Annotated in this window: 50 protein-coding genes, 1 tRNA gene and 3 pseudogenes (1 of these 54 cut by a window edge); 33 read left to right on the top strand and 21 right to left on the bottom strand. The window is 62.6% G+C overall.

Going from position 1 to position 56,671, the window contains the following annotated elements; genetic code table 11:
• From CAG44_RS23510 to gdhA, 13 genes and pseudogenes are all read left to right on the top strand, one after another.
• On the top strand, positions 1–4,961 hold the 3' portion of the coding sequence (locus tag CAG44_RS23510; RefSeq protein WP_085693089.1) for a hemagglutinin repeat-containing protein. Its footprint begins 8,191 nt before the window's first position; the window shows 4,961 of its 13,152 coding nt (coding positions 8,192–13,152); its start codon lies beyond the left edge, outside the window; the stop codon is at positions 4,959–4,961.
• Positions 4,958–5,509 (top strand): hypothetical protein, encoded by a 552-nt coding sequence (locus CAG44_RS23505; RefSeq protein ID WP_085592560.1) that lies wholly within the window; start codon positions 4,958–4,960, stop codon positions 5,507–5,509. Before CAG44_RS23510 ends, CAG44_RS23505 begins: the two co-directional genes overlap by 4 nt.
• A 264-nt stretch (positions 5,510–5,773) precedes the next feature.
• Positions 5,774–5,974, top strand: a pseudogene (locus CAG44_RS23500) (hypothetical protein); the annotation flags it as partial.
• Between the two features lie 5 nt (positions 5,975–5,979).
• Positions 5,980–6,234: a MafI family immunity protein gene (locus CAG44_RS23495; protein ID WP_075043697.1), complete on the top strand. Its 255-nt coding sequence runs from the start codon at positions 5,980–5,982 to the stop codon at positions 6,232–6,234.
• A gap of 119 nt (positions 6,235–6,353) precedes the next feature.
• Positions 6,354–7,205 (top strand): annotated as a pseudogene (locus CAG44_RS23490) (IS5 family transposase).
• A complete protein-coding gene (locus tag CAG44_RS29370; RefSeq protein WP_085592562.1) occupies positions 7,138–7,452 on the top strand; it encodes a DNA/RNA non-specific endonuclease in 315 nt (104 codons plus the stop codon). Before CAG44_RS23490 ends, CAG44_RS29370 begins: the two are co-directional and overlap by 68 nt.
• Positions 7,452–7,781 carry a hypothetical protein gene (locus CAG44_RS23480; protein WP_085592564.1) on the top strand — a complete coding sequence of 110 codons (330 nt, stop codon included), beginning with the start codon at positions 7,452–7,454 and terminating at the stop codon, positions 7,779–7,781. The genes CAG44_RS29370 and CAG44_RS23480 overlap by 1 nt, the downstream gene beginning before the upstream one ends.
• 52 nt (positions 7,782–7,833) lie before the next feature.
• Positions 7,834–8,208, top strand: coding sequence for a hypothetical protein (locus CAG44_RS28560; protein WP_143493951.1), 375 nt, complete (start codon positions 7,834–7,836; stop codon positions 8,206–8,208).
• A 225-nt stretch (positions 8,209–8,433) separates the two neighbouring features.
• Positions 8,434–8,808, top strand: coding sequence for a barstar family protein (locus CAG44_RS23475; protein ID WP_085592568.1), 375 nt, complete (start codon positions 8,434–8,436; stop codon positions 8,806–8,808).
• A 195-nt stretch (positions 8,809–9,003) separates the two neighbouring features.
• The gene (locus CAG44_RS29195; RefSeq protein WP_256575292.1) at positions 9,004–9,210 is read left to right on the top strand and encodes an HNH/ENDO VII family nuclease; all 207 of its coding nucleotides are present in this window, start codon (positions 9,004–9,006) and stop codon (positions 9,208–9,210) included.
• Between the two features lie 26 nt (positions 9,211–9,236).
• Positions 9,237–9,698, top strand: coding sequence for an SMI1/KNR4 family protein (locus tag CAG44_RS23465; RefSeq protein WP_085693088.1), 462 nt, complete (start codon positions 9,237–9,239; stop codon positions 9,696–9,698).
• A 705-nt stretch (positions 9,699–10,403) separates the two neighbouring features.
• Positions 10,404–12,071: an energy-dependent translational throttle protein EttA gene (gene ettA, locus CAG44_RS23460; RefSeq protein ID WP_015268893.1), complete on the top strand. Its 1,668-nt coding sequence runs from the start codon at positions 10,404–10,406 to the stop codon at positions 12,069–12,071.
• Positions 12,072–12,384: 313 nt separating this feature from the next.
• Complete coding sequence (gene gdhA, locus CAG44_RS23455; RefSeq protein ID WP_015268894.1) at positions 12,385–13,725, top strand: NADP-specific glutamate dehydrogenase; 1,341 nt, start codon at positions 12,385–12,387, stop codon at positions 13,723–13,725.
• 131 nt (positions 13,726–13,856) lie between these two features.
• Here gdhA and CAG44_RS23450 read toward each other — a convergent pair whose 3' ends face one another.
• From CAG44_RS23450 to CAG44_RS23435, 4 genes are all read right to left on the bottom strand, one after another.
• On the bottom strand, positions 13,857–14,354 hold the full coding sequence (locus CAG44_RS23450; RefSeq protein WP_085693087.1) for a GreA/GreB family elongation factor: 498 nt from the start codon (positions 14,352–14,354) through the stop codon (positions 13,857–13,859).
• Between the two features lie 67 nt (positions 14,355–14,421).
• Positions 14,422–14,778: a hypothetical protein gene (locus CAG44_RS23445; protein ID WP_025337630.1), complete on the bottom strand. Its 357-nt coding sequence runs from the start codon at positions 14,776–14,778 to the stop codon at positions 14,422–14,424.
• Positions 14,779–14,993: 215 nt separating this feature from the next.
• Positions 14,994–16,847 (bottom strand): DUF4105 domain-containing protein, encoded by a 1,854-nt coding sequence (locus CAG44_RS23440; RefSeq protein ID WP_085693086.1) that lies wholly within the window; start codon positions 16,845–16,847, stop codon positions 14,994–14,996.
• Between the two features lie 74 nt (positions 16,848–16,921).
• The gene (locus CAG44_RS23435) at positions 16,922–17,410 is read right to left on the bottom strand and encodes a DUF3015 domain-containing protein (RefSeq protein WP_003256313.1); all 489 of its coding nucleotides are present in this window, start codon (positions 17,408–17,410) and stop codon (positions 16,922–16,924) included.
• A 253-nt stretch (positions 17,411–17,663) separates the two neighbouring features.
• Here CAG44_RS23435 and CAG44_RS23430 point away from each other — a divergent pair, with 253 nt between their 5' ends.
• From CAG44_RS23430 to CAG44_RS23410, 5 genes are all read left to right on the top strand, one after another.
• Positions 17,664–20,102, top strand: coding sequence for a Lon protease family protein (locus tag CAG44_RS23430; protein WP_075043716.1), 2,439 nt, complete (start codon positions 17,664–17,666; stop codon positions 20,100–20,102).
• Between the two features lie 161 nt (positions 20,103–20,263).
• On the top strand, positions 20,264–20,602 hold the full coding sequence (locus CAG44_RS23425) for a hypothetical protein (protein WP_003247487.1): 339 nt from the start codon (positions 20,264–20,266) through the stop codon (positions 20,600–20,602).
• A 198-nt stretch (positions 20,603–20,800) separates the two neighbouring features.
• Positions 20,801–21,289 (top strand): TIGR00645 family protein, encoded by a 489-nt coding sequence (locus tag CAG44_RS23420; RefSeq protein ID WP_003247486.1) that lies wholly within the window; start codon positions 20,801–20,803, stop codon positions 21,287–21,289.
• Between the two features lie 158 nt (positions 21,290–21,447).
• A complete protein-coding gene (locus CAG44_RS23415) occupies positions 21,448–21,753 on the top strand; it encodes a DUF6482 family protein (protein ID WP_015268897.1) in 306 nt (101 codons plus the stop codon).
• 85 nt (positions 21,754–21,838) lie between these two features.
• A complete protein-coding gene (locus tag CAG44_RS23410) occupies positions 21,839–22,456 on the top strand; it encodes an FKBP-type peptidyl-prolyl cis-trans isomerase (RefSeq protein WP_085693085.1) in 618 nt (205 codons plus the stop codon).
• A 127-nt stretch (positions 22,457–22,583) separates the two neighbouring features.
• On the opposite strand, the gene CAG44_RS23405 is transcribed toward CAG44_RS23410, so the two are convergent.
• The 3 genes from CAG44_RS23405 to CAG44_RS23395 form a co-directional block, all read right to left on the bottom strand.
• On the bottom strand, positions 22,584–22,829 hold the full coding sequence (locus tag CAG44_RS23405) for a hypothetical protein (protein WP_003256316.1): 246 nt from the start codon (positions 22,827–22,829) through the stop codon (positions 22,584–22,586).
• Positions 22,830–22,913: 84 nt separating this feature from the next.
• Entirely contained in the window at positions 22,914–23,255 is a 342-nt protein-coding gene (locus tag CAG44_RS23400) for a zinc ribbon domain-containing protein YjdM (RefSeq protein WP_009686103.1), read from the bottom strand.
• 187 nt (positions 23,256–23,442) lie between these two features.
• A complete protein-coding gene (locus CAG44_RS23395; RefSeq protein ID WP_003256318.1) occupies positions 23,443–24,411 on the bottom strand; it encodes a polyprenyl synthetase family protein in 969 nt (322 codons plus the stop codon).
• A 244-nt stretch (positions 24,412–24,655) separates the two neighbouring features.
• Between CAG44_RS23395 and rplU the strand changes: the two genes are divergently transcribed.
• The 5 genes from rplU to CAG44_RS23370 all read left to right on the top strand — a co-directional run bounded on the left by rplU (position 24,656) and on the right by CAG44_RS23370 (position 28,352).
• A complete protein-coding gene (rplU, locus tag CAG44_RS23390; RefSeq protein WP_003247466.1) occupies positions 24,656–24,970 on the top strand; it encodes a 50S ribosomal protein L21 in 315 nt (104 codons plus the stop codon).
• A gap of 38 nt (positions 24,971–25,008) precedes the next feature.
• Positions 25,009–25,266, top strand: coding sequence for a 50S ribosomal protein L27 (gene rpmA, locus CAG44_RS23385; RefSeq protein ID WP_003247464.1), 258 nt, complete (start codon positions 25,009–25,011; stop codon positions 25,264–25,266).
• A 189-nt stretch (positions 25,267–25,455) separates the two neighbouring features.
• Positions 25,456–26,682: an Obg family GTPase CgtA gene (gene cgtA / locus CAG44_RS23380; RefSeq protein WP_025337634.1), complete on the top strand. Its 1,227-nt coding sequence runs from the start codon at positions 25,456–25,458 to the stop codon at positions 26,680–26,682.
• Positions 26,683–26,767: 85 nt separating this feature from the next.
• Positions 26,768–27,886 (top strand): glutamate 5-kinase, encoded by a 1,119-nt coding sequence (gene proB, locus CAG44_RS23375; protein WP_025337635.1) that lies wholly within the window; start codon positions 26,768–26,770, stop codon positions 27,884–27,886.
• A 22-nt stretch (positions 27,887–27,908) separates the two neighbouring features.
• Positions 27,909–28,352 carry a CreA family protein gene (locus CAG44_RS23370; protein ID WP_038407896.1) on the top strand — a complete coding sequence of 148 codons (444 nt, stop codon included), beginning with the start codon at positions 27,909–27,911 and terminating at the stop codon, positions 28,350–28,352.
• Positions 28,353–28,494: 142 nt separating this feature from the next.
• Here the strand turns inward: CAG44_RS23370 and mksF are convergent, their stop codons facing one another.
• Genes mksF through mksB form a run of 3 tightly spaced genes read right to left on the bottom strand, consistent with a single transcriptional unit; the run spans position 28,495 to position 33,312 of the window.
• Positions 28,495–31,329: an Mks condensin complex protein MksF gene (mksF, locus tag CAG44_RS23365; RefSeq protein ID WP_015268901.1), complete on the bottom strand. Its 2,835-nt coding sequence runs from the start codon at positions 31,327–31,329 to the stop codon at positions 28,495–28,497.
• Entirely contained in the window at positions 31,326–32,033 is a 708-nt protein-coding gene (gene mksE, locus CAG44_RS23360; RefSeq protein WP_025337638.1) for an Mks condensin complex protein MksE, read from the bottom strand. Before mksE ends, mksF begins: the two co-directional genes overlap by 4 nt.
• Positions 32,023–33,312 carry an Mks condensin complex protein MksB gene (mksB, locus tag CAG44_RS23355; protein ID WP_024086237.1) on the bottom strand — a complete coding sequence of 430 codons (1,290 nt, stop codon included), beginning with the start codon at positions 33,310–33,312 and terminating at the stop codon, positions 32,023–32,025. Before mksB ends, mksE begins: the two co-directional genes overlap by 11 nt.
• A 285-nt stretch (positions 33,313–33,597) precedes the next feature.
• Between mksB and CAG44_RS23350 the strand changes: the two genes are divergently transcribed.
• Genes CAG44_RS23350 through CAG44_RS23335 form a run of 4 tightly spaced genes read left to right on the top strand, consistent with a single transcriptional unit; the run spans position 33,598 to position 36,145 of the window.
• Positions 33,598–34,383: a hypothetical protein gene (locus tag CAG44_RS23350; protein ID WP_025337639.1), complete on the top strand. Its 786-nt coding sequence runs from the start codon at positions 33,598–33,600 to the stop codon at positions 34,381–34,383.
• Positions 34,380–34,835, top strand: a complete 456-nt coding sequence (gene rimI / locus CAG44_RS23345) for a ribosomal protein S18-alanine N-acetyltransferase (RefSeq protein ID WP_046616794.1) — start codon at positions 34,380–34,382, stop codon at positions 34,833–34,835. The genes CAG44_RS23350 and rimI overlap by 4 nt, the downstream gene beginning before the upstream one ends.
• 49 nt (positions 34,836–34,884) lie before the next feature.
• Positions 34,885–35,523, top strand: a complete 639-nt coding sequence (can, locus tag CAG44_RS23340) for a carbonate dehydratase (RefSeq protein WP_025337641.1) — start codon at positions 34,885–34,887, stop codon at positions 35,521–35,523.
• Between the two features lie 46 nt (positions 35,524–35,569).
• Positions 35,570–36,145, top strand: a complete 576-nt coding sequence (locus CAG44_RS23335; RefSeq protein ID WP_085592580.1) for a D-Ala-D-Ala carboxypeptidase family metallohydrolase — start codon at positions 35,570–35,572, stop codon at positions 36,143–36,145.
• Here the strand turns inward: CAG44_RS23335 and CAG44_RS23330 are convergent.
• Positions 36,085–37,002, bottom strand: coding sequence for a LysR substrate-binding domain-containing protein (locus tag CAG44_RS23330; protein ID WP_085693084.1), 918 nt, complete (start codon positions 37,000–37,002; stop codon positions 36,085–36,087). The two genes, CAG44_RS23335 and CAG44_RS23330, sit on opposite strands and share 61 nt — an antisense overlap.
• A gap of 244 nt (positions 37,003–37,246) precedes the next feature.
• On the opposite strand from CAG44_RS23330, the gene CAG44_RS23325 reads away from it, so the two are divergent.
• Positions 37,247–37,861, top strand: a complete 615-nt coding sequence (locus tag CAG44_RS23325; RefSeq protein WP_075043724.1) for a LysE family translocator — start codon at positions 37,247–37,249, stop codon at positions 37,859–37,861.
• A gap of 98 nt (positions 37,862–37,959) precedes the next feature.
• On the opposite strand, the gene CAG44_RS23320 is transcribed toward CAG44_RS23325, so the two are convergent.
• Together CAG44_RS23320 and CAG44_RS23315 are read right to left on the bottom strand one after the other, a co-directional pair.
• A tRNA-Met gene (locus CAG44_RS23320) sits at positions 37,960–38,036 on the bottom strand.
• Positions 38,037–38,167: 131 nt separating this feature from the next.
• A pseudogene (locus CAG44_RS23315) lies at positions 38,168–38,728 on the bottom strand (FecR family protein); the annotation flags it as partial.
• Between the two features lie 182 nt (positions 38,729–38,910).
• Here CAG44_RS23315 and CAG44_RS23310 point away from each other — a divergent pair.
• The gene (locus tag CAG44_RS23310) at positions 38,911–40,125 is read left to right on the top strand and encodes an MFS transporter (RefSeq protein WP_025337646.1); all 1,215 of its coding nucleotides are present in this window, start codon (positions 38,911–38,913) and stop codon (positions 40,123–40,125) included.
• Positions 40,126–40,639: 514 nt separating this feature from the next.
• Complete coding sequence (locus CAG44_RS23305) at positions 40,640–41,797, top strand: MFS transporter (protein ID WP_085693082.1); 1,158 nt, start codon at positions 40,640–40,642, stop codon at positions 41,795–41,797.
• Between the two features lie 173 nt (positions 41,798–41,970).
• Here CAG44_RS23305 and CAG44_RS23295 read toward each other — a convergent pair whose 3' ends face one another.
• The 3 genes from CAG44_RS23295 to CAG44_RS23285 form a co-directional block, all read right to left on the bottom strand.
• Entirely contained in the window at positions 41,971–44,445 is a 2,475-nt protein-coding gene (locus tag CAG44_RS23295) for a TonB-dependent receptor (RefSeq protein WP_085693081.1), read from the bottom strand.
• A 96-nt stretch (positions 44,446–44,541) separates the two neighbouring features.
• Positions 44,542–45,498 carry a FecR domain-containing protein gene (locus CAG44_RS23290; RefSeq protein WP_085693080.1) on the bottom strand — a complete coding sequence of 319 codons (957 nt, stop codon included), beginning with the start codon at positions 45,496–45,498 and terminating at the stop codon, positions 44,542–44,544.
• The gene (locus CAG44_RS23285) at positions 45,485–46,000 is read right to left on the bottom strand and encodes a sigma-70 family RNA polymerase sigma factor (RefSeq protein ID WP_085592597.1); all 516 of its coding nucleotides are present in this window, start codon (positions 45,998–46,000) and stop codon (positions 45,485–45,487) included. Before CAG44_RS23285 ends, CAG44_RS23290 begins: the two co-directional genes overlap by 14 nt.
• A 172-nt stretch (positions 46,001–46,172) precedes the next feature.
• Here CAG44_RS23285 and CAG44_RS23280 point away from each other — a divergent pair, with 172 nt between their 5' ends.
• The 3 genes from CAG44_RS23280 (at position 46,173) to CAG44_RS23270 (ending at position 50,534) form a co-directional block, all read left to right on the top strand.
• Positions 46,173–46,799 carry a DNA-3-methyladenine glycosylase gene (locus CAG44_RS23280; RefSeq protein WP_085592599.1) on the top strand — a complete coding sequence of 209 codons (627 nt, stop codon included), beginning with the start codon at positions 46,173–46,175 and terminating at the stop codon, positions 46,797–46,799.
• 209 nt (positions 46,800–47,008) lie between these two features.
• Entirely contained in the window at positions 47,009–48,067 is a 1,059-nt protein-coding gene (gene ada, locus CAG44_RS23275) for a bifunctional DNA-binding transcriptional regulator/O6-methylguanine-DNA methyltransferase Ada (RefSeq protein ID WP_025337652.1), read from the top strand.
• 55 nt (positions 48,068–48,122) lie between these two features.
• Positions 48,123–50,534 (top strand): DUF3772 domain-containing protein, encoded by a 2,412-nt coding sequence (locus CAG44_RS23270; RefSeq protein WP_085693079.1) that lies wholly within the window; start codon positions 48,123–48,125, stop codon positions 50,532–50,534.
• A 111-nt stretch (positions 50,535–50,645) separates the two neighbouring features.
• Here CAG44_RS23270 and CAG44_RS23265 read toward each other — a convergent pair whose 3' ends face one another.
• The 5 genes from CAG44_RS23265 to CAG44_RS23245 form a co-directional block, all read right to left on the bottom strand.
• Positions 50,646–51,863, bottom strand: a complete 1,218-nt coding sequence (locus CAG44_RS23265; protein WP_085693078.1) for a DUF3422 domain-containing protein — start codon at positions 51,861–51,863, stop codon at positions 50,646–50,648.
• Positions 51,864–52,202: 339 nt separating this feature from the next.
• A complete protein-coding gene (locus tag CAG44_RS23260; RefSeq protein ID WP_024086246.1) occupies positions 52,203–52,448 on the bottom strand; it encodes a hypothetical protein in 246 nt (81 codons plus the stop codon).
• Positions 52,449–52,867: 419 nt separating this feature from the next.
• A complete protein-coding gene (locus CAG44_RS23255; protein ID WP_085693077.1) occupies positions 52,868–54,298 on the bottom strand; it encodes an aldehyde dehydrogenase family protein in 1,431 nt (476 codons plus the stop codon).
• A gap of 13 nt (positions 54,299–54,311) precedes the next feature.
• Positions 54,312–55,811: a cytosine permease gene (locus CAG44_RS23250; protein ID WP_085693076.1), complete on the bottom strand. Its 1,500-nt coding sequence runs from the start codon at positions 55,809–55,811 to the stop codon at positions 54,312–54,314.
• A gap of 94 nt (positions 55,812–55,905) precedes the next feature.
• A complete protein-coding gene (locus CAG44_RS23245) occupies positions 55,906–56,295 on the bottom strand; it encodes a nuclear transport factor 2 family protein (protein ID WP_085592610.1) in 390 nt (129 codons plus the stop codon).
• Between the last annotated feature and the right edge of the window lie 376 nt (positions 56,296–56,671).

Below are 56,671 nucleotides of genomic sequence, written 5' to 3'. Positions count from 1 at the left end.
GGCGCACGGTCAGCATCCGCGGTGCCGACCAAGCGGCAGGCAGCAGCACCACGCTGAATACGGCCGATCGCACCCAGGCGAACGTCGCCGGTAGTGCCAGCGCCGTCGACACCAGCCTGCCCGGGAACGCCGGTAGCCCCGCGCTGCCCGGCCGCTCGGCGGTGGACGACCGCATCAGCCAGGCCTCCACGCTCAACGGCCAAGGCCCGCTCACCATCGAGCGCGTGCAAGGCCTGCCCGACAGCAGCGTGCGCAGCAATCCGCACAAGTATCTGATCGAAACCAACCCGGTGCTCACCGACCTCAAGCAGTTCATGAGCTCCGACTACCTGCTGGCGAACCTTGGCTACGACCCGGATGAAAGTGCCAAGCGCCTGGGCGATGGCTTCTACGAGCAGAAGCTGATCCAGCAGGCCGTGGTCGCCCGCACCGGGCAACGCTTTATCGATGGCCAGAACAGTGACGAACAGCTGTTCAAGTACCTGATGGACAATGCCATCCAGAGCAAGCAACAGCTCAACCTGGCAGTGGGCGTGAGCCTCACCTCCGAACAGGTGGCGGCGCTGACCCATGACATCGTCTGGCTGGAAACCGCCGAGGTGAATGGCGAGCAGGTGCTGGTGCCAGTGCTCTATCTGGCGCACGGCAACAACCGTCTGGCCCCCAACGGCGCTCTGATCGCCGGCAACGACGTCAACCTGATCGCCGGCCAGAACCTCGACAACGTCGGGACCCTGCGCGCCAGCAACAACCTGTCGGCCAAGGCCGGCAACAACATGGTGAACAGCGGCCTGGTCGAGGCTGGCAACCGCCTCGACCTGCTGGCTGGCAACGATCTGGTGAACAAGGCCGGCGGCATCATCGCCGGGCGCGACGTCAGCCTCGCCGCCGTGCGTGACGTGATCAACGAACGCACTTTGACTTCGCACCAGAGCAGCAACGGCAGCTACGCCCAGCAGCGCGACTTTGTCGATAACGCCGCCCGGGTGGAAGCCGCGAACAACCTGGCGATCAACGCCGGGCGCGACCTGAGCAACAACGGCGGCGTGCTCAGCAGCGCTGCCGACACCAGCCTGAAGGCCGGCCGCGATGTGAAGCTGACCTCGGTCGAGCAGGTGGTGGTCAACGACCGCGGCGTGCGCCACACCGACAGCAGCGTGACCCAGAACGGCTCGAGCGTGCAGGCCGGGCGTGACCTGAGCGTCAGCGCCGGGCGCGATATCAGCGCGGTGGCCAGTGCGATCGAGGCCAAGCGGGATGTGGCCATGGCGGCGACGGGCGATCTGCAGCTGGCAGCGGCCGCCAACGAGCAGCACTCGGCGAGCAAGACCCGGAAAGTCACCAGCCAGGAGGACCATGTCCAGCAGGTGGGCAGCACCGTGGTGGCTGGCGGCAATGTGGCATTGAAGGCTGGCGACGACCTAGCACTGAGCGCCAGCCGCGTGACGGCGGGTGATGAGGCCTACCTTTATGCCGGTGGCGATGTACAGCTGGTCGCTGAGGAGAACAGCGACTACAGCTACTACCGCAAGACCAAGACCAGCCACTCCGGGCTATCCAGCAGCCAGAAGACCCGGATCGACAGTTCGAAGGCCATCACTCAGCAGGGCTCGTCGGTCAGTGGTGACACGGTGGTCGTTCGCGCCGGGCAGGATATCGGCGTGTCGGGCAGCAGCATCGTGTCCACCAACGACACCAGCCTGCTGGCGGGCCGTAACGTGCAGATCGATAGCGCGACCGAAACGTTCGAGCAAAGCCACTCGAGCTCGAAGAAGAAATCGGGCCTGCTCAGCAGTGGAGGCATCGGCTTCACGTTGGGCTCGACCAGCCTGGAGAAAACCTCGACCAGCACCAGTGAGAACGCCAAGGCCAGCACCATTGGCAGCGTGCTGGGCAATGTCACCATCGAGGCGGGCAAGGACCTGGGTATCAAGGGGTCGGAGGTTGTCGCCGGCAAGGACATCACCCTGGTCGGGCAGAACGTCGAGATCGTTGCTGCTGAAAACCACAACACCAGCGAGCAGACGTCCAAGAGCAAGAGCAGCGGCTTGACCCTGGCGCTGTCCGGTACGGTTGGCAGTGCCATCGACACCGCTTACCAGACTACCAAGCAAGCGACCCGGGAAGAGGACAGCCGGCTTTCTGCACTCCAAGGTATCAAGGCCGGGCTGACCGGTGTTCAGGCCTGGCAGGCTGCCCAGCAGAGCGGTGGCATGACGGCGGATAATGCTGGCCAGTTCGTAGGTATCGCCTTATCGCTGGGCGGGCAGAAGTCGAGCTCGCGGCAGACCCAGGAACAGACCGTCAGCCAGGGCAGCAGCCTGACCAGTGGCAACGACCTGAGCATTGTGGCCACCGGCAACGGGGCCGGCAGCGGCGGGGATATCCGGGTACAAGGCAGTCAACTCAAGGCCGGCAATGACCTGCTGTTGTCCGCCGAACGCGACATCCAGCTTGAGGCTGCTGCCAATACGCAAAAGCTCGATGGCAAGAACAGCAGCAGTGGCGGCGCCATCGGCGCCAGCATTGGTGTAGGTTCCGAAGGTGCCGGTCTCAGCATCTTCGCCAATGCCAACAAGGGTGCCGGCAACGAGAAAGGCAACGGCACGACCTGGACCGAAACCACACTGGACGCCGGCAATGAGGCGACCCTGCTCAGCGGGCGGGACACGGCGCTCAAAGGGGCGCAGGTCAACGCCGCGAAAATCACCGCTGACGTAGGGCGCGACCTGACGCTGCAAAGCCTGCAGGACACCGACAACTACAAGTCCAAACAGGCCAATGTCAGCGGTGGGTTGAGCGTCACCATCATCGGCGCGGGCGGGGCAAGCGGCAGTCTCAGCGTCAGCAAGACCAAGCTCGACTCCAACTACCAGAGCGTGCAGGAGCAGACCGGTCTGTTCGCCGGCAAGGGCGGTTATCAGGTCGATGTGGGCAAGCACACCCAGCTTGACGGCAGCGTCATTGCCAGTACTGCCGACGCCGACAAGAACCGCCTGAGCACCGGCACCCTGGGCTGGAGCGATATCGCCAACAAGGCCGAGTTCAAGAGCCAGTTGGCCAGCGCCAGCATCAGCGGTGGCAACGGTGGTGCTGACACCTTCACCAGCAACATGCCAAGCGGCACGTTGATCGCCTACAACCACAGCGGCAGCGCCAGCGGCACCACATCTTCGGCCATTTCCGAAGGCGCGCTGGAAATCCGAGACCCGGGCCGGCAGCAGCAGGATGTGACCAGCCTCAGTCACGACGTCGAGCATGCCAACGACAGCATCAGCCCGATCTTCGACAAGGAGAAGGAACAGCGGCGCCTGCAGCAGGTGCAGCTTATTGGCGAAATCGGCACACAGGTATCGGACATCGTCCGCACCCAGGGGCAGCTGAAGGCTGACCAGGAGGCGCGTGCGGAACTTGAAGCACACGGCATCGTGGCGCCGGGTGAAGGGGCAAGCAAGGAGGCGGTGAAGGCGTACCAGAAACAACTGGTCGCCACCGAGGCTTACCAGCGAATCATGGGTAAGTACGGCACCAGTGGTGATTACCAGCGCGTGACCCAGGCCGTGACAGCGGCACTGCAAGGGTTGGCGGGTGGTGATATCGGTTCTGCGCTGGCAGGCGCATCGGCACCGTACCTCGCGCAGGTGATCAAGAAATCTACTGGTGACAATGCTGCACTCAACGTCATGGCCCACGCAGTGTTGGGTGCCGTTGTCGCCCAAGCGCAGGGCAACTCGGCGGCAGCCGGGGCAGCGGGTGCGGCCGGCGGCGAACTGGTTGCCCGCCTAATCACTCAGCAGTTGTATGGCACCAGCGACAGCAACTCGCTCAGTGAAGAGCAGAAACAGACCGTTTCGGCGCTGTCGACGCTAGCGGCCGGGCTTTCGGGTGGTCTGGTGGAAGGTAATAGCGCTGGGGCTGTCGCGGGTGCCGGTGCGGGCCGTAACGCGGTTGAAAACAACCTGCTGGCGAACAAATACGGCGTTGAACGGCTGGATGCCGCCAGCCGGGCGTTGTATGAGAAGCTCAAGGCCGCCGGTATTGGCAGTATTGATGAGTTGCACGAGCGGTATAAAGCCTGTGGTGGAAATGGCGGCTGCGAGGTTGGTATTCGTGATGAGTACCGGCAGCAGGAGAAGCAGGCTGGGGAAAAGCTGGTTGAGCTGTACCAGAGCGGCAGGCTGAGCAAAGCGGAATATGACCTTCTGGTAACGGATTACGCCCTTGCGATGATGAGGGGGGTAGTGGACGCGCAGAAGAGCGACGCGGACGCGAGCTTCCTTGATGTCTACGCGCTGTCGGGCAGCGATTGGTCGCCAATGGGCGTTGTTGCGAATCCGTATGTGAACGCGATCAGAGCGAGTGAGCTGATTGCGGAATGGAGACGGCAAGGGTTAACTGAAGAGGCAATCAATGAACGGGCACGTCAGGACGGCTTGCTCGGCTCGACCTTGGCGCCGGTGGATGTGCCAGGGATCATTAGCCTTGTCGATAAAGGTGCTACGCGGGATGATGTAGTAAAATTAGCGGCGGTAGTGATACTAGGCAAAGCTACCAGCGGTGCAAAAGGTACTGCAACAGATCCGAAAGTCACCATCAAAGATCACTATGATCATCACTTGAATATGGTGGATGACATAAAGGATCAACTTTCGTCTCAAGGGTTCAGAGTCAGCGAAAAGGAAATATCATTCGGTAGCTCCTGCGGAACTGGTCGTTGTAGGCCAGATATCGTGGCCGAAGCACCGGATGGGACCTTGAGAATTATTGAGGTTAAGACAGGGGGCGCGGACTTGAGTATTCGTCAGTCAGAAATTTTCCCTCAAATAAAAGATGGGGCTTCAATTCCAAGGGGGAAAGTTGCCGAAAGTTTTGGCCTCACGCCAGGCGTACCACTAAAGGATCAAGGTTATCCTAACGGTATCCCTATTGAGATAATGAATTTTCCTGGTGCTAAGTTATGAAGGAAAAAGATGTGGCTTCAATTTTGACGGAGCAGGGCTGGGTTTGTAGCAAGGATGAAGTCGGGGATTATTTTTGCGTGACAGATGTTGATGGGGTTAAACTTCAAGTAATCCCGTCTGTGAAGAAGCGCTCGGATCATTTTCGGGTGTCACTTATGCCATCGGTTTCGACCAAAGAATTCTCGGAAACTGTTGCGTTTGTGCGGGGAGAGGGGAGCGGATATTCGCCGGTAATAGTCAGTAATGAGCCTCCAGAGAAGTTGCCTGAATTCTCTAGTGATGATGTTCTCAGGATGTCTGAGAAAGCCATGTCTTGGGCACGCTCTCAAAATATTGAGTCCGGCCTGATGGTTTATAGAAGTCTGCCGACTGACAGTAAAGGCGCGATGCCCCTTCGGCACTTGGCTGCATTGGCAATAGCTGGTGACGTTGAACGATTGGACGGTTACAAGAAGAGCTTTGAGATGGGAGACAGGCTTGGTTTTGTACCCTACATTACTGATGGCATGATTGATCGGGCAGTCTTGAAAGCCAAACTTGCAAAATAGATTTTTTGCCGGTATTGGCAGCATTGATGATTGCACGAGCGGTATAAAGCCTGTGGTGGAAATGGCAGCTGCGAGGTTGGCATTCGTGATGAGTACCGGCAGCAGAAGAAACAGGCTGGGGGAAAGCTTGTTGAGCTGTACCAGAGCGGCAGGCTGAGCAAAGCGGAATACGAACTTCTGGTAACGGATTACGCCCTTGCGATGATGAGGGGGGTAGTGGACGCGCAGAAGAGCGACGCGGACGCGAGCTTCCTTGATGTCTATGCGCTGTCGGGCAGCGATTGGTGGTACGCGCAAACAGGAACCGGTGGGGCTTATACGGCTAAGGGAGATCCTGCCAAATGGGTTGCTTATGAAACTCGTGATGGTGTACGTATGCGAGTTGTATACCAACCAGCTACTGGGAAGGTGGTTACCGCGTTTCCTGATGATGCTCCTGTCCCGCCTTATAAACCTATTAGGTAAATTTTATGTTTGCAGATCGTATTATTGAATTCGGGAAGAAATTCGACGGCCGATTGGAAGCTGGCCTGCTCCAAGGGGCTTTGGACTATGTCGCGTACAATGAGGAAGGCCTAGCCTTTGAGATACTATGCGATCACATTTGTGAATTTGATATTTCTATTACGGACGACGAGTACCAGGAGGCAGTTAGACTTATCACAGATCTAGGGTTTGATTTAGATGAGGGGCCATTTAAGCACTTGGTGGGATTGAAGAAATAAAAACCTAGGGGTCGGTTGGTGCAAAAGGCGCAGGTGAGGTTGCCTCGAAACCCAATTGCCGCCCTTCGGAAGCTGAAATTCTGTAGGGTTTCCGGCCATCTACGGAACGGAGTTCTGTGATGGCAAAGCGTTACGAACTCTCGGAGGCCTGGGATGTGGTCTCTGATCTCTTCATCGAAACTCATGGTCGGGGGCGACCGCGTCTAAGCGACCGCCTGATGCTCGATGGCGTGCTCTGGGTGCTCTGCTCGGGCGCTGCGTGGCAAGACATGCCGGAGCGCTTCGGCCCATGGTCAACGGTGTATCAACGGTTTCGCGGATGGCGAAACCAGGGGACATTCGATCAGATGCTCAAACGCTTACCCCTGAGATTGAATGAGCAAGGCTTGATTGATCTGCAAACCTGGATGATCGTCTCGACCGCAGTACGTGCAACCCGAGCCTCATCTGGCGCTCGGAAAAAAGGGGGCCTGACGAACCTGCCGATCACGCTCTAGGCCCCAGTCGCGGTGGCCCGACAACTAAGATCCACTTGCTCTGCGACGCCAACGGGACACCGTTGCGCTTCCTCCTCTCTGGCGGTCAAGCCAGTGACATCAGCTACGCACAACCACTGCTGGACGAAGTCAGCATTCCATCGAACCAACGTGGCCGCCCGCGCAAGCGCCGCAAATGGTTGCTCGCCGACAAGGGCTACGACGCCGAAACGCTGCGCCGTTACTGCGACCAGTACCGTATGCAACCCGTCCTCCCGATGCGCTCAATGAAGCGCAAACCCAAGCCTGGCTTACCCAGACTGTTTGATCGGCCCAAACTGACAGCGCAACATCATTGAGCGCATTTTTGGCTGGCTGAAAGAGAATCGCCGCATCGTCACACGCTTCGACAAGCTCGCGAAAAGCTATGCCGCCATGGTCTCACTGGCTTGTTCCATGTGGTGTTTGCGACATCTCTTTTCGTACGGAGCCTAGTATATTCAGCGGACCTGGGGAGAGGTTGAACCTCCTTCCCATGAATGGAAACTTGAATAAAGGTACTTGGAAATCTATGGGGAATACATGGGCGTCCGCATTCAAGGAGGGAAAGCAAGTTAACGTAAAGATTGAGACTATTTATTTTGGCAATACTGTTCGGCCAGAAAGCTTTAACGTGCAGTGTTCAATAGGTATTGCTCGTCCAAAAGAAATTTTATTTAAAAACTCACCGGGCGTAAATTGATGCGTAGTGATGATGATATCTATAATGACATTGGGGGTATTCTGTTTGAGATTGCTCCCGATGGAGCCTGTAAAGTTATTATGCGTGCACAACTATCCCAGGAGCTAGATAGCTGTGAGTATGAGTATGACTACATTGATGAACAAGGTAACGTTGCCTGGTTTACGGCAGGCGGGCGAGTCAATACAGATATTTTAGATCTTTTAGTGGAGTTGCGTCGTTGGTATGTTGAGAATAAACTGACAGGAGGGCTGCCAGCGTGGAGTGGCTGTGAGGTGGCCTTGGACTTGATTAAGTTTAAAATTTGCATCGACTTTATTTATCCTTGAGAATTAAGCGGCAAGTTTAGATGTAGAGGCTTAGGCTGAATGTGGTGTGCTTTTGGAAAATCTTAAGGCAAGAGAAGTTGTTGGAGATGGCCTAGAGCACGACCATAGCCCTTCCTTTGCTGCGTTGCGCACAGCAAAGGAAGCAGAGTTGGGCCGTCCCCTTACCGAGCTGGAAACCAAGACTCTCTACCGAAACTCTACTGCTGTGGAGGTACCGCGAGATGTACATATTGCAGGTCCTATCTATGGCGGAAAAAATACACCTGCTCAGATTCAGCAAGACGCAGCGGATCTGTACGGTGCAGTTTGTCGCGACACAGATGCACTACGAGCAAATTTGAACAGTCGAGGTTATGATTCAAAGCTTGTGGATGAAACTGTTCAAAAAATAGTGGAAAGAAATCGCAAGGCAGGATTTATTAAGTAATGAATACTTGGTCGAATTTTGTTTGGGCTCTTGGTCAAAATGAAGGTGGTTCAATAGTAACTGACTTGTGTCGGGAGGTCGGAGAGCCGCCAGCCATTGGTCGTATAGAGGTGTTTCAGGGCCAGGGCCTCAGCGGATAGTTGTTGGGAAGGGTGGTGAGATATACTACTCTGCAGATAATTACAAGATATTTATCCCAATCAATAAATAAAACAAGGAGTGGAAGTGCTGCCATTCAAGTACTCCGATCTCACGCCCTCATTCGACGCTGCGGAAGTCTTTTATGTCCGTATTGATCCGAAAATTTCTCTCTCGGAAGAGCTGTTAAGCGCGCTATATTACCAGCTATGGCTTCCAGGGTATTTTGGATTCAATTGGGATGCACTCTACGACTGTTTGAGAGATCTTGAATGGATTCCATGCAGCAAGGTGGTTCTTGTGCATGAAGTTATTCCAAACGTGCCAGTAGATGACCTGAAGGTTTATCTGGAGGTGTTGCGCGACGCGGCTCTTGACTGGGGGCGAGATGAGGCGCATCAATTGGAGGTTTTCTTCCGGTCGACTGACCGAAGTGCAGTGGAGGCACTTTTAATGAGCTAATTCAAGTGGTGCAAAAGGAATAGGGAACGCTACAGAGGCGGGCTCTGTTTTTACTCAGCAACGTAATTTTTGGTCAAAAGATCCTATTCAGTTTAGTGGGAATAAGTCTATCAGCGGAATGATTTATTTGATTCTGATTTGCAAACTAGTTGGCGTGAAGGTGGCAAAGCCATAACAGGTAGTAATGTTGAGCGTATGGCCTCTGGTCGAGCGCCCATAGGTGTAGATGGCAAGTCGGTGAACCTGCACCATATGACGCAAACACAGTCAGGGCCTATTGCAGAAATGACGCAAAGTTTTCACCAAGCCAATAGCGCAACTATTCACATTAACCCTAATACAATTCCTTCTGGTATTGATAGGGCAGCTTTTGATAAGTGGAAGGTGCAGTACTGGAAGTAACGATCTGCAGACTTTAGGAATTGAGAATGAGCCAAGTTACGACGCATCAAATTGAGGATTTAGTATCACTGCATCCTGATATCGTGTGCTTTGGTAGCCAGGCCGATTGCGTGGGTGATGACTGGATTGAGAAGGCCGAGCAGCGGCTAGGGCTTGAACTACCAGGGTCGTACAAGTGGTTTTTAAAGACGTATGCGGGTGGCGAGATTGGTACTGAAGAAATTTACAGTATCTATGGCGTGGACTTTGAGGGTGTCAATGGAGGGGATATTGTCTATCAGCATATTTTGGGCATAAAAAATAATCTGGTAGATGGCAAAAAGCTTGTGATTAGCGAAACTGATATGGGGGAAGTCTTTTTCTTTGACTATTCAAAGTTTAAAGATGGTGAGTGTCCCGTGAATCTTCGACTTCCGTCTGGTGAAGATGTTAATTACGCTTCAGATTTTTATGAGTTTTTATATAAACGAATTTCTGCTCATATTTGATAGGTGTCCTCATTCTGCACCGGCCATGCGCCGGTGTTGTTTTATCTGCTTACTGCAAAATCTCCTTTCCTTCGCTGCTTGCTTTGGTCGTGGCTTGAGCGATCAGGGCATCGAGCATCTGCGCAACAGAGTGTGGGTGATGCCGTGTTCTTTGCGCAGGCGGGCAATTCGCTCGCCCACGGCAATGAAAAATTCACGTTCTTCGCTGCTGATGCTCAGTCCGCAGGCCAAGCCCCGTCTTCGCCTATACCAGAGGGTCATGCTCCGCTTTGCTCAGCCTCCCTTTATCCAATGATGAACATGACTACCTTTCTGCCACCCAGCAGGCGAACAGTTGAGCGTGTCGCACGTAGTTGAGATGATAGCCAGCTTGGCAGCGGCGACGACTGGCGCAGGCGCCACAGGAGCGAGCAGCCTGCCGGCTCTGAGCGTCATGGCGAGGTCGATTTTTGTAGCGAGAACATGAGGTAGGGCGGAAAAAGGCTGCTTCACTGCGTTGCACCACCCAGCGACGGCATCCAGACCCCCGGCCAATCCTCGCCAGCTGCGCAACGGATCATTTTCATGGCGAGAAGGCTGTTTACGCGTTTTTGCAGCCCAAATTAACAGCGCGACGCCAGACAACGAATTTTTTGGCAATGGCAGCCCGGTCAAATTCACGTGGGCTGCCCGGTATTTCTTAACCTTTAGACTGGGGTATCCAGAATGGCTCAATACGTCTACACCATGCATCGGCTGAGCAAGGTCGTGCCGCCGAAGCGGGAAATTCTCAAGAACATTTCCCTGTCGTTCTTCCCGGGCGCCAAGATCGGCGTGCTCGGCCTGAACGGCGCCGGTAAATCGACCCTGCTGCGGATCATGGCGGGCGTCGACAAGGAATTCGACGGCGAAGCCCGTCCGATGCCCGACATCAACGTTGGCTACCTGCCGCAGGAACCGCAACTGGACCCGAACAAGTCGGTGCGCGAAGTGGTCGAGGAAGCGGTCAGCGTGATCAAGGACGCCCAGGCGCGCCTGGACGAGGTCTATGCGGCCTACGCCGAACCGGATGCCGACTTCGACAAGCTGGCCGCCGAGCAGGCCAAGCTGGAAGCCATCCTGCAGGCCGCCGACGGCCACAACCTTGAGCGCCAGCTGGACGTTGCCGCCGACGCCCTGCGCCTGCCGGCCTGGGACGCACGCATCGAGCACCTGTCCGGTGGTGAGAAGCGCCGCGTGGCCCTGTGCCGCCTGCTGCTGTCGGCCCCAGACATGCTGCTGCTGGACGAACCGACCAACCACCTGGACGCCGACTCGGTGGCCTGGCTGGAGCGCTTCCTGCACGACTTCCCGGGCACCGTGGTAGCCATTACCCACGACCGTTACTTCCTCGACAACGTTGCCGGCTGGATCCTGGAACTGGACCGCGGCGCCGGCATCCCGTACGAAGGCAACTACTCGGGCTGGCTGGAAGCCAAGTCCGAGCGCCTGGCGCAGGAATCCAAGCAGCAGAGCGCCCACGAGAAGGCCATGAAAGAGGAACTGGAATGGGTGCGCAAAGGCGCCAAGGCCCGCCAGTCCAAGTCCAAGGCCCGTCTGCAGCGCTTTGAAGAAATGCAGTCGCAGGAATTCCAGAAGCGCAGCGAAACCAACGAGATCTACATCCCGGCCGGTCCGCGCCTGGGCGACAAGGTCATCGAGTTCAAGAACGTCACCAAGGGCTACGGCGACCGCGTGCTGATCGACAACCTGTCGTTCTCCATGCCTAAAGGCGCCATCGTCGGTGTGATCGGTGGTAACGGTGCCGGTAAGTCGACCCTGTTCCGCATGCTGATGGGCAAGGAACAGCCGGACTCGGGCAGCATCGAGATCGGTGAAACCGTGCAGCTGGCCTGCGTCGACCAGAGCCGCGAAGACCTGGACGGCGGCAAGACCGTGTTCCAGCAGGTTTCCGACGGGTCCGACATGATCCGCATCGGCAACTACGAGATCCCGTCGCGTACCTATGTGGGCCGCTTCAACTTCAAGGGTGGCGACCAGCAGAAGTTCGTCAAGGACCTGTCCGGTGGTGAGCGTGGCCGCCTGCACCTGGCCCTGACCCTGAAGGAGGGCGGTAACGTCCTGCTGCTCGACGAACCGTCCAACGACCTCGACGTCGAAACCCTGCGTTCGCTGGAAGAAGCCCTGCTGGACTTCCCGGGCGCGGCGATCGTGATCTCCCACGACCGTTGGTTCCTGGACCGTGTGGCTACCCACATCCTGGCGTACGAAGACGACTCGAACGTGGTGTTCTTCGAGGGTAACTACACCGAGTACGAAGCCGACCGCAAGAAGCGCCTGGGCGATGCTGCTGCCCAGCCGCACCGTGTACGGCACAAGAAGCTGGCCCAGTAAGCCGGTATTCTGATGCACAAGAATGGGGCCCTTTGAGGCCCCATTTTTGTGCCTGGCTGGAAAGTGGTGCTGGCTTCATTCGCGGGCATGCCCGCTCCCACAGGAGCCCCTGGAACCCAAGGCCTGTGATAAACCTGTGGGAGCGGGCGAGCCCGCGAAGAAGCCGCCGCCGACATGTGGTTTTGTATACACTTATAGAAAACGCACCAAATAATTTCAAAAAAACGACATTTCGCCCTATTCCGGTGCGATTGCTTCTTGGTACATTCCTGAAAAAACCAATAAGTCCAATCCTCTTGGTGAGATGTCTACCATGATCGAATCTGTCGACAATTTCCTCGCGCGCCTGAAGCAACGCGACCCGGCCCAACCTGAATTCCACCAGGCTGTGGAAGAAGTGCTGCGCAGCCTGTGGCCATTCCTCGAGGCCAACCCGCATTACCTGCAGGCCGGCATTCTGGAGCGCATGGTCGAGCCCGAGCGCGCCGTGCTGTTCCGCGTATCCTGGGTCGATGACCAGGGCAAGGTGCAGGTCAACCGCGGCTACCGCATCCAGATGAGCAGCGCCATCGGCCCGTACAAGGGCGGCCTGCGCTTCCACCCGTCGGTCAACCTGGGCGTGCTCAAGTTCCTGGCCTTCGAGCAGGTGTTCAAGAACTCCCTCACCTCGCTGCCCATGGGCGGCGGCAAAGGCGGCTCGGACTTCGACCCCAAAGGCAAGAGCGATGCCGAAGTCATGCGCTTCTGCCAGGCGTTCATGAGCGAGCTGTACCGCCACATTGGCGCAGACCTGGACGTCCCGGCCGGCGACATCGGCGTGGGCGCCCGCGAAATCGGCTTCATGTTCGGCCAGTACAAGCGCCTGGCCAACCAGTTCACTTCGGTGCTGACCGGCAAGGGCATGACCTACGGCGGCAGCCTGATCCGCCCGGAAGCCACCGGCTACGGCTGCGTGTACTTCGCCGAGGAAATGCTCAAGCGCCAGGACAAGCGTATCGATGGCTGCCGCGTGGCGATTTCCGGTTCGGGTAACGTGGCCCAGTATGCCGCGCGCAAGGTCATGGACCTGGGCGGCAAGGTGATTTCGCTGTCCGACTCCGAAGGCACCCTGTACGCCGAAGCTGGCCTGACCGATGCCCAGTGGGATGCGGTGATGGAGCTGAAGAACGTCAAGCGTGGCCGCATCAGCGAACTGGCCGCGCAGTTCGGCCTGGAGTTCCGCAAGGGCCAGACCCCGTGGAGCCTGCCGTGCGACATCGCCCTGCCGTGTGCCACGCAGAACGAGCTGGACGCCGAAGACGCCCGCACCTTGCTGCGCAATGGCTGCATCTGCGTGGCCGAAGGCGCCAACATGCCGACCACCCTCGAGGCTGTGGATATCTTCCTGGAAGCGGGCATCCTGTACGCCCCGGGCAAGGCCTCCAACGCCGGCGGCGTGGCCGTGTCGGGCCTGGAGATGTCGCAGAACGCCATGCGCCTGCTGTGGACTGCCGGTGAGGTGGACAGCAAGCTGCACAACATCATGCAGTCGATTCACCATGCTTGCGTGCATTACGGTGAAGAGGCGGATGGCAGCATCAACTACGTCAAAGGTGCGAACATCGCAGGCTTCGTGAAAGTGGCTGATGCGATGCTGGCGCAGGGCGTGGTCTGATTCGAGGCCCTAGGGGCTGCTTTGCAGCCCATCGCCGGCAAGCGCGGCTCCCACAGGTACTGAACAAGGCTTGAGAGCTGCGCGCTTCCTGTGGGAGCCGCGCTTGCCGGCGATGGGGCGCGAAGCGACCCCTAGGGCCCACCTTCAATTTCGATCACCTCGATCACCTGCTCCCCCACCGGCCGCCGCCAGACCACCTCATCCCCAGGCCCCGCGCCAAGCAAAGCCCGCCCCAACGGCGAACCCCAGTTGATCAACCCCCGCCCGGCATCCGCCTCATCCTCGCCCACCAGCCTTACCACTTGCTCCTGATCCTGCCCATCGACAAACCGCACCCGGCTACCAATCTGCACCTTGCTGCGCGATGTCGCCGCCGGCACCACCTGGGCACTCTGCACCCGCGCGCTGAAGTAGCGCAGGTCCCGTTCGGTATCCGCCAGCCGCTGCTTGTCGCCACGTTCGCCCTGTGCCTGCAGTTCGCTGCGCAGGGCGTTCAGTTCGGCCACGCGCTCCTGCAGCTGGCGCAGGCCGCTGGCGGTCACGTAGTTGGGTTGTTCGCTGACCCGTCGCTCGACCGGCTGATCAGCCTGGGCGGCGGCCTGGTCTTCGTTGACGAATGCTCGGCTCATGCGTGGCCTCCTTGTGCAGGAGACCATCATCGCAGGCCGCCGGTTTCAAGGGATGTCCGTTTGCGACTCAGTTGTGGCGATAGGCGCGTGCGGCGTCGCGGTCCTTTTCCTGCTCCCAGTCGCGCTCGCGCTGGTCCCAGAAGCGCTCGTGGTACTGGCGCTGTTCTTCGCTGTTCTGCATGGCGTGGCACTGGCGAAAGCCGTCGTCCCAGCCACTTTCGTACTGGCGCTCGTGCAGGTAGCGCGGCACGTCCTTGCGAAAGCCGCCGACCATCAGCCCTGCCGCCTGGCGGCCGCTGCTGCAGCCATCCTGGAAGCCATCGGCATAGGCGGGGGGATAACCCTGGTTGACCATCTGCTCGTGGGTGGTTTCGCAACCAGACAGCAACAACGCCATGCACACGCCAAACCAGTACCGCGACATAACCACAAAACCCTCCGGTTGATACTGGAAAGTCTAGGTGGCGATTTGTCGGGGGGCCGTTAAAACAGTGTCAAAGAGTCGGTTGGTTCACACTGCTCTGCTGACCTCACTGGCCCATTCGCGGGCACGCCCGCTCCCACAGGATCACCCCAGGATTCGAGGCCAGTGCAGTACCTGTGGGAGCGGGCATGCCCGCGAAAGGCCGCAAAGCGGCCTCAGTAGTGGTACCACTTCAGCTCAAGCATCACCTCGTTCTGCGCCGTAGCCAGGTGGCTGAATTCCCGCGAAGCACTCAACCGCACCCCCAGGTTCTGGCTGATCTCCCACTGCTGGTTCAAACTCACACTGCGCCGTACCTCGCCATTGGTGAAGTAGTCGCCCTTGGCCTCCAGCGTCATGTTGCCCAGCCCGTTGCGCCACAGCAGCCCGCCATTGAAGCCCGCCGCCGGGGCGATGAACTGGGCAAAATCATTGTGGTGCTCGATCCGCACCGTGCCCAGGGCAAAGCCCAGCAACCCGTCGGCCAGTTGCCAGGTGCCGCCGGCCCCGCCGTTCACATGGCTCACCAGCACTTCGTCATCATGCTTGCCCGGCACCCGCTCCAGCCCGCCGGCCACCTGCCACGACCAAGGCTTGAGCAGCTCGTTGCGCGGCGTCAGCGAGCGGATGGTGGCAAGGTCCAGGCGCTGCACCTGCCAGTCATTGCCTTCGTACTGACGCAGCTTCAGCTGCAGGATCTCGATCTGCGCCCCCAGCGGGAAGCCATAGGCGTTGTCGTTCAGGTCGTGGTAGGCCATGCGCAGGCCGTACTCGGCGTAGGCGCGGTCTTCGCGGGTGCCCACGCCAAGCTGCCAGGTGCGCGAGTCATGGCCGTCCTCGGGCAGGCCCGGGCGCTCGATCTGCAGGGGCGGTGGCGGGTTGCTGTTGATCGCTCGCAGTAGCTCGAAGCTGCGTTTCGCCTGCCCAGGGTCGCGCTCCTGGCCATTGGCGCGGTAACGCTCCAGGCGGTACGCGGCATCCTGCACCAGCGCCTGGCGCTGGCGGGGGAGGGCCTTGAACTCGGGGCTCTGCAGGTGCGCGGTGTCGGCGCTTGCAGCCAGCACCTGGCGCTTTTCGTCGTGATCGAGCGGCTCGGCCCGGGCCAGCAGTTCACGTTCGCGAGAGGGGCGGTACGTCTCGCTGGCGACCATGCCGGACTGCTTCACGGCCTTCACCGTGTCGGTCGGGATGGCGGTCAGCGGGAACTGCGAGGTCAGGTCCAGGCTCGGCCGGGCCACCTGCAGCAGTTCCAGCAGGCGGTACGAGCAGTTTTCGTCGAAGAAGAAGTAGTCGAACTGGACCTGCTTCAGCTCCCACACATGTTCGACCATGCGCCCGGTTTCTTCCGGGGTCAGGTCCAGCTGGTACTCCCACAGGTCGCGGTTTTCCAGGCTGCGGTATTCGGACAGTTTTTCCTGGTAGGGCATCAGCGCGAACAGGCCCGGGTAGCCGCCCATCAGGCCCTTCCAGGCGTACAGGATGCTGTTGTCGCTGCCTTCGATGTAGGCGCCGAAGTTGATCGCGTAGCTCAGCAACGTGGTGTCGTCGCTGCGGGTGTTGGACTGGTCGATGCGCAGCAAGGTGTGGCCGAACATCGATGACGGGCTGTTCAGGTAGGCCGCCGGGAAGATCAGCGCCGCACTGTGCGGGTCGATCGACTGGTACCAGGTGGTGAATTCCTGGCAGTCCGGTTGCGGCAAGTCTTGCAGGTCGAGCTGTTCGCGCAGCCAGCGGGTGCGCGCCGGGAATACGCACTGGGCATGTTTGTCGCCGAGGCTGGCCGGGGCGTACAGCGCTTCGACCGTGGCTTGCAGCTCCTGGTCGGGGTGGTGCGCACCATCCTCGGCGAGGAAGAACGCATCATCGTCCACATAGCTGCGCCAGCCACCCAGCTTGGCGGTTTCGTAATGGCCCAGGGCAATCCAGTAAGGGGTGTTGGCCAGTTGCTGGACACGGCCTTGGTCCAGCACGGGCGCGGCATGAACAGGGGCGCAGGCACACAGCGCCAGGGATACGAAGCGTTTGAGCATGTCGGGCAACTACTTCTTAACGATGCCGAAAAAAGGCGAAACCCGCCCCGGGGCCGGGGCGGGAGCAGCTGCACTCAGGCCTCGGTTGCGTATTTGGCCAGGCGTGGGTCGTTCTTCAGAACAGCCAGGGTGTTGCTGTGGACGGTTTCGGCAGTGACGTCGGCGCTGCTGAAGATCTGGTTGAAGTGCTGGTGGGTGACCGATGCGAAGTAGCCACGGTCTTCCGGGGCCACGCCGAGAACCACGGCATAGGTGGTCAGTGCTTCGCCCTGGCCCATGGCCATGTCTTCGGAAAGCTCATTCATCATGCCGTTCATGGCGAACCAGGACTTGCCGCCGTAGGTCAGCGAGGCCTTGGTCGAGCAGCCGTTGGTGCCGGAGGTCATGCCGAAGGTGGCGTTACCGGAGGTGCCGTTGGTGGTAGAAGCCAGGAAGTGTGCCGGAGTGCCGCGCTGGCCTTCGAACAGCATGTTGCCCCAACCGCAGTTCGGGCCGCCTGGCGCTTCGGCCATGGCATTGATCGAGACCACGGTGAACAGAGTACCCAGAAGAATCCGTTTCATAGCATTTGTTCTCTATTTGACTTAACCAAGGGTCAGGGTTTCTGGCAACTCGGTTGCCAGGTCGGGAAAGCTTTTCACCCACCCGCGCAGCTTGGAGTTTAGGCACGATCTAAGAGTTGCGTTGTTGATTGCGAAAAATTTGCTGTTACATGACCCGCACCGGCTGCGACATAAAGTCCCGTGGAGCCTTGCAAGGCGCGCGCGGGCAGCGCCAGAATGCTGCGTATCTGCCCCGCCGAAGTAAGGAAACCCAATGCCCGATCCTGTCGCTGCGCGCCTGCGTCTCGCGCCTGAAGCCCTGACCCGGCGTTTCTCCCCCGAGCAGTTTGCCTTTACCAATACCGACGATCTGGAGCCGTTTCGCGGAGTCCTGGGCCAGGAGCGTGCTGTCGAGGCCCTGCAGTTCGGCGTGGCCATGCCGCGCCCTGGTTACAACGTGTACGTGATGGGCGAGCCCGGCACCGGCCGCTTCTCGTTCGTCAAGCGCTACCTCAAGGCCGAGGGCAAGCGCCAGCAGACCCCGGCCGACTGGGTCTACGTCAACCACTTCGATGACACCCGTGAACCCCGCGCACTGGAGTTGCCGTCCGGCAGCGCCGGGGCGTTCATCAGCGACATGAGCGGGCTGATCGACAACCTGTTGTCGACCTTCCCGGCGGTGTTCGAGCACCCGTCGTACCAGCAGAAGAAAGGCGCCATCGACCGCGCCTTCAACCAGCGTTACGACCGCGCCCTGGATGTGATCGAGCGCGCCTCGCTGGAAAAGGACGTGGCCCTGTACCGCGACGCCAGCAACGTCGCCTTCACCCCGATGGCCGACGGCAAGGCGCTGGATGAAGCCGAATTCGCCCAGTTGCCGGAAGAGGTGCGCGAGCAGTTCCACGAGGATATTGCCCTGCTCGAGGAACGCCTGAACGAAGAGCTGGCCAGCCTGCCGCAATGGAAACGCGAGTCGAACAACCAACTGCGCCAGCTCAACGAAGAAACCATCACCCTGGCCCTGCAACCGTTGCTGGCGCCGCTGTCGGAGAAGTACGCCGAGAACGCTGCGGTCTGCGCCTACCTGCAGTCGGTGCAGCTGAACCTGCTGCGTACCGTGGTCGAGCAACTGGTCGATGACAGCAAGACCGACGCGGCCGCGCGCAAGCTGCTGGAAGAGCAGTACGCCCCAAGCCTGGTGGTCGGCCACCACGCCGACGGCGGTGCGCCGGTGGTGTTCGAACCGCACCCGACCTACGACAACCTGTTTGGCCGTATCGAATACAGCACCGACCAGGGTGCGCTGTACACCTCGTACCGCCAGCTGCGCCCGGGCGCACTGCACCGCGCCAACGGCGGCTTCCTGATTCTGGAAGCCGAGAAGATGCTGGGCGAGCCGTTCGTCTGGGACGCGCTCAAGCGTGCGCTGCAGTCGCGCAAGTTGAAGATGGAGTCGCCACTGGGCGAGCTGGGCCGGGTGGCCACCGTCAGCCTGACACCGCAGATGATCCCGCTGAACATCAAGCTGGTCATCATCGGTTCGCGCCAGCTGTATTACGCGCTGCAGGACCACGACCCGGACTTCCAGGAGATGTTCCGGGTGCTGGTGGACTTCGACGAAGACATGCCCATGGTCGACGAGAACCTGGAGCAGTTCGCCCAGCTGTTGCGCACCCGCACCAACGAAGAGGGCATGGCGCCACTGACCAGTGACGCGGTGGCGCGCCTGGCCACCTACAGCGCCCGCCTGGCAGAAAACCAGTCGCGTCTGTCGGCGCGTATCGGCGACCTGTTCCAGCTGGTCAGCGAAGCCGATTTCATCCGCCAGCTGGCCAGTGACGAAATGACCGACGCCGGGCACATCGAGCGTGCGCTCAAGGCCAAGGCCACCCGTACCGGGCGTGTTTCGCAGCGGGTGCTGGACGACATGCTCGCCGGCATCATCCTGATCGACACCGAAGGCGCTGCCATCGGCAAGTGCAACGGCCTGACCGTGCTGGAAGTGGGGGATTCGGCGTTCGGTATGCCGGCGCGCATCTCCGCCACCGTGTACCCGGGCGGCAGCGGTATCGTCGACATCGAGCGCGAGGTCAACCTCGGCCAGCCGATTCACTCCAAGGGTGTGATGATCCTCACCGGCTACCTGGGCAGCCGCTATGCCCAGGAGTTCCCGCTGGCGATCTCGGCGAGCATCGCCCTGGAACAGTCCTACGGCTATGTGGACGGTGACAGCGCCTCGCTGGGCGAAGCCTGCACGCTGATCTCGGCCTTGTCGCGCACACCGCTCAAGCAGTGCTTCGCCATTACCGGCTCGATCAACCAGTTTGGTGAAGTGCAGGCGGTGGGTGGGGTCAACGAGAAGATTGAGGGCTTCTTCCGCCTGTGCGAGGCGCGTGGCCTGACCGGCGAGCAGGGGGTGATCATCCCGCGTGCCAACGTCGCCACGCTGATGCTCGACGAGCGCGTGCTGCAGGCAGTGGAGAACGGCATGTTCCACGTGTACGCGGTCAGCCAGGCCGACGAGGCGTTGAGCCTGCTGGTGGGCGAGGAGGCCGGTGTGCTGGATGACAAGGGCCAGTTCACCGAGGGCAGCGTCAACGCCCGGGTGGTGGAGCGCCTGCGTGAGATTGCCGAGATGATCAGCGAGGAAGAAATCGAGAAGGCGGAGAAAGAACGCCTGGAAGAGGTAATTGCCCAGGCCAAGCCGGCCTGAGTCAAGAAACCGGCGCTGGCGGCGATGTGCTACCGTTCAGCGCCGGTTTTCCATCTTTCTGTACCGTTCTTCTATGCTGGAACTTAAGGACGGTATCAGCGTTCAGGATGGAAACAGCCTGAGGTTCAGGCTGAACAAGGCTTTTTGGAGGGGGCGCGGCCATGCGCAATCTCAGCCTCACACGCCAGTGCCTGGGCCTGGTGACCCGCATCGAATGCAGCATCCGTCCGCTGGCCGGGGACAACGGCATGTGGACGCTGCTGTTCGCCGCCGGCATGGCCGGTGAACAACCGTCCGCGATCAAGGCCCAAGGGCCGTTCCATGGGCCGTTGGTGGCCGAATCGGTACTCAATGCCATTGTCGACAGCCTGACCTTGCATGGGTACCAGGTGGCCGAGGATCCGCAGATCTGGTGTTTGCATTTGCAGGCGCAGTTGCGGCGGATCAACGGTGAGCGGTGTCGGAACCTGGGGGATTACCAGTTTCATCCTGAGACCTGAGTAAGTTTTACTGGCCTCATCGCCGGCAAGCCAGCTCCCACAGGTAAAGCAAAGGCCACAGGTCGGTGATCAACCTGTGGGAGCTGGCTTGCCGGCGATTGGGCTGCAAAGCAGCCCCGTTCACCGGGCTTTTGCTGTAACAGGTGGCTGGCTATACTCGCCGTCGCTTTTTAGTCACCTGATGAGTCCCAACCCTCCATGGAACGTATCCTCGAAAACGCGATGTATGCCTCGCGCTGGCTGCTCGCCCCCATCTACTTCGGCCTGTCCCTCGGCCTGCTGGCCCTGGCGCTGAAATTCTTCCAGGAAGTGGTCCACGTCCTGCCCAACGTCTTCGCCCTCAGCGAAGCCGACCTGATCCTGGTGATCCTGTCGCTGATCGACATGTCGCTGGTGGGCGGCCTGCTGGTGATGGTGATGATCTCCGGCTACGAGAACTTCGTCTCGCAACTGGACATCGACGAGAGCAAGGAAAAGCTCAACTGGCTGGGCAAGATGGACTCTTCGTCGCTGAAGATGAAGGTTGCCGCGTCGATCGTGGCCATTTCGTCCATCCACCTGCTGCGGGTGTTCATGGATGCACAGAACATCTCCACCGATTACCTGATGTGGTACGTGATCATCCACATGACCTTCGTGGTCTCGGCATTCTGCATGGGTTACCTGGACAAGCTGACCAAGCACTGAGCCTGTCAGGCCTCTTCGCAATCCCTGTGGGAGCGGGCAAGCCCGCGAAGAGGCCGGCACGGTCCACCTGACGAGCGGCGTCAGTCATGCCTTGTGCATTCTCCCTTTCTGTACAAAAAATGAGCTCTCATGCGTGGTTCCCATCGCGAGGTGCTCTCATGAACCTGCATCAGCTCAACACCGAGGCCAGGGCTGGCCATGTGGACGAACTGAACCTGATCGCCATCGAAGGTGGTGACTACCTGCTCGAGGCCCGGATCAAAGGCCACCCCCACCCCCTGTCCGATGCCCGTGGTGAACGCTTGCGCGTACATTCGGTGGAGGACGCGCGCAAGTTGCTGCAAACCATCCCCATGGTCTCGATGAACCTGGTGCACTGGTCGGTGCAGGACGAAATGTGCGGTATGGGCACGCACCCGGAAGAAGACTTGAAGGTGCCGATTTCCCAGCGCTCGGCCTGGTAGCTGCTCGCAGCGCCCCAGTGTGCTAGGCTGCTCGCCCTTTTCATCAAGGGCGCGGCTTCACTGCGCCCTGCAGTGGAGCACGACAATGTCCGAACTCAACCTGTCCACCGACGAAACTCGCGTCAGCTACGGCATCGGCCGTCAGCTGGGCGGCCAGCTGCGCGACAACCCGCCACCAGGCGTCAGCCTGGAAGCCATCCTGGCCGGCCTGACCGATGCCTTCAACGGCGCCGACAGCCGCGTCAGCGAAGCCGACCTGTCGGCCAGCTTCAAGGTCATCCGCGACATGATGCAAGCCGAAGCAGCCGCCAAGGCTGAAGCCGCTGCTGCTGCTGGCAAGGCATTCCTGGTCGAGAACGCCAAGCGTGACGGCATCACCACCCTGGCTTCGGGCCTGCAGTTCGAAGTACTGACCGCAGGCGAAGGCGCCAAGCCGACCCGCGAAGACAACGTGCGCACCCACTACCACGGCACCCTGATCGACGGCACTGTGTTCGACAGCTCCTACGACCGTGGTCAGCCGGCTGAATTCCCGGTAGGTGGTGTGATCGCTGGCTGGACCGAAGCCCTGCAGCTGATGAACGCTGGCAGCAAATGGCGCCTGTACGTGCCGAGCGAGCTGGCCTACGGCGCCCAAGGTGTTGGCAGCATCCCGCCGCACAGCGTGCTGGTGTTCGACGTCGAGCTGCTCGACGTTCTGTAATGCCGCTGGGGCCGCTTTGCGGCCCATTCGCGGGCAAGCCCGCTCCCACAAGATCCCCACAGCATTCGAACCCTGTGTTGTGCTTGTGGGAGCTGGCTTGCCGGCGATGAGGCCGGCCCTGCTGGCCTCAATTCCAGTCTGTCCCCCCGGGGCGCAACGCCCGCGCATAGCAGAACAGAAACAGATTCCGCACCAGTTCCTTGAGCACCCCCGGTTCACTCGAGTTCAGCCCGCTCATGTCCAGGTCGCCCTGGTCGCGCAGCTCGTCGAGCGCTTCTTCTTCAAGCACCGCGCACACTTCGCCGGTTTCCCGATGAAGAATGCGCAGGTAGGGGTGAGGGCGGTCCAGCCAGGCGTCGATCAGATAAGTCATGGCTATTCTCCTTGGATAGCAGTCCTAATGAGAATAATTCTTATTATCTGAATAGCAAGCGCCAATTGGCGGTTTTTTGGAAAATCAGACCTTGCGTACGAACTCGGACTTCAGCTTCATGGCGCCGATGCCGTCGATCTTGCAGTCGATGTCGTGATCGCCATCGCACAGGCGGATGTTCTTCACCTTGGTGCCGACCTTGACCACCAGGGACGAGCCCTTGACCTTGAGGTCCTTGATCACGGTGACGGTGTCGCCATCCTGCAGGATGTTGCCGACCGAGTCCTTCTTCACCACCTCGTCGCTGGCCGCTTCGGCATCGCCGCTGGCCGACCACTCGTGGGCGCATTCAGGGCAGATCAGCTGAGTGCCATCCTCATAGGTGTATTCGGAGTTGCATTTCGGGCAGGGTGGCAGAGTGCTCACTTCGGTTCCTCAAACAAACAGACGGGCGGTTAAAAACCCGAATTGTATAAGGTATTTTTTCAGAAGTGATTATGTCCGGACAAAAGCATTCGCGGGCTTGCCCGCTCCCACACGATCTGCGCTACCTTTGAGGCTTGCGCGATCCCTGTGGGAGCGGGCAAGCCCGCGAAGAATACGACTCGGTCTATCAGTGAGTACGCGCGACAGCAAACTCGCTCAGCTCGACCAGCGCATCACGATATTCGCTGGCCGGCAGCACTTCCAGGCACTGGATGGCACGCTTCACATAGTCACGCGCCAGCTCCGCCGTGTACTTCAGCGCACCCGACTCCTCGACCGCCACGCGAATCTGCTCCAGGTCTTCCAGGCCACCCTTCTGGATCGCCTGGCGCACCAGCGCAGCCTGTTCGGCGGTGCCTTCGCGCATGGTGTAGATCAGCGGCAGGGTAGGCTTGCCTTCGGCCAGGTCGTCACCGACGTTCTTGCCCAGGGTCTGCGAGTCGCCCTTGTAGTCCAGCAGGTCGTCGACCAGCTGGAACGCCACGCCCAGGTGGTCACCGAAGGTACGCAGGGCCTCGCGCTGTTCGTCGGTGGCTTCGGCCAGCGCGGCGGCGCTGTGGGTCGAAGCCTCGAACAGCATCGCGGTCTTGCCGCGGATGACCTCCATGTAGACTTCCTCGGTGGTGCTGGCGTCGCGTACCCGCGACAGCTGCAGCACTTCACCCTCGGCAATCACGCGGGTGGCCTTGGAAAGGATCTGCATGACCGGCATCGAGCCCAGTTCGACCATCATCTCGAACGAGCGCGAATAGAGGAAGTCGCCCACCAGCACGCTCGGCGCATTGCCCCACAGGGCATTGGCGGTGGAGCGGCCACGGCGCATGCCGGACATGTCGACCACGTCGTCGTGCAGCAGGGTAGCGGTGTGCAGGAATTCGATGGTGGCAGCCAGCAGGCGCAGGTCGTCGCCTTCGCGGCCCAGGGCCTTGCCACACAGCAGCACCAGCAGGGGGCGCAGGCGCTTGCCACCGGCGGACGTGATATAGTCGCCGATCTTCGATACCAGCGGCACGCGCGAGGTCAGCTGCTTCTTGATGATCTCGTCGACGGCGCTGAAATCATCAGCCACCGCGCGGTAGAAGGATTGGGGTTGCATCGGCTGCTCCAGTGAGGTTGCGCGGCATGCTAGGTCGCAGGTCCCGGTGTGTCAAGGCGCGGTGCCAGCGCCCCGGGGGCGGTACTTGCAAGCAAAACCGCGGTTGCGTACAATCGCGCACCCTAACTTCCTGGGCAGCACCTGCCTTACGCAATTGCGCCGGGCCGTTCCAGCCCTGTGCAGCCATGCCAGCCAATACTCATCATATAAAGCGCTGGGTGAGCAGGATTATCGGAGAAATACCATGTCTTACGCAGTAATCGTTACCGGCGGCAAGCAGTACAAAGTCGCTGAAGGTGAATTCCTCAAGATCGAAAAACTGGAAGTCGCCACTGGCGAATCCGTGACCTTCGATCGCGTCCTGCTGGTCGCCAACGGTGAAGAAGTCACCATCGGTGCTCCAGTTGTTGCTGGCGCTAAAGTAGTGGCCGAAGTCGTTTCGCAAGGCCGCCACGACAAGGTTCGCATCATCAAGTTCCGTCGTCGTAAGCACCACATGAAGCGTATGGGCCACCGCCAGTGGTTCACCGAGATCAAAATCACCGGTATCCAGGCTTAATCCCCTAGATCCCCTGAATTTATTTGGAGAATTGAACCATGGCTCACAAGAAGGCTGGTGGTAGTACTCGTAACGGTCGCGACTCAGAATCGAAACGCCTTGGCGTGAAGATGTATGGCGGCCAGGTTATCAAGCCAGGCAACATCATCGTCCGTCAGCGCGGCACCGAATTCCACGCTGGCTACGGCGTTGGCATGGGCAAGGATCACACCTTGTTCGCCAAGATCGAAGGCGTGATCAAGTTCGAGAAAAAAGGCGAGTTCATGCGCCGTTACGTGAGCATCGTCGCCGCTTAATCGCGACGTCGCTCCAGAAGCCCCGTCATGCGACGGGGCTTTTTCGTTTGTGGTGAGCCTCTTGCAAAGCTGTTTGTATGGGCTGCCGGCGTGGGTTTCTACGGTCGTACGGGGCCGCCGCGCTCATTTTTGCAAGAGCCTCAGGTTTTTCAGGTATTCAACTCGCCAGCAGGCGAGAGGCGGTTTTGAATGAAGTTTGTTGACGAAGTATCCATTCGGGTCAAGGCCGGTGACGGCGGCAACGGTTGCATGAGCTTCCGTCGCGAGAAGTTCATCGAGAACGGTGGCCCCAACGGTGGTGACGGTGGCGACGGTGGTTCGGTGTACATGATCGCCGACGAAAACCTCAACACCCTGGTCGACTATCGCTACACCCGTCACCACGAAGCCCAGCGTGGCGCCAACGGCGGCAGCACCGACTGCACCGGCAAGAAAGGCGACGACCTGTTCCTGCGTGTGCCGGTCGGTACCACCGTGATCGACGCCTCCACCCAGGAAGTGATCGGTGACCTGGTCACCCCGGGCCAGAAGCTGATGGTCGCCCAGGGCGGCTGGCACGGCCTGGGTAACACCCGCTTCAAGTCCAGCACCAACCGTGCACCGCGCCAGACCACCCCGGGCAAGCCAGGTGACCAGCGTGACCTGAAGATGGAAATGAAAGTGCTGGCCGACGTCGGCCTGCTGGGCCTGCCGAACGCTGGCAAGAGCACCTTCATTCGCTCGGTTTCGGCCGCCAAGCCGAAAGTGGCCGACTACCCGTTCACCACCCTGGTGCCGAACCTGGGCGTGGTCAGCGTCGACCGCTGGAAGAGCTTCGTCATCGCCGACATCCCCGGCCTGATCGAAGGTGCTTCCGAAGGCGCAGGCCTGGGTATCCGCTTCCTCAAGCACCTGGCGCGTACCCGCGTGCTGCTGCACCTGGTGGACATGGCGCCGCTGGACGAAAGCAGCCCGGCCGATGCCGCCGAAGTCATCGTCAACGAGCTGACCCGCTTCAGCCCGTCGCTGGCCGAGCGTGAGCGCTGGCTGGTGCTGAACAAGGCCGACATGGTCATGGAAGACGAGCGCGACGAGCGGGTCAAGGAAGTGGTCGAGCGCCTGCAGTGGGAAGGCCCGGTCTACGTGATTTCGGCCATCTCCAAGCAGGGCACCGAAAAGCTCAGCCACGACCTGATGCGCTACCTCGAAGACCGCGCCGACCGCCTGGCCAACGACCCGGCCTACGCCGAAGAGCTGGCCGACCTCGACCAGCGCATCGAAGACGAAGCCCGTGCCCAGCTGCAGGCCCTGGACGACGCCCGTACCCTGCGCCGTACCGGCGTCAAGAGCGTTCACGACATCGGCGACGATGACGGTTGGGACGATGATTTCGAGGACGACGAAGACGGCCCGGAAATCATTTACGTGCGCGACTGACCGGTTGCAGTACACTAAACGCCGCTCTTTGGAGCGGCGTTTTTGTATCCACGGTATCTACAGATTCGACATAGGTTGGAAGAAGATGCGAAGCAAGGTGACGGGCGCCAAGCGCTGGGTCGTGAAGATTGGCAGTGCTCTGCTGACCGCCGATGGCAAAGGCCTCGACCGCGGTGCCATGGCCGTTTGGGTCGAGCAGATGGTCGCGCTGCGTGAGGCAGGCGTGGAGTTGGTACTGGTCTCCTCCGGGGCCGTGGCTGCCGGCATGAGCCAGCTGGGCTGGACGTCGCGACCGAGTGCGATGAACGAGCTGCAGGCGGCTGCCTCGATCGGCCAGATGCGCCTGGTGCAGGCCTGGGAGTCGAGCTTCGGCGAGCACGGCAAGCACACCGCGCAGATCCTGCTGACCCATGACGACCTGTCCGACCGCAAGCGCTACCTGAACGCCCGCAGCACCCTGCGCACGCTGGTCGACCTGGGCGTGGTGCCGGTGATCAACGAAAACGATACCGTGGTTACCGATGAGATCCGCTTCGGCGACAACGACACCCTGGCGGCGCTGGTGGCCAACCTGGTCGAGGCTGACCTGCTGGTGATTCTCACCGACCGCGATGGCATGTTCGATGCCGACCCGCGCAATAACCCCGACGCCCAGCTGATCTACGAGGCCCGTGCCGATGACCCGGCACTGGACGCCGTGGCCGGCGGTACCGGTGGTGCGCTGGGCCGTGGCGGCATGCAGACCAAGCTGCGCGCCGCGCGCCTGGCAGCCCGTTCCGGTGCCCATACCATCATCATTGGTGGCCGCATCGAGCGCGTGCTGGATCGCCTCAAGGCTGGCGAACGTCTGGGTACCTTGCTGTCGCCCGAGCGCGGCATGCTTGCCGCGCGCAAGCAGTGGCTGGCCGGCCACCTGCAGACCCGTGGCACCCTGGTGCTGGATGCCGGTGCCGTGCAGGCGCTGCGCCAGGCCAACAAGAGCCTGCTGCCGGTTGGCGTGAAGACCGTGCAGGGCAGCTTCCGCCGTGGCGAGATGGTGGTGTGCGTCGGCCCGGACGGCCATGAAGTGGCGCGCGGCCTGGCCAACTACAGCGCCCTGGAGGCGCAGAAGATCATTGGCCAGCCGTCGGATGCCATCGAAAGCATCCTGGGCTATATCGCGGAGCCTGAGTTGGTGCACCGCGACAACCTGGTTCTGGTCTGAGGGCGCGCACGTGCTGAAAAGGATGATTGCCGTGGCGGCACTGGCGTTGCCGATGCTGGCCGGGGCCGAGGAAATCGGCCAGGTGTCCACCGTGTTCAAGTTCCTCGGGCCGAATGATCGTATTGTGGTCGAGGCGTTCGACGACCCCAAGGTCGAGGGCGTGACCTGCTACCTGTCGCGGGCCAAGACTGGCGGCGTGAAGGGTGGGTTGGGGCTGGCGGAGGACCGGGCGGAGGCATCGATTGCCTGTCGTCAGGTCGGGCCGATCAGCTTCAAGGGTGAGCTGAAGGATGGCGAGGAAGTGTTCAAGGAACGCACCTCGCTGGTGTTCAAGACCATGCAGGTGGTGCGCTTCCTGGACAAGAAGCGCAATACGCTGGTGTACCTGGTGTACAGCGACCGCATGATCGAAGGCAGCCCGCAGAATGCGGTGACCGCGATTCCGATTCTGCCTTGGGCTCATTGATAGCCTGGTAGATCCTGGGAGGCCTTCGGCCTCCATCGCCGGCAAGCCAGCTCCCACAGGTACATTGCAGGCCTCGGGGCTTGTGCAATATCTGTGGGAGCTGGCTTGCCGGCGATAGGGCCGCAACGCGGCCCCAATTACCTCAGGCCAATTCCTCGGCCTGATGATCCTCACGCACAACCGCCTTCACCTCATCCCGACGGCTGATGAACTTCCAGTCCGCCTCGTCGATGTAGATGCCATTCGGCCCGCTACCACCTTCCAGGTCGATCGCCACGCGCGCAGACACCTGCGGCTTCACGCTCGCCAGGATCGGCACGAAGCCCAGCTGCAGGCTGGTTTCCAGCAGCGCAGCCTGGTTGCGTTCGTCGATGTCCGCCGCTTCGTCCAGGTAGTACGGCAGGCGGATGCGCCCGGCCAGGTCGCGGTCCATCAGGTGCAGCAACAGGTACATGTTGGTCAGCGCCTTGATGGTCATGGTGGTGCCGTTGGATGCCGCGCCGTCGATGTCGGCATGGATCACCGGCTGGCCGTTGACCTTGGTGATCTCGAACGCCAGCTCGAACAGGTCCTTCAGGCCCAGCTGGTTGTGGTTGGCTGCCACCAGCCGTGCCAGGTATTCCTTGGCCTCTTCGTTCTTGTTGTCCTGCTCGGCGCTCTGGGTCAGGTCGAACACCGACAGGGTTTCGCCTTCTTCGTACTGACCGGCGCTGTGGATGATCTGGTCAATGTGCTTGAGCGCTTCCTTGTTCGGCGCCAGCACCACGCGGAAGCTCTCCAGGTTGGATACCTGGCGCTTGTTGATCTCGCGGTTGAACAGGGCCAGCTGGTGCTCGAGGCTGTCGTAGTCGCTGCGGATGTTGCGCAGGGTCCGGGCGATGTCGGTGACCGCGGCGCGGCGTGCCTTGGCCAAGGTCAGGGCTTCGTCGGTGCGGTGAGCGTAGGCATTCACCAGCAACTGCAGGCGGCGTTCCATGTCGTCTTCGCTGTCGAACTTGGCCACGCCTTTCAGGCGCACCTGGGCGTACAGCGCCTCGATCTGGTTGTCCACCCGCTGCAGGCTCTGCCAGCTGTCCTGGTAGTCGTTGAGCAGTGGCAGCAGGTTGTCCATCGAGTCGTCGATGGCTTCCATGTACGGCGTGCCGTAGGGCAGGTCGGCCGGCAGCAGCTGGCGACGGCGCAGGGCGTCCTCCAGGGTGCGCTGCTTGGCCTCGAGGTCGCCGATCTGCCGGCCGACCAGTTGCAGCTTGGCCGACAGCTGCTGGACGCGTTCGGTGAAGGCGTCGCTGGAGCGCTTGAGTTCGTCCTGCGCGGCTTCGAGCTGCGACAGCTGCTCCAGCTTCTCGGGCTCTTCGGCGGCCAGGGTTTCGCTGCGGCGGAAGTCTTCCAGCGCTTTCTGCGCGTCCAGTACTTCCTGGTACAGGGCCTCGGTCTGCGCCTTGGAGGCGGAGCGGTCGGCGGCCACGGCCTGTTGGGTCTTGAGCTGCTTCAGCTCTTTTTCCAGGCGCTCTTTCTGGTCACGCAGGGCCGCACGGTCGGCCAGGGCCTGCAGCGCCGGTGGGTCGATGTGCGACAGGTCGATGGACAGGCCCGGGGCTTCGAAGCGTTCGCCCTTGAAGCCGTCGAGTACCGCTTCCAGCGATTTTACCCACAGGTCGCTGTCGTCCAGTTCGATACCGCGGTCACCCAGCGGCAGGCTGAACAGCGCGCCATTGAACAGGCGCATCAGGCGGTCGACGTCCTGCTGGGAGAACTCTTCGCGCAGGCGGGCGTAGCTGTTGTTGTCGGCGTGGTCGAGCTGCTGCTTGACCTGCTTCAGGCGCTTTTCCAGGTCGCGGACGCGTTCGTCCAGGTCTTCGGCGCTGAACTGGCGCGACTGGGCCAGGGCGCCGGCCAGTTCGTCGTGGGCGTCCTTGGCCGCCAGCAGTTGCTGCTCCAGCACCTTGACGTCATCGACCAGGGCGAAGCGGTGCTTGAGCACCGACAGCTCGCCCAGCCAGCGCTGGATACCGGTGATTTCACGCTCCAGGCGCATCAGCTCCTGAGTACCGCCGCGCTGGTCGTTCTGCAGGCGGTCCTGCTCGCCACGGTAGTGCTCGGCCTGGATCACCAGCTCTTCCTTGCGCGCCATGGCGTATTCCTGCCAGGTGCCCAGCAGGGTGTCGAGCACTGGCGAAATGCGGTGCAGCTTGCCGCGCAGGATGTCGCGCTGGGCCACGCCACCGGCCAGGGCCTCGACCAGCGGGCCGGCGGCGACCAGGGCGTTGTAGTCCTGTTCCATGCGGCGCACGTCGCGGAAGGCTTCCTCGCACGCGGCGATATAGTCGACGCTGCCAGAGCGCAGGCTGTGCTCGAAAGCGTCGAGGAACAGCTGCTTGAGCTTGGCGGCGGTGATTTCGCGCATGTGCAGCAGGTTGATGAACAGCGCGCGGAAGGTTTTCAGGCTTTGCTCGCTGGTCGAGCGCAGCGGGATCATGGTCAGGTCCAGCGGCACCGAGGTGTGGCCACCGACCAGCAGACGACGCAGTTCGTCCGGCTTCAGCTCGTAGGCCTTGATCCCCAGGCGCTCGAGGTTGGTGAACAGCTCTTTCTGGCGCAGGCAGGTGTCGTTCTTCTGGTAGTGGGCCAGGTCCAGTTCGCCCTTGTAGGCAAAGAACTGGTGACCGAAACCGCCGCCCGGGCCGCGGCCGACAACGCCGATGACGTGCGGGCCGTGGGGCAGGCTCAGTTCGCAGAGAATGTACGAGGTGTCGCTGGCGAAGTAGAAGCGGCGCGACTGCTCGAGGCTGTACTTGCCGAAGCTCATGTCCGACATGCGCGCCAGGATCGGGAACTGCAGGGCGTTGATCGACGCCGATTTACCCAGGTTGTTGGCACCGTATACCGACAATGGGTGCTCCAGCGGAAACAGGCCAAGGCTGTAGCCGGCGGTGTTGAGCAGTGCGAAGCGGCGGATGCCGTAGCGTTCCTGGCTCATGCGTCAATCTCCTGTTGCTCTTCGCGGATGGCCCGGGCCAGGGCTTCCTCTTCGCTTTCCTCGCCCTCGAAGGGGGTGAGGTCGAGCGGGTCGTCGGTGCGGTTGAGTTCTTCTGGGCTTTCTTCCTCGACCAGTACCGGGGTCGGCAGCGGCAGGTCGCTGTGCAGGGTGGCCGCCAGGTCGCGGTCCTGCTGCACGGCCAGGCACACGTCGAGGAAGCGATGCATCGGCGGCAGGAAGCGGTAGATGCCGCCTTCCTCGAAGGCGAAGCCGAGCTGGGTCATGCGGCGCAGGATTTTTTCTTCCAGCTCGTCCACGGTCTGCACTTCGGCCTGCAGGAACAGGTCGCGGTACTTGTCCAGCAGCGAGGGCAGTTCGTCACGGCCGATGCTGCCGCCATCAAGCACGGCCATCGGGTCGCGGCCCTGGTCGGCCAGGTGTTCGACCAGGATGAAGGTGAACAGCGACAGGCGCTGCGCGGTCTTGTTGACCTGCGCGGCGGTCATGTCCGGCACGAAGTAGTAGAAGCCACGGGTGTCGCACACCAGTTCGAAGCCCAGGGCCTTGAACAGGGTGCGGTACTGGTCCTGGAAGTTCGACAGCTGGGCGTACAGCTCGGGGTCGCGGCGGCTGACGTGGAAGCCTTTGAACAGCTCGCGGAAGATCGGCGCGAGCTGGGACAGTTCGGAAAGATCAAGATGCATGGGCTGGGCTCGCGTTGGATTCGGTAGGCGCGCTGGCGGCGTCTTCGCGGCTGGAGGTCAGGGCGAACGAGCGCAGGCTGACCAGGTGTTCCTGGGTGATGTACTCGCGGCGGTCGAGGCGTTCGCGCTTGAAGCGCTTTTCCCGCGACAGGCGCGAGAACCAGTACAGCAGCTCGTCGGTGGCGCCTTCGGGTTCCTGCTCCAGCAGCCAGACCATCAGGTCGGGCAGCGGCAGGGCCTGTTCGCAGCGTTCGGCCATTTCCTTGACCGTGCGCGGTGCACGGGGCAGGGCGCCGGACTGGGTCTTGTGGGCCTTGGGGAAGCGCGCCGGCTTGGGCTCGAAGCGGGCCAGGGCGTAGACATAGGCCTCGACCTGGCTGGCGCTGCCGAGGAAAGTGCTTTGCGGGCGGGTGAACATCGGCATGGCCGCTTGCGGTACGGCGTCGATGCCCTTGCGCCGGATCACCGACAGGGCCAGTGCGGCGCCACGGGTCACGGCGTTGTGCCGGCGGGCTTCTTCACGCAGCGGCAGCAGCAGTTCGCGGGCGTGGCGCAGGGTCAGCTGGGCGCTGGTCTGCATTTCCAGGATGCGCGCGTGGGTGCGCAGCAGCATGTCGTCGTCGACCAGGTGGCCCAGGCGCGCCTGTTCGCCCAGCAGCTTCAGCAGCACGGTCTCGACCTTGCGCACGCCCTGTTCGAAGGCGCCGTCGGCGTTGACCAGCTGGATCATCGGCTCGACGTACTCGTCCCAGGTCGCCAGTACTTCGGCATAGCGCTGGCGCAGCGGGATCTGGCGGTTGCTGGTCTTGGCCCGCTCGGCCACGGCCACCAGTGCCTGTTCGTCGTTGTCGAGCTTCTTCAGTACATCGCGCACGCGCATGTCGAGCAGGCGCAGCTGGCGCGCCAGGTCGTCGCTGTCGCGGTTGTCGAAGGCGTCCTGGATATGCCCGGCCAGGCGTTCCAGGTGGCGCAGGTAGGCTTCGATCTCCAGGCACAGGCCCAGCCGGTGTTCGCGGCGCAGGTAGGCGAGGAAATCGTGGATCTGCGCGTTGAGCTCGAAACGGTTCGGGCTCTTGGCCACCGGGACCAGGATATCCAGGCGGATCCACACGTCGAGCAGCTGGGTGATGTCCTGCGGGGTGCTCTCGACCTGCTGGCGGGCCACATGCTGACGCAATTCGACCAGGCTCAGGGTGCCCTGGTCGAAACGCTCGCACAGCGGCTCGATCAGGGCCCAGTGTTCGGCTAGGGCGCGCAGGACGCGCTTGGGTTCGATCATTGGCTTCGACTCGTTGCCAAGAAAAAGGGGGCGATTGTACTGCATACGGGGGGGAGGTTTTCACCCCTTGGTCTGTAATGGGGGATCACCCTTGCTTTGATGAGGGTTTCACTGGCCCTTTCGCGGGCACGCCCGCTCCCACAGGTACTGCGCAAGGCCCTGTGGGAGCGGGCGTGCCCGCGAAATGGCCGGTACAGGCAATAAAAATCCGCCGACCAGTTGCGGCACACGAATGCCAACGGCGTTAGAATGGCCCTTTGTCTCCACCCCTCGGAACCCCGCCCCTTGCTCACCGAACCCCGTCGCCGCGCCTACCTTTCCGCCATGCAAGTGGTGCACTGGCTGCCGCGCGCCGAACTGCCGTTCGCCGCACCGTCGCGGCCCGAGCTGCTGCTGCCGGTGGCGCCGGTCGAGGACCTCGATTTCGACGTCAGGCCGGCACCGGCTGCCAACGAGGCGCCAGTCACCCACCAGGCCCGCTCCGGCGAGCGGCCGAAAATCGAGATTCCGCGCCCGGGCAGTGCGCCCAAGCCGGCCGCCAAGCCCGCCGAGGCCGAGGAGCAGGCCGCGCCACCGCGCCCGGCCCCGGTGCCACCCCCGCGCTTCTCGCTGCAGTTGCTGCGAGCCGGCAGCTGCCTGCTGCTGGTGGAGTTGGCCACCGGCCAGCCGTTCCAGAGCCGCGACCCGTCCTACCTGCTGCTCAAGGACATGCTGCGCGCCGCCGGCCTGCCCGACGCCCCGCAGATCATCGGCGAGCCGGTGCGCTGGCCGCTGCTGGTGCGCGGCAACATGGACCAGGGACCGGAGGCGGCGCGCGATTTCGTCCAGGGCTTTGTCCAGGCGCGCCTGGAAGACGCCCCGTGCACCTGCCTGTGGCTGGTCGGCCTGCCGGCGCTGCGCTTTGCCGCCAATGTCGACGGCGAAGCCTATTACCAAACCCTGAAGCTCGAGGGCCTGGGCGAAGCCTGGGCCTTGCCGGGCCTTGAACTGTTGATGGACGAGCCGCAGCGCAAGGCGGACGTCTGGAAAGCCATGCGCCAGCTGATGGCGCGCTGGAAGAGCGTTGAATGAGTGACTCGATCAGCTTCCGCCCGATGACCGAGGCGGATCTGGATGCCGTACTTAAGATCGAATATGCCGCGTTCAGTCATCCCTGGACCCGCGGGATCTTTCAGGATGCGCTCAAGTCGTACGAAGTCTGGCTGATGTTCGACGGCCAGCAGCAGGTGGGCCATGGCGTGATCAACGTGATCATCGACGAGGCGCACCTGCTCAACATCACCGTCAAGCCGGAAAACCAGGGTCGCGGCCTGGGCCTGCGCCTGCTCGAGCACCTGATGGCCCGGGCCTACCAGCTCAATGGCCGGGAGTGTTTCCTGGAAGTGCGCGCCAGCAACCAGTCGGCCTATCGTTTGTACGAGCGCTACGGTTTCAACGAAATCGGCCGCCGCCGCGACTATTACCCGGTTGCCGGTGGCCGTGAAGACGCCCTGGTGATGGCCTGCACCCTGCTCGAGGACTGATGCAGGGGCTGGCGCTGTCACGCAGGCAAACCCTGATGAGGCAACGACCATGCACGACCTGCAGGAACTGATCGACAACAACGCCCGCTGGGCTGACGCGATCAACCAGCGCGACCCCGACTTCTTCGCCAAGCTGGCCCGCCAGCAGACTCCCGAATTCCTCTGGATCGGCTGCTCCGACGCCCGCGTGCCGGCCAACGAAATCGTTGGCATGCTGCCGGGTGATCTGTTCGTCCACCGCAATGTCGCCAACGTGGTGCTGCACACTGACCTCAACTGCCTGTCGGTGATCCAGTACGCGGTGGAAGTACTGAAAGTGCGGCACATCCTGGTCACCGGCCACTACGGTTGCGGTGGCGTGCGCGCCGCCATGCAGGATCGCCAGCTGGGCCTGATCGACGGCTGGCTGCGCTCGATCCGCGACCTGTATTACGAAAAGCGCGCCGAGCTGGCCAAGCTGGACAACGAAGAGGCCAGGGTCGACCGCCTGTGCGAACTGAACGTCATCCAGCAGGTGGCCAACGTGGCTCACACCAGCATCGTGCAGAACGCCTGGCACCGTGGTCAGGAACTGTCGGTGCATGGCTGCATCTATGGCATCAAGGATGGCCGGTGGAAGAGCCTGGATACCACCATCAGCGGCTTCGCCCAGCTGCCGCCGCAGTATCGGTTGCGGGCGTTGGAGTAGTAACGGTTACCAGTTTGACGCGGCCCCTTGCTGGGATGGTCAAGGAATGAAAAAACTGCTTCTGGCTGCAAGCCTGCTGATAACGGCCACTGCCCACGCCGACGAACGCGACCTGTGGATGTTCGCCCAGTGGGCTGGCGACCATCACACTCGTCCCTTCCGTGAAATGCTGGTGGATGCCCGCCTTTACGGCATAGTGCCTATCCATCAGTTGCTGCGTTCGGCTTCGGACTGGAAGCTGTGCCACGCGTCCCCCTTCGCCGTGCCGCCTGCCAGCAACTGGCCGGCAGTGCGTTCTACGCTCTCGCTGATCAAGGCGCTCGACGACCAGGGTATCCTGCGCCAGTTCGAGGTGGTTTCGGCCTATCGAGACCCACGCCTGAACGTCTGCGCCGGCGGGGCTGCCAACAGCGCCCATACCCGGGCCTTCGCCGTCGATATCCTGTTACCCGACTGGGCGGACCCCAACCCGCTGTGCCGTTTCTGGCAGCAGTATGGCCAGGCCTGGAACATGGGCCTGGGGCGCTATCCGTCCGGGCGTATTCATGTGGATACCGCGGGTTACCGCACCTGGGGTGGTGACGGCCGTGCAGGTTCGTCGTTCTGTATCAAACCCAGATGAGCCAGGCAGCTCCTGCATTCGCCCATCACCCACGTGGCGAAGCGCTGGCGCTTGCCGTCGTCTTCCAGCGGCTGAGGGCTGAGCAGGTGGTAGGCCGAGCCGTCACGCACAAAGCCGAACGGCGCCTGCAACTGCCCGCTGTCGAGTTCGTCGCGCACCATGAGGGCTGAGGCCATGGCCAGGCCCAGGCCGGCGCTGGCGGCCTGAATCGACAGGTAGAAGTGCTCGTAGTCGCTGCGCTCGGTATGCCGGGCCTGCTGGCCGCTCAGGCGCAGCCAGTTGGGCCAGGCGCCGGGGCGGGTGGCGCTGTGCAGCAGGCGTTGGCCTTCAAGTTGGATGGGGGCGGTGGGATGGCAGACCGGGCCTATCCATTCGTCGCAGATCTTCTGGTTGTACAGCTGCTTGTCCCAGTGGAAGTCATCGCGGCGAATTGCCAGGTCGACACCACTGCGGGCGAAGTCCAGTGGCCCGCCTGCGGCCACCAGGTGCAACTGCAGGTCGGGATGGGCGGCATGGAAGCGGGGCAGGCGCGGGATCAGCCAGCGCATGGCGATGGTCGGCTCGCACGACAGCACCAGCACGTTGTCGCGGGCCTGTTGTTGCAAGCGCTGCACGGCGCCTTCGAGCTGTTCGAAGATCGCTTGGGTGGTGCCCTGCAAGGCACGGCCGGCAGAGGTGAGGAAAATGGCCCGGTTGCGGCGCTCGAACAACTCCACACCAAGGCTTTCTTCAAGCAGGCGCACCTGGCGGCTGACTGCGCCATGGGTGACGTGCAGGTGCTCGGCGGCGCGCACGAAGCTCTCGGTTTCGGCGGCGATGTCGAAGTAGCGGAAGGCATTGAGTGGCGGCAGTTTCATGGCATTTGTGTTGCCAGTGCCGGCCTCTTCGCGGGCTTGCCCGCTCCCACAGGGTTTCACAGCGACTGAGAGTTGTGGGTTACCTGTGAGAGCGGGCGAGCCCGCGAAGAGGCCGGCACCGGCACTACACCTCTGTGAAGAAAACTATCAGATTTGCTTCACTATAAATCGATTTTTCCTGGGCTATAAGCTCTCGATAATTACCTGGTCTGTGCATTTCCATCGCCTATCGAGAGCCACCAGCATGACCGAACTCATTGCCGTCGCCCTGTTCACCCTGCTTGCCGTCATCAGCCCCGGTGCCGACTTCGCCATGGTCACCCGCAGCAGTTATGCACAGGGCCGCAAGGCCGGGCTGGCTGCTGCCGTGGGCATTGCCCTGGGGGTGCAGGTTCACGTTCTGTACACGGTGCTGGGCATCGCGGTGATCATCAGCCAGAGCCCGGCTCTGTTCCTGGGCATGAAAGTGCTGGGCGCGGGTTACCTGGTCTACCTGGGCTACCAGTCGCTGACCAACACCCGGCGCATCAGCCTCGACGGGGTTGCCGCATCCGCAGCCAGCGTAACGCAGGCCCTGCGCACGGGCTTTCTGACCAACGCCCTCAACCCCAAGACCATGCTGTTCGTCATCAGTGCCTTCACCCAGGTGGTGCAGCCTGGCAGCTCGCTGGCGCTGGATTTTGCCTACGGCGCTTTCATGTCCGTTGCCCACTGGCTGTGGTTCAGTCTGGTGGCGGTGTTCTTCTCCAGCACGGCATTGCGCAAGGCGATGATCGAGCGGCAAAGGCTGGTGGACCGGGTAATCGGCCTGGCGCTGATCGGGTTGGGCCTGGCTGTGGCGGTGACCGGCATGCGTTGAGGTAGCGATTGCATGCGCTGTGGGGGAGGGGCGGGCCTGTGGTATTTTTCGCAGGCAAAGAAAAAGGGCTTACCTTGCGGTAAGCCCTTCGTCTTGTTTGGTGGCTACACAGGGACTTGAACCCCGGACCCCAGCATTATGAATGCTATGCTCTAACCAACTGAGCTATGTAGCCGATGGCGCGCATTATTCTCTTGAACGGCCCCCCTGTCAACACTCATTTCAAAAAAAATTTGCACGCTTTCAAAAACTTAGCGGCCAGGCCCCCGGTTCTGCCTTGCCCAACGGCATGTCGCCGGCTTTCTACTGCCCGCTGCGCCAGCCATCGGTGGCCTTGAGGTCGGCTTTCTGTAACGGGCCGATATGCCCGCCATCGAAGGTTACCCGCTCGCCCGCCGATACTAGGCGCTGTTCGCCACCCTGGATAACCATGGCCTTGCCACTGAACACCACCAGTTCGTCATGCCCGGCATGGCGGGCGACCTGCAGGCGGGTACCGAACACCTGGATGCGCGCATCGCCCACTGTCACCTCCATGGCCCGGCCGTCGAGCATCACTTCCAGGTATACCCGGCCCTGCACCAGCTGTAGCTGGCGCGTGCGGCCGCGCAGGTCGGCGTTCATCGCGCTGGCGCTGCCCAGGTGCAGGGTGGTGCCATCGGCCAGGCGGATGCTGCGGCGTTCACCTGCATCGGTGTGCAATTCGCTACCCAGGCGCTGCATCAGCGGCCAGTACAGGTAGGCTGCAGCGCCCAGCCCCAGCAGGAATAGCAGCGCCAGCCATTTGCCCATGTGGCTGCGGCGCGTGTTGATCTGCCGTGGGCGGGGGCGGTCAGGCTGCAGCTGATTGGCGAGCATCTGGCTCATGGGTTCGATCTGCTCGCGATAGGGGCCGTTTCGCCCAACGATGACAGGGGTATGGGCCAAGGATGCTAATTATATTGATAACCATTTTCAAGTGCGTCACGACAGCGGGATAAAAAAGGTAGCTATCTATCTATTTGTTTCCCGATAATCGGATCCCAAACTGCTGACGGAGATTCAGGCACATGGCTATCAGTAGCGCCTCAACGGCGCCCACCAGTGCGGCGGCGAGCCAAGCCACGCCGCTGGTGATGCGCATCATCGGTTTCTGCGCCCTGGCGCACCTGATCAATGACCTGATCCAGTCGGTGCTGCCGGCGATCTACCCGATGCTCAAGGCCAACTACGACCTGAGTTTCGCCCAGATCGGCATGATTACCCTGACGTTCCAGATCACCGCCTCGCTGCTGCAGCCTTGGGTCGGCTTTTTCACCGATCGCCGACCGGCGCCGAACCTGCTGCCGCTGGGCACCCTGTGTACCCTGGTGGGTATAGTGATGCTGGCCTTCGTCGGCAGCTTCCCCATGATTCTGCTGGCCTCGGCGCTGGTGGGGATCGGCTCGTCGACCTTCCACCCGGAAACCTCGCGTATTGCGCGCCTGGCCTCGGGCGGGCGCTTCGGCCTGGCCCAGTCGACCTTCCAGGTCGGCGGCAACACCGGCTCTGCGCTGGGCCCACTGCTGGCGGCGGCCATTGTCATTCCGTTCGGCCAGAGCCACGTGGCCTGGTTCGGCCTGGCTGCGCTGTTCTTCCTCGGCGTCACCCTGATGCTGCGTGGCTGGTACAAGGAGCACCTCAACCAGGCCAAGGCGCGCAAGGCAGTGCAGGCGACCCACGGCATTTCCCGCGGGCGGGTGGTCGCGGCGCTGATCGTGCTGGGCCTGCTGGTGTTCTCCAAGTACTTCTACATGGCCAGCTTTACCAGCTACTTCACCTTCTACCTGATCGAGAAGTTCGATGTGTCGGTGGCCAGCTCGCAGCTGCACCTGTTCCTGTTCCTTGGTGCGGTGGCGGCAGGTACCTTCTTTGGCGGGCCGATCGGTGACCGCATCGGGCGCAAGGCGGTGATCTGGTTCTCGATCCTCGGCGTGGCGCCGTTCACCCTGGTACTGCCGTATGCCGACCTGTTCTGGACCACCGTGTTGAGCGTGGTGATCGGCTTTATCCTGGCTTCGGCGTTTTCCGCGATCGTGGTGTATGCGCAGGAGTTGGTGCCGGGCAGCGTGGGCATGATTGCCGGGATCTTCTTCGGGCTGATGTTCGGCTTTGGTGGCATCGGTGCGGCCTTGCTGGGGTATGTGGCGGACCTGCGTGGCATCGAGTACGTGTACGAGCTGTGTTCGTTCCTGCCGTTGTTCGGATTGCTGGCGGTGTTCTTGCCAAGTACCGGCAAGCGCTGAGGTTGCCGGGGCTGCTTTGCAGCCCATCGCCGGCAAGCCAGCTCCCACCTCGACCGCATCGGCCTCAAGCCATGCGCAGTCCCTGAAGGAGCCTGGTTTGCCAGCGATGGGGCCAGTACAGGTAGTACAAGTCAGTTGCCCCCGCCTTGACCTCATTGTGCTCAGGCTGGTGCAATCCCTGTGGGAGCTGGCTTGCCGGCGATGGGGCGCGCAGCGGCCCCCGACGATTGACGGCCTGACACCCTTGGCCTAGAGTCCGCCTTTCCCCAACCACCTGCGTAGTAGTCAAAGCGATGTGCCGTACCCAGTCCCTGCCAAACGCCCGCCAGCCTGCTTTCCAGGCCCTGCGTCGCGCGTGGCCGAGCGATACGGTGCTCAAGCGTCGCCGCAGCGTGCTGTTTGCCTTCACCTTCTCGCCACACCTCGCCTGAACTGATCTGCGCTTTCGCGTCGCTCGCCACCTTGGCGTGCGCGCCTGTGTCTGCACGTCTTTTCGGTTTGCAAGGAGTGGTACATGAACATGCGTTTGCTGGCGGGCCTGTTGTTCGCCGTTTCGGTCGTGGGTTTCAGTTTGGGGGCCAGCCTGCCGCTGGTGTCGTTGCGCCTGCATGAAGCCGGTGCGAGCACCCTGGAAATCGGCATCATCTCGGCCATCCCCGCTGCGGGCATGATGCTCTCGGCGTTCCTGGTCGACGCCTGCTGTCGCCACCTCACCCGGCGCACCATCTACCTGCTGTGCTTCAGCCTGTGCACGCTCAGCATTGGCTTGCTCGAGTCGGCGTTCGGCTCGCTGTGGCTGCTGGCGCTGTTGCGCCTGGGCCTGGGGCTGGGCATGGGTATCGCCATCATCCTCGGCGAGTCGTGGGTCAACGAACTGTGCCCGGAGCACAACCGCGGCAAGATCATGGCCCTGTACGCCACCAGCTTCACCGGCTTCCAGGTGCTCGGCCCGGCCATGCTGGCGGTGCTGGGCGCCGACAGCCCGTGGATCACCGGTGTGGTCACCGCCTGCTATGGCCTGGCGCTGCTGTGCATCGTGCTGACCGTGCCCAACGACCATGTGGAACATGAAGAGGGTGAAAAGAGCTTCGGCCTGGCCGGTTTCTTCCGTGTGGCGCCGGCGTTGTGCGTGGCGGTGCTGTTCTTCTCGTTCTTCGATGCCGTGGTGCTGTCGCTGCTGCCGGTGTATGCCACCAGCCATGGCTTTGCCGTGGGCGTGGCGGCGCTGATGGTGACCGTGGTGTTTGCCGGTGACATGGTGTTCCAGTTGCCGCTTGGCTGGTTGGCCGACCGGGTGGAGCGCACCGGGCTGCACCTGGTATGCGGGCTGCTGGCGATGGCGATCGGTATCTGCCTGCCCTGGCTGCTGAACCTGACTTGGCTGCTGTGGCCGCTGCTGGTGCTGCTGGGCGCCGTGGCAGGGGGCATCTATACCCTGGCGCTGGTGCTGATCGGGCAGCGCTTCAAGGGACAGGACCTGGTTACCGCCAATGCCAGCGTGGGCTTGCTGTGGGGTGTGGGTAGCCTGGTCGGGCCGCTGGTCAGCGGTGCGGCGATGGATGTGGCGCCGCATGGTCTGCCCATCGCGCTGGCGCTGATGGCCGGGTTGTTCGTGTGCTTTGCCCGGCAGTCGTACCGGCGCGCGGGGCGGTTGCGGGCGGTGGCGGACTGACGTCCTCCAGGGCTGCGCGGTCCCTGTAGGAGCGGCCTTGTGTCGCGATAGGGCTGCAAGGCAGCCCCGGCGATATCTGCGGCGCTGCTGAGTCCCAGGGGCCGCTTTGCGGCCCTATCGCGACACAAGGCCGCTCCTACAGGAATGGTGCCAGCCGGTCAGGCAGATGCCTGTCAGAAACTCCCGCGCAGGGTCACCGACACATTGCGCGGCTCCCCCCAGTAGTACCCCGTCGCCGTGGTACCGATCTGCCGGTAGTACTTCTTGTCGAAGATGTTGTTGGCGTTCAGTTGCACTGAGTAGTTGTCGTTGATGCGATAACCGAGCATGCCGTTGTACACCGCATACCCCGCCTGGGTCGCCTTGGCCGTGCCGCTTTCGGAATAGATGTCGCTCTGCGCCTGCACGCCGCCGCCAATGGTCCAGGCATCCAGCGTGCCCGGCAGGCGGTAGCTGGTGAACAGTCGCAGCATGTGCTCCGGGTCGGTGGTGCGGATCGCGTTGCCATTGGTGGCTGCCGAGTTCTTCAGGTACTCGGTGGTGTTGTAGGTGTAGCCACCGGTGACCTGCCAGCCCGGCAGCACTTCGCCGGAAATCTCCAGGTCGATGCCCTCGCTGCGGCTCTTGCCCGAGGCGATCTTGCAGCGGCCGGTGGTGCCGTTGCAGCCGATCTCCGTGGACATGTCATCCACCGGCGTACCCACCTGGTTGATACGGAAAAACGCCAGGCTGGTGTTCAACCGGCCATCGTAGAACTCGCCCTTGATGCCCGTTTCGTAGGCTTCGCCGATGATCGGGTCGAGCACCGAGTTGTTCTTGTCCACCACTGTCTGCGGGCTGAATATCTCGGTGTAGCTGGCGTACACGCTGAAGTTGTCATTCAGGTCGTAGATCAGCGCCGCGTACGGCACGATCTTCTCATCGACGCTGAACTTGCCGTTTGCACCGGTGTTGTTTTCCTGCTCGTAGTCATACCAGTTGGCTCGCGCGCCGATGATCGCGGTCAGCGGTTCGGCCAGCGAAATGCGCCAGGTGGCGTGCGCGGCTTGCTGGGTGGTACGGGTGCGCACCGGGTGTGCGGTGATGTCGATGTCCGGTTCGGGCAGGCTGGTTTTCGGGTCCCAGTAGCGGATGTCGTACAGCCCGGAAATCACCCGGTTGGTGGCCGACGCGTAGGAATCGTTGCGAATCCGTTCGACGCCGACCATCAGCTCGTGGGTGCGGCCAAACAGGTCGAACGGGCCGTTGAGGGTGGCGCTCAGGTTGTTCTGCAGGCTCTCGCCGCCGTCGCCTTCGGTAACCTGGTATTGCATCAGGTACGGGTTGCCGGTGGGGTTCAGGTTGGCCGGTGCGCGCTCCATGTAGGTTTGCTTGAAGCCATGGTCGTCCAGCTCGAAGTGGGTACGCAGGGCCATCAGCTTCAGCGTCCAGTCGTTGTCGAAGCGGTGTTCCAGTTCGGCAAAGGTGTTCAGGTTGCTGCGGTCCCAGCGGTTCCAGTCGGCGCCCAGGTAGGTGCTGCGGCCGAAGGGCAGGGGGGCGCCGCTGGCGTCGGCGGGCAGGTTGCCCCAGGCGCCAGTGGCGTCGAGCTTGGTCCACTCGACACCGGTGGTCAGCGTGGTGCTGTCGTCCAGGTCGAAGGCCAGCGAGCCGCCGAACGCTTCCTTGCGCTCCATGCGCGAGTCCTGGAACAGGTCGCGGTCGTCATGCACGGCGATCACCCGCCCGCGTATGTTGCCGGTTTCGGTCAGCGGGCCGGAGATATCGGCCACGTAGCGCTGCGCATTCCACGAGCCCAGGGTCACGCTGCCCGTAGCCTGGAAGTCATGGGTCGGGCGCTTGCGCACCAGGTTCACCGTGCCCGACGGGTTGCCGGCGCCACGCAGCATGCCGGTGGCGCCGCGCAGCACTTCGGCGCGGTCGATGAACGCCGAGTCGGTCTGAATGAACGAACCCCCACCGCTGCTCTGCACCACGGTGGCGCCGTCATACTGGATGGCATCGATGGCAAAGCCACGCGAGTAGTACTGCACCCGCTCGCTGTCGGTGTAGTTGACCACCACGCCGGGTGTCTGCTCCAGCAGGTTGGTCAGGTTGGTGATGTTCTGGTCATCGATGCGTTGGCGGGTTATCACGCTGACCGATTGCGGGGTATGGCGCAGGGTTTGCGGCATCTTGCCGATGGTCACTTCGCCGGTAGTGTAGGAGCCGGTGTGCTCGGTGGTTTCGCCCAGGCGGTCGCTGGAAATGCTGGTCGCGCCCAGCTCAAGGGCGTTTCCCACATCCAGCGCCGGGATCAGCAGGAAGCTGGTTGCGCTTTCCTGCTGGACCTGCACGTTGCTGCCCTGCAACAGGATCGACAGCGCCCCTGCACTGTCATGCCGGCCCTGCACGCCGCGGGTGGTCTTGCCCTGCAGGCTGTTCGCGTCGAACGACAGGCTCAGGCCGCCCTGGCGGGCCAACTGGTCCAGTGCCGGGGCCAGCGGGCCGGCCGGGATGTTCCAGTCGGTCTGCTGGCTCTGGCTCTGGCTGGCCGTTGCAGCCTGGGCCATGGCTGGGAAGGCACCGCCAGTTGCCAGGCCAAGGCCGAACACGGCCGCGCGCACGGCACGGCGCAGCCTGTCGTTGCGAGGGGAACACGGGGCAATCATGAAGCGCTCCTGAAGGTTGTGAAGACCACTTTTCGGGTTTTGTTCCTTCAGGCCGGACGAGAATGAGATTCCACCTCATTTATTTTTAGAAATTTTTCAGGCCGCACCGATGCTCACCCAATAACGCGTGCGGTAGTCGACCCGCACCGGCAGGCTGCGGGTGAGCAGCTGCAGGATCTGCCCGGTGTCGGCCAGCTGGTAGGTACCGGACACCTTCAGGTCTGCCACTTCCGGGGCACAGCGCAGCAGGCCCGGGCGGTAACGCGCCAGCTCGGCGATGAACTCGCCCAGCGGCATCTGCTGCACGCTGAGCACGCCGTCGGTCCAGCCCCAGGGGTCGCTGTGCAGCGTCACCGCCTGGAAGCTGCCGCTGGCCCACACCTGCAAGGTTTCGCCTGGCAGCACCCGACGTGGCGAGGCCGAGGTGGGGAACAGCGTGACGTCGCCCCGGCGTACCGCCAGCAACAGGCCCTGGTCGTTCTCGCGCAGCAGCAGCTGGCCGTCGAGTGTGGCCAGTTGGCCAATGCGGGTGTCGATGCGGAACGGGCGGTTATCGTTGGGGTTGCTGTCCAGGCTCACCTCGCCACGCACCAGTTGCAGCCGGCGCTGCTCGGCGCTGTAACGCAGGTCGATGGCGCTGGCGGTATTGAGCTGGATGCGGCTGCCATCGCTGCCTTGCAGCTGGCGGCGTTCGCCGGTGGCAGTGCTGCTGTCGGCCAGCAGCTGGGGTATGCCCAACGGTTCGCGCGCGGCCCAGCCCAGGCTGCCGCCCACGGCCAGCACGGCCAGCAGCTTGAGGTGGTCGCGGCGGCTGATGCGCTGGCGCTGGCTGCCATCCAGAGTGCGGCGGCTCAGGCCCTTGGGCAGCCCGGCCAGTTCGTCACCGAGATGGCTGACCCGCTGCCAGGCCAAGGGGTTGTGCGGATGGCTGGCCAGCCAGTGCTGGAACTGCTGCTCGGTACGCGGGCAGGGGCTGTCGAAGCGCAACTTCACCAGCCAGTCGATGGCCTGGTCGACCTGCGCCTGCGCGGGCGCGCTGTCAGACGTCGGCATAGCGCAACCGGTAGCAGACGCCCAGGGCCTTGGCCAGGTCCCGCTCGACGGTGGCCCGCGACACACCTAGGCGCAGGGCGATCTGCACGATGCTCAAACCATCGAGCTGAGCCAGCAGGAAAGCCTGGCGGGCACGCGGTTTCAGCTGGTGCAGGGCAAGGTCGAGGCGTGCCAGGGTATCCAGGATGACCAGTCGATCTTCTTCGCTGGGCACTTCGGCTTCGGGCAGGTGAGCCAGGCTTTCCTGGTAGGCCCTCTCCAGCGCGCGGCGGCGGAACTGGTCGATCATCAGGCCACGGGCGATGCTGCTGAGGTAGGCGCGTGGCTCCTTCAGCGGCGAAAGCTGGCGGGCCCGCAACAGCCGCACGAAGGTATCCTGGGCCAGGTCGGCGGCATGCTCGCTGCAACCGACCCGGCTGCGCAGCCAGCCGCTGAGCCAACGGTGGTGGGCCTGGTAGAGCAGAGCGACCTCGGTCGGCTTGAGCGTGTCGTTGATCTGCATCTTGGCGAAGGCCCGGTCCTGTGGATATATGCGATTGTGAATAGTTCTCAATTCTATGCGGGGACGATGGCGCGGAGCAATGGCAGGCCAGGAATTAGCCGCGCAAGAACCGGCGTTTGCCCGATGAACGGCTGCGCTAAGCTGGACCTGCAATCGACTTGATGGAGGTGTCATGATCCGGGCCGACCTTTCGCCTGACGCGTACCGAGAGGCCACCGAATACCTGGCGGCGCTCGACCCGGACTGGTCGCGGCATATCGCGGCGACCGGGCCTTGCCTGCACCAGGCTACGCCGGGGCGTGAGCCTTACGAAGTGCTGGTACGGGCGATTGCCTACCAGCAACTGCATGCCCGTGCTGCCGAGGCAATTCTTGGGCGCTTGCTGGCGTTGTTCCCGGAGGCTGCGTTCCCAGGGCCGGAGCAGTTGTTGGCGGTTACACCAGAAACCATGCGCGCCTGTGGTTTTTCCGCGAGCAAGATGGCGACGATCCAGGGTATTGCCCAGGGCCGGCTGGATGGCCTGGTGCCGAGCCGGGAAGAGGCACTGGCCATGGCTGACGAGGCGTTGATCGAACGGCTGGTGGCATTGCGCGGGGTAGGGCGGTGGACGGTGGAGATGTTGCTGATCTACAGCCTGGCGCGTTCGGACGTTCTGCCGGTCGACGATTTTGGCGTGCGCGAGGGGTATCGGCGGCTGAAGGGGCTGGACAAGGCGCCGACGCCGGCGCAAATGCGTTCGCTGGGTGGCGGCTGGCGGCCATACCGTACCGTGGCGGCCTGGTATCTGTGGCGGGCCTGAGGTCTTGCACTGCTTGTGCCGGCCCTTTCGCGGGCATGCCCGCTCCCACAGGGATTTCCACAGCCTTGAAGGTCTATGCAGTACCTGAAGTTGTAGGTGAACCGGCCTCAAAGGCATGGCACAACATCCGAAACCGACACGGTCCCTGTGGGAGCGGGCATGCCCGCGAAGAGGCCGGCACAGGCAACAACCTATCTGGACATTTACCAATGAACCCCTACACCACCCCCGACCAACGCTGGCAAGCCGTAGAATCCCGCGAAACCGCCGCCACCGGCCACTTCGTCTACGCCGTGCGCACAACTGGCATCTACTGCCACCCCGGCTGCAAATCGCGCCTGGCCAAGCGAACCAACGTCGAGTTCTACGACACCCCAGCCGCCGCCGAAGCCGCCGGCTACCGCGCCTGCAAACGTTGCACTGCCACCACCAGCGCCAGCGCCACCCGCCACAGCCAGCTGGTCACCCGCGCCTGCCGGCTGATCGAAGCCAGCGACCCCGCGCCCAGCCTCGATCAACTCAGCGCCCAACTGGCCGTCAGCCCTTTCCACCTCCACCGCCTGTTCAAGGCCGAAACCGGCCTCACCCCCAAGGCCTACGCCACCGCTTTCCGTGCCCGGCGCCTGCGCGCGCACCTGGAAGATGGCCAGCGCTCTGTCACCGATGCCATCTATGACGCCGGCTACAACTCCAACAGCCGCTTCTACGAAAGCGCCGACCAGCGCCTGGGCATGCGCCCGCGGCAATACCGCGCCGGCGGCGCCGGGGCAACCATCCACTTCGCCCTCGGCCAGTGCTCTCTGGGCGCGATCCTGGTGGCCCAGAGCGAGAAGGGCATTTGCGCGATCCTGCTGGGCGACGACCCCGAGGCCCTGCTGCGCGACCTGCAGGACCAGTTCCCCAAGGCCCACCTGGTCGGTGGCGACAGTGCCTACGAACGGTTGGTCGCCGAGGTGGTGGGCTTCGTCGAAGCCCCGGCGCTGGGCCTGGCTTTGCCCCTGGATGTGCAAGGCACTGCGTTCCAGGAGCGGGTGTGGCAAGCCCTGCGCGAGGTGCCGGCCGGCAGCCGGGTCAGCTACACCGACATCGCCGAGCGCATCGGCGCGCCCAAGGCGGTGCGTGCGGTGGCCATGGCCTGCGCGGCCAACCACATCGCCGTGGCCATCCCTTGTCATCGGGTGGTGCGCCGCGACGGCGACATCAGCGGCTACCGCTGGGGTGTCGAGCGCAAACAGCAACTGCTCAAACGAGAAACGGCACTCTCCTGATCGCGTGAAGCCGCGTAGAATCCCCGCCAAATCGAATTGTAAAGAGGAATATTCGATGAGGCGTGTCAGCCTTGCCCGTTATTGCCCAGGCCTGATGGTTTTCATGGCCCTGATGCTGGCCATTGCCAGCCCGGCCTGGTCGGCCCCGGCCACGCCCTTGTCCAATCTGGCGGTTGCCGAAGCGAACGTGCTGGATGAAAACGCCAGCATCGAGCAGTTGAGCGATCGACTGGACCAGATCCGCCAGGGTGTCACCAGCGAGGCCAACGACGATCTGCTGTCGCAACTGCGCTTGGGCGCCATGCAGGTCCAGCGCCAGGCCGATGCGTTAAGTGCCCTGCGCACCACGGATGTGGAGAAAGTCGACGACAAGCTCAAGGTCATCGGGCCGGTCCAGCCGGACGAGGCCGCCACCCTGACCCAGCAGCGCAAGGAGCTGGAGGCCGAGAAGAAGGCCTTGGTAGCCCAACGGGACCAGGCAACCAAGCTGACCCAGTCGGCCCGCGACCTGTCCACGCAAATCGTCAACCTGCGCCGCAGCCAGTTCAACTCGCAGATCACCAGCCGCGCGGCCTCACCGCTGAGCCCGGCATTCTGGCAGAGCATCATTCGCCCCACCCAGGACGACGTGGCACGCCTGCGTGACCTGCGTGGCGAGACGGCCGATGCCATCGGCAGTGCCTTCAGCGCCGAAAATCGCTGGCTGTTCATTACCAGCCTGGTGGCGGCAATCCTGGTCTGGACCTTGGTGCGCCGCGTGCTCGAGCGCCTGCTGGCCGACGCCATGGTCAGCTGGCTACCCGAAGGCCGCCTGCGCCGCAGTGCGTTGGCGCTGGGCGTGAGCCTGGCAACCTTGGGTACCATCGCCGGTTCGGTCTCGCTGCTGCGATGGGGGCTGGAGAGCAGCGCCGAGCTGGGCGCCGATATCGCCAGCCTGGCCAACCATGTACTTGCCCTGGTGGTGTTCAGCGCCTTCATCACCGGCCTGGGCCGCGCCATGCTGATGCTGCAGCGTCCGTCCTGGCGCCTGCCGCCTATTCACGATGAAGTGGCCAGCGCCCTGGGCTGGTTCCCCAAGGTGCTGGCGTTGGCGCTGATGGTCATGATGACCATGGAACGCATCAACAGCGTGATCGGTGCCAGCCTGGCGCTGACCGTGGCGGTCAACGGCCTGACCGCGCTGGTAGTGGCGGTCACCTTCGCCGGTGCGCTGCTGCGTTACCGCCGCACCCTGCGCAAGCATGGCCTGGAGCGCCCCACGGGCCTGGCCGGGCTGATCCCGTTCGTGATGGTAATCTGGCTGACGTTGATCCTGCTGGCCCTGCTCGCCGGTTACCTGACACTCGCCTACTTCCTCACCGCCAAGCTGCTGTGGGTCAGCCTGGTGATCACCTGTGCCTACCTGCTGACCACGTTCTTTGGCGACCTCTGCGAAACCCTGCTGTCGCCCCGCCAACCCGGCGGCCTGGCGCTGGCCTCGACCCTGGGCCTGGCGCCACGTCACCAGGCGCAGGCCAGCACCATCCTGGCCGGCATCGGCCGCACCGTGGTGCTGTTCCTGGCGTTGTTGCTGGCACTGATGCCATCGGGCACCAGCCCCAGCGAGCTGTTGCTGAGCCTGGGTGATTGGGACGAGACCGGCGGCAAGCTGCTGGGCAACATGAACATTGTCCCCCAGGACATCCTGCTGGCAGTGGTGATGTTCCTCGGCGGCCTGTTCGCCATCCGCGTGGTCAAGCGCTGGCTGAGCGATCGCCTGCTGCCGGAAACCGACATGGACGCCGGCATGCGTGCCTCGCTGGTGACCCTGGTGGGTTACCTGGGCTTCATCTTCCTGGCCATGCTGGTGATGTCGACCCTGCGCATCAACCTCACCAGCCTGACCTGGGTGGTCAGTGCCCTGTCGGTGGGTATCGGTTTCGGTTTGCAGCAGATCGTGCAGAACTTCATCTCCGGCCTGATCCTGCTGACCGAGCGCCCGGTCAAGGTGGGCGACTGGGTCAGCCTGGCGGGCGTCGAGGGCGACATTCGCCGTATCAACGTGCGCGCCACCGAGATCCAGATGTCCGACCGCTCGACGGTTATCGTGCCTAACTCACAGTTCATCTCGCAGAACGTGCGCAACGTGACCATGGGCAATGCCCTTGGCGTGGTTGGCATTACCCTGACCATGCCGCTGGAGACCGATGCCAACCGCGTGCGTGAACTGCTGCTGGCGGCTTACCAGGAGCACGAGGCGATTCTGGATGCGCCGGCCACCTCGGTCACCTTCAAGGACCTGACCAGCAGCGGCATGGTGATAGGTGTGAGTGGTTACGTGGCGGGGCCGCGGCAGGTGTCCGGTACGCGCAGTGACCTGTTGTTCACCATTCTTGGGCGCCTGCGTGATGAAGGTATTGCCCTGTCGTCGCCGCAGAGCATGGTGTTGGTGCAGGAGGGCGCTCGCTCGGCTGACGAGTCGGTGTGAAGCCAATCGCCGGCAAGCCGGCTCCCACAGGTACTGCGTATGGCTTGAAGTCGACGCGGTCCTTGTGGGAGCTGGCTTGCCGGCGATTGGGCTGCAAAGCAGCCCCCAGCCTCAATGCTGCTTGGCCTGCCTGATCCTCAGCAAAATCACCAGCAGCACCAACAGCACAGGCGGCGCCATGGCCAACAGCCCATCCCGCGCCGTCAGCCCCAACCCCAGCACATTCAGCCCGCCATACAGCAGCTTGAACAGGTTCAGCAGGTAGTAGGTGATGGCGATGATCGACAGCCCCTCCACCGCCCGTTGAATCTTCACCTGGGCATCGGCCCGGGCATTGAGGCTGCGCAGGATCTCGGCGTTCTGTTCTTCCATCTCCACCTGTACCCGCGCCTGCAACAGGTCGCCCAGGTTGGCCACATTCTTCGCCAACTGCTCCAGGCGCTGCTCGGTGGCCGCGCAGTAGCGCACGGTCGGTTTGAACCGGCGTTCGATGAACACCCCCAGGCGCTGGCAGTCGCCCACATGGCTTTCCCGCAGCTCGCCCAGGCGCTCGAACACCAGTTGCGCATAGGCTTGCGTGGCGCCGAAGCGGTGGCGGGTTTTCACCGTGCGGCTGACCACCTGGCGTGACAGGTGGGCAATGGCCTCCAGCAACCCTTTGGAATCATGGCCATCGACCCCGGCACTGCGCTCCGAGAGGCTGACCAGGGTCTTGTCGAAGGCATCCAGTTCCTGGCTCAGGTCCTTGGCCGTGGTCAGGGTCAGCGAGGCCATCATGCGGTAGGTCTCGATCTCCAGCAGACGGCGGATCATGCGGCCCTGGCGGTAGGCATTGAGGCGACGGTTGATGAACAGGAAGCGGTTGGTGCCGTCCTCGGTCAGGCGAAAATCGCTCCACACCACCGCATCGCCACCGCCGACGCAGGAGCCGCACGGGTCCTTGAAACCGTAGTGGGGCAGGTCCAGTTCCTGTTCGTCACGGACCAGCACCTGCACCGCATTGATCACTTGCGCCGCTTGCGGGGCGATAGCCTCGGCCAGCACCGGCGGCAGCGTTTGCCACTCGGTGTCGGCGGCAGTGCAGGGCACCACCAGGGTCAGGGTGAAGAACTCGGTGTGCCGTTCCCACTTGAACGGATGGCCATCCAGGCGGGTGATGCCTTGGGCGGCTGCGGTGCCCAGGGCATCCGGGCAGCAGCGTTGCAGCAGTGCCGCACAGGCAGCATCGGCGCCGAGCAAGGCCAGGTGGAAGACATGCGCCGGGCCGTCGAAATACAGCGACGGGCGGGCGTGCAGTTCGTTGTGCAAGGCGGTGCGTTGAGGGTGCATGGGTGGTCCGGCCTGGTGTTGTGATTGTGGGGGTACCAGGAAGTGGGACTTTGCAGGGGGCGGGGAAAGTCACGCGGGCGCAGAGTTTTGTGTCGCCTGTGCCAGCTCTTCGCGGGCTTGCCCGCTCCCACAGGTACGGTGCTGCCCTTCAGGCTGCGCTATCCCTGTGGGAGCGGGCGCGCCCGCGAACACCGGCGGAGCCGGTGCCAGGCACCGCGTCGGATTCTTCGCGGGCTTGCCCGCTCCCACAGGTACGGTGCTGCCCTTCAGGCCTGCGCTATCCCTGTGGGAGCGGGTTTACCCGCGAAGAGGTCGTGAGCCCGGCATCAATTCCAGGCCTTACTCGCGGTTCAACAGCAACTGGTTGAGCGCCCGGGTCATTTGCACGTTATGCACGGTATTGACCAACAACCCGATGCCCGGTTCGCCAGCGTTGGCGCAGATGTATTCGTCGAGGGTGTCCTCAATGCCAAGCAGCAACTGCGAGACGTATCGCAGTGCCTCGGGTGAGGGCAAGTCGTTGTTGATGGTGTAGAACGGGCGGGAGCCAGGTTTTACAGGTGGATCGGGCACAAGTTTATTCATTGCGTTTCCCTAGGTCGGTCAGGAGCTACCACCCCATTCCCTCTCACAGGATCGGGTGGCAGCCGTACGCGGGGTGAGAGACCGGAGACCTAGGAACCCGGCCAGGACCAAGCCTGCCCGCGCACAGCTACCGTTGAGGTTGCAACCAGATCAGCACGGGCTCTCACACCCGGTCGCCATTTGTGACGACCCAGGGAAATTAGCCCTGATGCTCCTGTTCAACAACAGAGAAACGGCTGCGGCGCGGGTAGGATAATTCCCAAGCTACTTCCAGCTGAAGCATTTGGTTTCAGGTTGGGAAAAGTCTTACATCTGAGGGGCCAAGGCGAGGGCTTCGCCCTCGATCGCCGGCAAGCCAGCTCCCACAGGGATGGCACAGGGCTTGCCGGCGAAAGGGCCGCAAAGCGGCCCCGGAAATCTCAACCCAGACAGCGTGTCACATGCTTGACCGACTGGTAGGCCGACAACCCCCAAGGCCCCAGCTCACGCCCGATCCCGCTACCCTTGGTGCCACCCCACGAGGTCTCGACGAACACCGCCTGCACCGAGTTGATCCAAACATGGCCAACCTCCAGCGCATCGGCCACCCGCTCGGCGCGTTCCAGGTCGGCGGAGCACACCGTAGCCACCAGCCCGAAGCGGCTATCGTTGGTCTCGGCAATCGCCTGTTCCTCGGTCGCAAAGCGACGCGCGCACAGCACCGGGCCAAAGATTTCCTCGGTCCACAGGCGGCTGTCTTTCGGCACATCGGCATACAGCGTCGGGCTGACGAACCAGCCCTCCCGGTCCAGCGCCTTGCCACCGGCCAGGCACTGCAGGCCTTCCTCCCGCGCCGTGGCAAAGTAGCCGGCCACCTTCAGCCACTGCGCCTGGCTGGTCAGCGGCCCCATGTCGACTTCTTCGGTCAACGGATTACCGACCCGTAGCTGTTCCAGTGCGGCCTGCAAACGCGGCAGCAATGCATCGGCAATGCCGTCCTGCACCAGCAGCCGCGAAGTGGCCGAGCACATCTGCCCGGCGTTCCAGGTAATGCCGGCGACGATCCATTCCACTGCCTGGCCCACGTCGCAATCATCGAACACCACGATCGCCGACTTGCCGCCCAGCTCCAGCGTCACCGGCCGGCACTGCGCCGAAGCGCTGCGCATTACCTGGCTGCCGACACTATTGCTGCCGGTGAACGACAGCTTGTCCAGGCCATTGTGGTTGCTCAGTGCAGCGCCGGTCTCGGCCTTGCCGTTGACGATGTTCAACACCCCGGCCGGTAGCCCCAGGGCATCGGCGATCTGGCCGTAGGCCTGTTCGATCAGCGGGGTGACTTCCGATGGCTTGAGCACCACGGTGCAACCGGCGGCCAGGGCCGGGGCGAGCTTCCAGGCGCTGGTCACCAGCGGGAAGTTCCACGGCACGATCAGGCCGACCACGCCCACCGGTTCCAGGCGGGTGCGAGCGCTGAAACCCGGCGCAGCCAACGGCACATCACGGTTCTTCGATGGCAGTTGCTCGGTCAGTTCGGCGTAGTAGCCGAAGGTGGCGATGGCGTCGTCCAGGTCGATTTCCGCCTCGTGACGTGGCTTGCCGTTGTTGCGCATCTGCAAGGCGATCAACGCTTCACGGCGCTGCCCGAGCTGTTCGGCAAAGCCGCGCAGGTAGGCGGCGCGTTCGCTGGCGCTGGTGTTTTTCCAGGCGGGCAGGGCGCCACGGGCAGCGGTCACGGCCTGGTCTACCTGGGCGACGCTGGCAGCCATCAGTTCGGCAAACGGTTGCCCAAGGGCCGGGTCATTGACGCTGATGCAGTCGCTGCCCTGGCCTTCGACCCAGCGGCCGGCAATGTAGTGGGAAGTGGTCATGGTCGTTTTCCAGTCAGGCCATTTCGGCGGTGGTTACCGGCGTGTGCGCGGTGCTTTTGCAACGCACCCAACGCGGGCCCTGGGGGCCATACACGCCGGCAGGTTCGGGGAACAGGTTGAGCAGCAGCAGGTACAGCACGCCGGCCAGCCCCAGGGTGACCGGCAGGCTCAGGTCGATGCCGCCGGCCAGGTCGCCCAGCGGGCCGACGAACTGCCCTGGCAGGTTGACGAAGCACAGGCCCACCGCCGCGCTGGGGATCCACGCCCCCATGCCGCGCCAGTTCCAGCCATGCAGGAACCAGTAGTGGCCGCCACGCTGGCCGCGGGTGAACACCTGCAGGTCGTCGGCATGGTAGAAGCCGCGACGGGTGATCAGGCCGAGGATCATGATCACCATCCACGGGCTGGTGCAGGTGATGATCAGCACGGCGAAGGTCGACACGCTCTGCACCAGGTTGAAGGTGAAGCGGCCGATGAAGATGAAGCCGATCGCCAGCACGCCGATCAGCAGTGTGGCGCCGGCACGGCTGAGCAGGCGTGGGAACACGCTGGACATGTCCAGGCCGGTGCCGTACAGCGCCGTGGTGCCGGTGGACATGCCGCCGATTACCGCAATCAGGCACACCGGCAGGAAGAACCAGCTTGGCGCCACCGCCAGCAGGCCACCGACGTAGTTGTTGGCGGCGATGTAGTCCGGTGCCTGGGTGGCCACCAGGGTGGCGGTGCACAGGCCGAACAGGAACGGGATAAGTGTCGCGCCCTGGGCCGCGATCACCGCCAGCATGATGCGCGCCTTGGGCGTTTCACGCGGGATGTAGCGCGACCAGTCGCCGAGGAACGCACCGAACGACACCGGGTTGCTCATGGCCAGGATCGCCGCACCGACGAATGCCGCCCAGAAGCCCGCCTGGCCGAGGTTTACGCTGCCCGCGTAACCGGCATCGAACGGCCCGGCAAAGGCAACGATGCCCAGCAGGAACAGCAGGCTCGAGGCCCACACGGCGATCTTGTTGACCCACAGCATGAAGCGGAAGCCGAAGATGCACACCACCAGCACCAGCACCGCGAACAGGCCATAGGCCAAGCCCAGGGTCAGGTCGGTTTCCGGCAGGCCGGCCAGGCGCTTGGCGCCGCCGACCAGGGCGTCGCCCGAGCTCCACACCGACAGCGAAAAGAACGCCACCGCGGTGAGCAGCGACAGGAACGAACCGACGATGCGCCCGTGCACGCCAAAGTGCGCCCCCGACGACACCGCGTTGTTGGTGCCGTTGAGCGCGCCGAACAGGCCCATGGGCGCGAGGATCAGCGCGCCCACGCCGACGCCGAGCAGGATCGCCCACACGCCGGCCTGGAACGACAGCCCGAACAGCACCGGGAAGCTGCCCAGCACGGCCGTGGCGAAGGTATTGGCGCCGCCGAAGATCAAGCGGAACAGGTCCAGCGGGGAGGCGTCGCGTTGATCGTCGGGGATCTGTTCGACGCCGTTGGTCTCGATACCGGTCGAGTGGCTCATGGTGATGCTCCAGCGCGGTTGTTGTGGGCCGGCGCAGTACGCGGGCCTTATTGTGGGTGCGATGGCAGGGCGGCAGGGCCGCGTAAATGGATGATCAGGCCGGCGATACGACCGACAGGTGCTCGTGGCAGGCCAGCCACCTTTCGCCGTGGCGGCGGAAGACAATGGTTTCGCGCTCGCTCAACTGGTGTTCTTCGCCGGAGATGCGGATGTGCGTGGCCACATCATGCATGAAGATCGCCACGTCACCTTGCAGGCTCACCTGGGCATTGCCCGATTCGCAGGCGAGCACCGCAAACCCGTCGGCCTGCCACTGGGCCCAGAGTTGCTCGTAGGCATGGCGCGACAGCAGCGGTTGCGGCAGGGTGTGGAAAAGGAAGGTGGCGTCTTCGCTGAAGCAGGCGAAATAGCGAGCAGTGTCGTTGCTGGCGAACGCCGCAACGAGGTCGGCGGCGGCTTGCCGTACCTGGAGTGTCTGGTCCACGGGAGTGGCCTCACGGTTCTTGTGATTGTGGTGAAGCGATTCTGGTAGCGGTTGGCGAGGGGAAAAATCGCTGCGGGCAAATAATCAGTTCAGGAATTTGTGAAGTGATGGCTGCGCTTTCTCAGGTTTCGCACTGCGCACCCTGTGGGAGCGGGCGTGCCCGTTCTCATAAGGCTGTACATAACTCATTGAAAGCAGGGACCCTGTGGGAGCGGCTTTAGCCGCGAACACCGGCGCAGCCGGTGCCATGCACCGCGTTGGGTTCTTCGCGGCTAAAGCCGCTTGTATGGTGATACTCGAAGGGGTGGTGGGACGAAAAAGCCGAATCTGACTGTTCACAGCAGTACAGACCGTGGGAGAACTCGCCCCACCCCTT

The organism is Pseudomonas sp. B13(2017) (assembly GCF_002113245.1).
GTDB classification, from domain to species: domain Bacteria; phylum Pseudomonadota; class Gammaproteobacteria; order Pseudomonadales; family Pseudomonadaceae; genus Aquipseudomonas; species Aquipseudomonas putida_Z.
This window is presented reverse-complemented; position numbering and strand designations above follow the sequence as displayed.

Bases quoted from the DNA above. Each gene is read 5' to 3' on its own strand.
- CAG44_RS23505 (WP_085592560.1), top strand. From the start codon at position 4,958: ATGAAGGAAAAAGATGTGGCTTCAATTTTGACGGAGCAGGGCTGGGTT.
- CAG44_RS23495 (WP_075043697.1), top strand. From the start codon at position 5,980: ATGTTTGCAGATCGTATTATTGAATTCGGGAAGAAATTCGACGGCCGA.
- CAG44_RS29370 (WP_085592562.1), top strand. From the start codon at position 7,138: ATGCCGCCATGGTCTCACTGGCTTGTTCCATGTGGTGTTTGCGACATC.
- CAG44_RS23480 (WP_085592564.1), top strand. From the start codon at position 7,452: ATGCGTAGTGATGATGATATCTATAATGACATTGGGGGTATTCTGTTT.
- CAG44_RS29195 (WP_256575292.1), top strand. From the start codon at position 9,004: ATGGCCTCTGGTCGAGCGCCCATAGGTGTAGATGGCAAGTCGGTGAAC.
- CAG44_RS23465 (WP_085693088.1), top strand. From the start codon at position 9,237: ATGAGCCAAGTTACGACGCATCAAATTGAGGATTTAGTATCACTGCAT.
- ettA (WP_015268893.1), top strand. From the start codon at position 10,404: ATGGCTCAATACGTCTACACCATGCATCGGCTGAGCAAGGTCGTGCCG.
- gdhA (WP_015268894.1), top strand. From the start codon at position 12,385: ATGATCGAATCTGTCGACAATTTCCTCGCGCGCCTGAAGCAACGCGAC.
- CAG44_RS23450 (WP_085693087.1), bottom strand. From the start codon at position 14,354: ATGAGCCGAGCATTCGTCAACGAAGACCAGGCCGCCGCCCAGGCTGAT.
- CAG44_RS23445 (WP_025337630.1), bottom strand. From the start codon at position 14,778: ATGTCGCGGTACTGGTTTGGCGTGTGCATGGCGTTGTTGCTGTCTGGT.
- CAG44_RS23440 (WP_085693086.1), bottom strand. From the start codon at position 16,847: ATGCTCAAACGCTTCGTATCCCTGGCGCTGTGTGCCTGCGCCCCTGTT.
- CAG44_RS23435 (WP_003256313.1), bottom strand. From the start codon at position 17,410: ATGAAACGGATTCTTCTGGGTACTCTGTTCACCGTGGTCTCGATCAAT.
- CAG44_RS23430 (WP_075043716.1), top strand. From the start codon at position 17,664: ATGCCCGATCCTGTCGCTGCGCGCCTGCGTCTCGCGCCTGAAGCCCTG.
- CAG44_RS23425 (WP_003247487.1), top strand. From the start codon at position 20,264: ATGCGCAATCTCAGCCTCACACGCCAGTGCCTGGGCCTGGTGACCCGC.
- CAG44_RS23420 (WP_003247486.1), top strand. From the start codon at position 20,801: ATGGAACGTATCCTCGAAAACGCGATGTATGCCTCGCGCTGGCTGCTC.
- CAG44_RS23415 (WP_015268897.1), top strand. From the start codon at position 21,448: ATGAACCTGCATCAGCTCAACACCGAGGCCAGGGCTGGCCATGTGGAC.
- CAG44_RS23410 (WP_085693085.1), top strand. From the start codon at position 21,839: ATGTCCGAACTCAACCTGTCCACCGACGAAACTCGCGTCAGCTACGGC.
- CAG44_RS23405 (WP_003256316.1), bottom strand. From the start codon at position 22,829: ATGACTTATCTGATCGACGCCTGGCTGGACCGCCCTCACCCCTACCTG.
- CAG44_RS23395 (WP_003256318.1), bottom strand. From the start codon at position 24,411: ATGCAACCCCAATCCTTCTACCGCGCGGTGGCTGATGATTTCAGCGCC.
- rplU (WP_003247466.1), top strand. From the start codon at position 24,656: ATGTCTTACGCAGTAATCGTTACCGGCGGCAAGCAGTACAAAGTCGCT.
- rpmA (WP_003247464.1), top strand. From the start codon at position 25,009: ATGGCTCACAAGAAGGCTGGTGGTAGTACTCGTAACGGTCGCGACTCA.
- cgtA (WP_025337634.1), top strand. From the start codon at position 25,456: ATGAAGTTTGTTGACGAAGTATCCATTCGGGTCAAGGCCGGTGACGGC.
- proB (WP_025337635.1), top strand. From the start codon at position 26,768: ATGCGAAGCAAGGTGACGGGCGCCAAGCGCTGGGTCGTGAAGATTGGC.
- CAG44_RS23370 (WP_038407896.1), top strand. From the start codon at position 27,909: ATGATTGCCGTGGCGGCACTGGCGTTGCCGATGCTGGCCGGGGCCGAG.
- mksF (WP_015268901.1), bottom strand. From the start codon at position 31,329: ATGAGCCAGGAACGCTACGGCATCCGCCGCTTCGCACTGCTCAACACC.
- mksE (WP_025337638.1), bottom strand. From the start codon at position 32,033: ATGCATCTTGATCTTTCCGAACTGTCCCAGCTCGCGCCGATCTTCCGC.
- mksB (WP_024086237.1), bottom strand. From the start codon at position 33,312: ATGATCGAACCCAAGCGCGTCCTGCGCGCCCTAGCCGAACACTGGGCC.
- rimI (WP_046616794.1), top strand. From the start codon at position 34,380: ATGAGTGACTCGATCAGCTTCCGCCCGATGACCGAGGCGGATCTGGAT.
- can (WP_025337641.1), top strand. From the start codon at position 34,885: ATGCACGACCTGCAGGAACTGATCGACAACAACGCCCGCTGGGCTGAC.
- CAG44_RS23335 (WP_085592580.1), top strand. From the start codon at position 35,570: ATGAAAAAACTGCTTCTGGCTGCAAGCCTGCTGATAACGGCCACTGCC.
- CAG44_RS23330 (WP_085693084.1), bottom strand. From the start codon at position 37,002: ATGAAACTGCCGCCACTCAATGCCTTCCGCTACTTCGACATCGCCGCC.
- CAG44_RS23325 (WP_075043724.1), top strand. From the start codon at position 37,247: ATGACCGAACTCATTGCCGTCGCCCTGTTCACCCTGCTTGCCGTCATC.
- CAG44_RS23310 (WP_025337646.1), top strand. From the start codon at position 38,911: ATGGCTATCAGTAGCGCCTCAACGGCGCCCACCAGTGCGGCGGCGAGC.
- CAG44_RS23305 (WP_085693082.1), top strand. From the start codon at position 40,640: ATGAACATGCGTTTGCTGGCGGGCCTGTTGTTCGCCGTTTCGGTCGTG.
- CAG44_RS23295 (WP_085693081.1), bottom strand. From the start codon at position 44,445: ATGATTGCCCCGTGTTCCCCTCGCAACGACAGGCTGCGCCGTGCCGTG.
- CAG44_RS23290 (WP_085693080.1), bottom strand. From the start codon at position 45,498: ATGCCGACGTCTGACAGCGCGCCCGCGCAGGCGCAGGTCGACCAGGCC.
- CAG44_RS23285 (WP_085592597.1), bottom strand. From the start codon at position 46,000: ATGCAGATCAACGACACGCTCAAGCCGACCGAGGTCGCTCTGCTCTAC.
- CAG44_RS23280 (WP_085592599.1), top strand. From the start codon at position 46,173: ATGATCCGGGCCGACCTTTCGCCTGACGCGTACCGAGAGGCCACCGAA.
- ada (WP_025337652.1), top strand. From the start codon at position 47,009: ATGAACCCCTACACCACCCCCGACCAACGCTGGCAAGCCGTAGAATCC.
- CAG44_RS23270 (WP_085693079.1), top strand. From the start codon at position 48,123: ATGAGGCGTGTCAGCCTTGCCCGTTATTGCCCAGGCCTGATGGTTTTC.
- CAG44_RS23265 (WP_085693078.1), bottom strand. From the start codon at position 51,863: ATGCACCCTCAACGCACCGCCTTGCACAACGAACTGCACGCCCGCCCG.
- CAG44_RS23260 (WP_024086246.1), bottom strand. From the start codon at position 52,448: ATGAATAAACTTGTGCCCGATCCACCTGTAAAACCTGGCTCCCGCCCG.
- CAG44_RS23255 (WP_085693077.1), bottom strand. From the start codon at position 54,298: ATGACCACTTCCCACTACATTGCCGGCCGCTGGGTCGAAGGCCAGGGC.
- CAG44_RS23250 (WP_085693076.1), bottom strand. From the start codon at position 55,811: ATGAGCCACTCGACCGGTATCGAGACCAACGGCGTCGAACAGATCCCC.